This is a genomic window from Aeromonas sp. R1-2 (assembly GCF_040908505.1).
GTDB lineage: Bacteria > Pseudomonadota > Gammaproteobacteria > Enterobacterales > Aeromonadaceae > Aeromonas > Aeromonas veronii.
The window spans coordinates 1-42293 of sequence record NZ_JBFODU010000039.1 but is presented as its reverse complement, the minus strand read 5'-3'; the positions used below and the strand labels follow the sequence as shown (position 1 = coordinate 42293).

Genomic DNA, 42293 nt, shown 5'->3' with positions numbered 1-42293 from the left:
CGGCCCTGAATGCCATAACGCACCTGAGCCTGTTTGTAGGTGAGCTCGCCTTTTTCAATCTGCTCGACCAGTGACAGTTTAAAAGTCAGCGAGTAATCGCGCTGTGTCCGTTTCACACCTTGTCCCATCGGGTTCTCCATTTATTGGGGGAAAGGTGTAAACCATATTCAGGATGGGACAATACCAATAAAAACGCCATATGAAGAAGCCCAACCTAATCAACAGGTTGGGCTTGGTATGTGGCGGAGAGACAGGGATTCGAACCCTGGGTGGCATTGCTGCCACAATTGATTTCGAGTCAATCCCGTTCGGCCACTCCGGCATCTCTCCGTGGGGAGAGAGTTTTACCCAAGCTGGGCCGAGGATGCAATAAAAATTTCTTAGATATCAAATGGCTGAATCAGATATCTGGGAGCAGGCTCACAATGCGGCGCGTGCTGTTCGCGTTGCTAGGCCACCCTGCATCCACCCGACATTAACCCTCTCGCACACCCTGCCATTATCCATATCGTGATATTGCCCCATTGCCATGAGGCGTCTCTTTTCCATGCTTGGCGCTCAAATTTATGGGTGATGCCGATTTTGGCCGGTTTCCTATGTATCCCCACATCATTGCGGGTGCGCAGCAAGCTGGTAATCATGGGCTGATTGAGGAACAATCGCGCCATCCTGGCGGCTGTATTGATGATGTTCCGCCCCGATTGAACTGATGGATCTCCTTATGCGATTGCCGAAACTCAAGCCCCTACTCTTAACGCCTGCCCTTTCCCTGCTGCTGGCAACGATCCTGCTATGCGCGGCGCCGGCAGAGGCCAAACGCTACCCGCTGCCACCTGCCGGGAGTCGCCTTATCGGTGAGCTGGAGGATTACATCATCCAGCAGAATGAACATCTGGAGCTGGTTGGCAAAAATACGCAAATTGGATTTTTGGCACTGCTTGAGGCAAATCCGGGTGTAGACCCCTATTTACCCAAGCCGGGCACCCGTTTGACGCTGCCCACCCAGATGCTGCTGCCTGATGTGCCTCGCGAGGGGATCGTCATCAATCTGCCCGAACTGCGCCTCTACTACTTCCCCAAAGGGAAGAACGAGGTCATCGTGCTGCCCATCGGGATTGGTGATATCGGCCGCGAGACTCCGGAGATGACCACCACCATCATCGAGAAGAATCCCAACCCGACCTGGGTGCCCGGCCCCATGGTGCGCAAATCCTGGCTGGAGCAAAAAGGGATCACCCTGCCCGCCGTGGTGCCCCCCGGCCCGGAGAATCCCCTCGGCAAGTTCGCCATGCGCCTTGGCTATGGCAAGCGCGACTACCTGATCCACGGCACCAACAAGGATTTTGGCGTTGGCCTGCGAGTAAGTGCAGGCTGCATCCGGCTGCGACCTGACGATATTGAGGCCCTGTTCAAGATTGTGCCGATCGGCACGCCGGTAAGGGTCATCAATCAACCGGTCAAGGTAGCCATCGAACCGGATGGTCGGCGCTGGCTGGAGGTACACTCCCCGCTCTCCCGCACCGAAGAGGAGCTTGAAAATGGCGCCCCGCTGGTGCTATCTCCGGCCATAGAGAGCTTTATCAGTGCACCTGACGTGATGCAGGATGAGGTGACGGCGGCGCTGGAGAGCAAAAACGACCTGCCCCGCCCCATCAGCAGCCAGCTTGTCAGTGGTTAAGTCACCAGCGCCCGAGTCGCACCGGAGTCACCTTACCTCATGAAATTCCTTCCCCTCCTACTCCTGTTGGCCTGTCACTCCTTGTGGGCCAAGGACATTCTCTGGATGAACAATGGCGATCGTCTGACCGGCAACATCGAGGAGGTGACCGAACAGTCGGTGCGCATCGCCCTGCCCTACAGCGGCGCAGTCACCGTCCAGCGGGAGGCCATCAAACGCTGGCGCATCGATAAAGAGGACAAACCCAAGGCAACGGCAAAGGGTGGGCTCAAGCTGTTCGAGGATGAGCAGGATGAACGCAACGCCTGGCTCTGGACCGGTAGTGGCGATCTCAATGTCAAACTCAAACAGAATGACAAACAGACCAACAACGTCAACCTCAAGTGGAAAAGCGAGCTGGCCAATCTGGACTGGCGTTACAGCTTCTCCGGTGAATATACCTATGAGACCGCTGACAACATCACCGACAGCCATGATTATCAGCTCAACCCTACGCTGGACTACTTCTTCAACCAGCAGTGGTTCTTGCGCACCTCACTCGATGCCGAATATGACATGCTGGATAAAGATCGCTATCTCTATATGGACTATGGCTCGGGGCCGGGCTACCGCTTCTGGAACGACAAACGCCGCCGACTGGAGCTGATGGCCCAAGGGGGATTAAGCCGACTCTACTTCCGTGAAGATAGCGAGGTTCCCAAGATTTTTCTGGGTGAACGGGTCATTGACTACCCCTTCGCCGGTTTTAACTGGGATTATCGCCAACCTTTCTCCCTCTGGCAGGAGAAAATGGAGCTGTTCAGCCAGGGGCGCTATCTGAAATATCTGGCACAAGCCTCCCCCTATTTCACCCGTAATCAGGATCTGAAAGGCAGCATAGGATTGCGCTACTACTTCAACGACCATCTGCGCCTCTCCTGGTCGAGTGAGCTGGATTGGGAAGATGCTGACATCCTTGTCGACACAGGCAGCCCGGAACCCCGGGAGAGCGAATTAAGACACCTGCTCAGCCTTGGCGCCAGTTTCTGAGTCAACCATACCAGAATGGTCGAATTGCCCTGAATGCTATATCGAGATTGTGCTTGTTGGCAGGTTAGCTCGCCTTTTTCAATCTGCTCGACCAACGCCAGTTTCAAAGTCAACGAGTAATCGCGCTGTGTCCGTTTCACACCTTGTCCCATCGAGCTCTCGATTTATTGGGGGAAAAGGTGCAAACCATATTCAGGACGGGACACACGAACACTAAAAGCCTACCTCAGCCATGGCAGGCATGGCCGAATCTTCCTGCTCCCCGTCGGACTCGCCGCGGGTGCAGTCGATGATGGTGCGCTTGGGGTTGTTGGGATCGCGCAGCAATAAGGGCGCCAACCCCTCGTCATGCTTCTGCTCGTCACCAAACTCGCTGCCGTAGGCGTTGTGGGTCAAGCGGCGGGCATTGGCGATGGGGGTATCGACAAAGAGGGCATGCACTTCGAAGCTTGAGGCTGGCACGATAAAGCCGACCACCGGCAAGCCGTGCAGCTCCTCGTGCACCTTGTACCAGGCAAAGCCGTCACTCACCTTGTAGGGGGTGTAGTTGGCCAGTTGTAGATTGGCGGGCCTGCCCGTCTCATCCACATAGAGATCGGTAAATTCACAGGTCGCCAGCCCCTGCCACATCCGCTCGAATGGCGTCGCACAGCCTGTCAGTTGCAACCCGGCCAGCAGCACCAAGCCTCTCTTCCACATTCCCCGCCCCTTCTTGCAAAAATGAACCGGCGCTCAGTCAAACGCCCGCAGCCGCGTCACCAGCAGATCGATAAAGCCCGGACGATCCAGCCCCAACAATACCAGCGCATTGGCTGGCTTGCCGGTCAGACCATAACGATCCACCACCGTCATCCCCACGGTATGCCCCCCCCGGGTCTCGATATCGACCCGGCACTCGACTCCGTGGAACAGCTCGGGAGCCAGCAACCAGGCAATGGTACAGGGGTCGTGCAGCGGTGCACCAGCAAATCCCCACTTGGGATCCCGGTGGTAGATCATGAAAAAGTCGAGTAGCCCGGCCACGCACTGGGCTACCGGATTGGTGATGGCGCGTACCCGCTCGATATCCTCGTCCATCACCTGCGCCTCGTGGGTCACGTCCAGCCCGCACATGGTGATGGGGATGCCCGACTTGAACACCATATCGGCCGCTTCCGGGTCCACATAAATATTGAATTCCGCCGCCGGCGTCCAGTTGCCGGCCCCTGCGGCGCCCCCCATCAATACGATGCGGGCAATCTTGGGTTTGAGCTCGGGATGTGCCGCCAACAGCAGGGCGACATTGGTGAGCGGGCCGGTCGGCACCAGGGTCACGGGCTGCGGGCTCTCGCGCAGACATTTGGCCATCAACTCGATCCCCGTCATCCCCTGCGGCGCAAAGGCGGGATCCGGCAGTTTGGGGCCATCGAGGCCCGACTCGCCATGGACGTTGTCGGCGATGATCAACTCGCGGGCCAGCGGTTTCGGCGCCCCCGCCGCCACCGGAATATCGTCCCGCCCCAGCAAGGTGAGGATGCGCAGGGCATTGTTGAGGGTCTTGTCCGGCGTCTGGTTGCCCGCGCTGGTGGTAACTGCCAACACGTCAAGTTCTGGGCTGGCCAGCGCCAGAATGAGGGCGATGGCGTCGTCGTGGCCGGGATCACAATCGAGAATAACGGGCAGTGCCATGGGATGAGTCCTTACAACATAACAGGGAGCCATACCTTAACAAGCAAGCCTCGGATGAACTCGGGAAGGGGTCACAAAACGGGACCTTGTTGCTGACCTGGGCGGTTTGCACGGCACACCGTCTCGCTCAACGCGGCACATTATCAATAGGTTGCATGGCGTCATCCCGTTCATTTTCCGAGGCTGCGCACCACCCATTCGCCCGGCCGCGCCGGTTCGGGTATGATCGTCCCCCGTTTCCAGCCCGTGTGCCCTATGTCCGTTATCGTCGACACCTTTATCGCCCCACCTTGCAGTGCCGCCATCGAGATCCTGTTCGAAGATGAACACCTGCTGCTCATCAACAAGCCAAGCGGCCTGCTGAGCCTGTCGGGCAAGAATCCGCAGAACCTCGACTCGGTGCACTATCGACTGGTGCAGGATTACCCCGGCTGTACCCTGGTGCATCGCCTCGATTTTGGTACCTCGGGTCTCATGGTGGTGGCCAGAAACAAGGCCATCAATGCCCTGCTCTGCCAGCAGTTCAGTCAGCGGGCGGTGAGCAAGGCCTACAGCGCCCTGCTCTGCGGTCATCTGATTGACGACGAAGGAGTTATCGACGCCCCCATCGCCAAGGATCCGGCCCTCTTTCCGCTGATGAAGATTTGCGCCGCCAGCGGCAAACCCGCCCGCTCCCGCTATCGGGTGATTGAGCGGCTGGAGTTGCAGATGCAGAGGCAGACCGTGCCTTTGACCCGGGTACGACTGGTGCCGGAGACCGGCCGCACCCATCAGCTACGGATCCACAGCCAGCTGCTGGGCCACCCCATCCTCGGCTGCGATCTCTATGGTGGCCTGCTGCCGCCCGGCTGCGAACAGGCACCGCGGCTGATGCTGCATGCCAGCGAGCTGGATTTTGTCCATCCGGTGAGCGGCAAGCCGATGCAAGTGCGCTGTGCAGCGTCGTTTTAGAGGAAATCAGTAGAGACAACCAGCGCGAGTGCGGCGGGATCAGTGAAAGGCGTGACGTGAGAGGAAAGGCGGTAAACGGCGGATAAAGATAGGGGCCGCGCTTTCGCAACGGCCCCCACCCCCCACTCTTTGTGGTGCTATCAGATCAGCTTGCGGGCAGCGCCCAGTACGATCTTGATGGCATCAGATTCGGTCTTCGCCATGGTCTCGGCGTTCGGGATCTCTTGCTGGGTACGGTTGACGATAACGCCAGCCACCATACCGGCACGCAGGCCCTGGCTGGAGCACATGGTCAGCAGGGTTGCAGATTCCATCTCATAGTTCAGCACGCCCATGGCTTGCCACTCTTTCATGGAACCTTGGAAACGGCTCACTACACGGCCGGATACGGTGTCGTAACGCTCCTGACCCGGGTAGAAGGTGTCGGAGGAGGCAGTCACACCGATGTGCAGCTTGGAGCCCATCTCTTTGGCAGTGTTCACCAGTGCGGTGGTGCAGTCGAAGTCGGCAACAGCCGGGAACTCCATCGGTGCGAAGTGCAGGCTGGCACCGTCGAGGCGCACGGAACCGGTGGTCACGATCACGTCACCCACGTTCAAGTGCGGCTGGATGGCGCCAGTGGTGCCGATACGCAGGAAGGTGCGGATGCCCAGCTGGGCCAGCTCTTCTACCGCGATGGATGTGGACGGGCCACCGATACCGGTAGAGCAGATGATCACGGCCTTGCCGTCCATCTCGCCGCGCCAGGTAGTGAATTCACGATGGCTGGCCAGGTGCACCGGGTTATCCAACAGCTCTGCGATACGCTTCACGCGCTCGGGGTCACCGGGGACGATCGCCAGGGTGGCGCCTTGCAGATCCGCTTTCTTCAAACCCAAGTGAAATACATCAGACATATTGGACTCCTGGTTGCCCCCTGCCAGCATGGTCAGGGCACAAGTTAAGATGATTCTTTATGATACTTTCAAGCCTTTACCCCCCTCTTCGGGGAGGCGCCAACTATGGTCGAAAGCGCTTTCCAATTCCTTGAAGCGCCTCACACTTCCACGCATTGACAGTGACAAACATTGCGCAAAACGTTTGCTAACTCAATGAAATAATTGACAAACGTTTTTCTGCAAATCGAGTCAGATGCGGGAAAGTCAAGCCTGGTTCAGCGCTTAATTAACGACTCGTGATCGACCCCGTAAAGTTGTAAACAAGATGCTTTTGTATCCCTTTCTAGATGGTAGCCTAGCTCTCAACTACCACTTAATGGCTAACTATAGGAAGTCCATCATGGCTACATTCAAATTCTATATTCCCGCAATCAACCTGATGGGTGCCGGCTGTCTGCAAGAGGCTGCAGCCGATATCAAGGGTTACGGCTATCGCAAGGCGCTGATCGTCACCGACAAGATCCTCAACCAGATCGGTGTGGTCGCCAAGCTCACCACCCTGTTGGCTGAACATGGCATTGAAAGCGCAGTTTTCGATGAGACCAAACCCAACCCCACCACCAGCAACGTTGAAGCGGGTCTGGCGATGATCAAGGCCAACGGCTGCGACTGTGTCATCTCGCTGGGTGGCGGCTCGCCCCACGACTGCGCCAAGGGCATTGCGCTGGTCGCCGCCAACGGTGGCAGCATCAAGGATTACGAAGGGGTGGATCGCTCCGCCAAACCGCAACTGCCGCTTATCGCCATCAACACCACTGCCGGTACCGCCTCCGAGATGACCCGCTTCTGCATCATCACCGACGAAGCGCGCCACGTGAAAATGGCCATCATCGACAAGCACGTTACCCCGCTGATGTCGGTCAACGATCCCGAGCTGATGCTGGCCAAGCCGGCCGGTCTCACCGCCGCCACCGGCATGGATGCCCTGACCCACGCCATCGAGGCCTATGTCTCCACCATCGCCACCCCGGTAACCGATGCCAGCGCCGTGATGGCCATCGAGCTGATTGCCAAGCACCTGCGCACCGCCGTTCACCACGGCGATGACCTGCATGCCCGCGAGCAGATGGCCTATGCCCAGTTCCTGGCCGGCATGGCCTTCAACAACGCAAGCCTGGGCTATGTGCACGCCATGGCCCACCAGCTGGGCGGTTTCTATGACCTGCCCCACGGTGTCTGCAACGCCGTGCTGCTGCCCCACGTTCAGGCGTTCAACGCCCAGGTGAGCGCCGCTCGTCTGAAGGATGTGGCCCGCTACATGGGTGTAGATGTGAGCACAATGAACGACGAGCAGGGCGCCGCCGCTGCCATTGCCGCCATCAAACAGCTGGCGCTGGATGTGAAGATCCCCGCCGGTCTGGAGCAGCTCGGCGTCAAGGCCGATGACTTCGATACCCTGGCCAGCAACGCCCTGAAAGATGCCTGCGGCTTCACCAACCCGAAACAGGCGAGCCACGAAGAGATCGTCGCCATCTTCCGCGCGGCGATGTAAAGGCCACCGGATTGCCAGAAAGGGTCGCAGTGCGGCCCTTTTTATTGGCTGATGGATCAATGGCTTTTTACTTCCGTGGAGGGAGTCGGTATGATTTGCCGAGCCAAAAAGACTGTATGGATGATCTGAACTCGATATGCGGATGAAACACCTGATTGCCGCGGCTTTGACCGCCCTCACCCTCTCCGGTTGCAGCCTGGTCTATCGTATCGATATTCCCCAGGGCAACTATGTGGAACAAAAACAGGTCGACAAACTGCGCCAGGGGATGACCCGCGAGCAGGTCAGCTATGTGCTGGGGACCCCCATGCTGCGTGACGGCTTTGACCCCAACACCTGGTACTATCTCTATGAATTCCAGCCGGGCCACGGCGACAAGGAGCGCAAAGAGCTCACCGTCACCTTCGCCAATGACAGGCTGACCACAGTGACGGGTGACTTCCCGCTGCCAGCAGCTTTCAATACCCCGCTCTGATATCCCGCAAAACCGGCCTCGTGCCGGTTTTGTTTTATCCAGCCCCGCGTTATGTATCCTGCCCGTGATCCTGTCAGGGGATACTGTGTCATCTCCCCATTGCAGCTGCTCGCAAATTGCCTGATGCTGATGAGCAGCCACCATGGCATCAACACCATCGAATGACACAGGGAGAATCCCCATGAGCCGGATCCTGATTGCCGGAGCCAGCGGCCTGATCGGTCGCGAACTGCTGCAGCAACTGCCTGCCGAACATGAACTGACCCTGCTCTGTCGCAAGCCGGGCAAGGAGGCACACCACTGGCTGCCAGTCAATTTTGATGATCTGGCCAGCGTCACCCTCTCCCGCCCGGTGGATATCGCCTTCTGTGCCCTCGGTACCACCCGCAAGGAGGCGGGCTCTGCCGAGGCGTTTCGCCGGGTCGATCTCGACTATGTGGTCGCCTTTGCCGAACTGGCCCGCCGCCACGGCTGTCAACGCCTCATCGTGGTCTCTAGCATGGGAGCCAGCGCATCGTCCCCGGCTCTCTATCCGCGTACCAAGGGGGAGATGGAGCAGGCCCTGCTGGCCCAATCCTGGCCACGGCTCGCCATCGTGCGGCCCGCCATGCTGCTCGGGGATCGCCAGCCACCGCGCCTCTCCGAGCAGATCTTTCAGACCATCTATCCGCTGTTTCGGCCACTGCTGGTGGGCAAGCTCGCCCGCTGGCGCGCCATCGAGGCCCGTCAGGTGGCCCGTGCCATGATCGCCCTCTCGAAACTGCCTGCCGGGTGCGAGATTGTCGAGAACGAGCAACTGCTGGCCCTCTGAACCCGGTCTTTCCCACTACTTACGCACAGTACTGCAAAAACAGAAGGGCAAGCCAGCCAGCTTGCCCTTTGTCTATCTGTTGGCGTGATACACCCCAACCACCTCTTGCCACCATTGACCGCGCTCGACTGTCAGGGCAACTGCCCTCAACCGCGAATATGGTCGATAAAGGCGTCGATCTGCTCGCGGGTGCAGGCGGGGTTCATAAATACCGCCTTCTCCCCGGCGATGTAGGAGTACTTGCCACGGGCGTCATAGTTGGAATGGGCCACCGCCTCCACCCAGTTGGTGTAGAGCCCCACCTTGCCGCGCCCCTTGAACAGGCTGCGGTGGTAGTCAGTGTTACGCTGCAAACGCGCCTTGTAGGCAGGATCGCCGGAGCGGGCCAGCTCGAAGGCGAATTCGGCTTCCGGATCGCTCACCCACTCGGGATTGTAGATCTTGAAGCCGACACTCGGCCCCTGATTCTCCTGCGCCACCAGCTTGACGTTGCCCAGCTGGCTTAACCGGAAGCGGAAGTAGTTGGCATTTTGCAGGCAGTGGGCCAGCACGGTGCGATACCCCTCGACCCCCATATAGTTGAGCGCAGCATAGGCACCAAACAGACCGCTCGCGCCGCGGGAACACTCGATGGTGGATTGCAGGTGGGTCTGGCCCTGAATGTCCCGCTCGAAGTAGGAGAAGTTCTCCGGGTCATTCTCCATCGCCTTGAGGTCATCCTGCTCCTTGATCATCACCAGACTGGAGGTGTAGGGCACATAGCCCCACTTCTGGAAGTCGACGGTGAAGGAGTCGGCATATTTGAGCTCGGCAAAGCGTGTCACGTTGCGCTCGATCCCCGCCAGGGTGGCGCTGTTGATGGCGAGCGGGTTGGCGGCAAAGTCGTAACCCAGGAAGAAGATCATCGACCAGCCGATGGCGGCATCGACGTGGATATGGGGCTTGACCGCCACCTCGAACTGCTCGCAGAGGCGATTGCGCAGCTCGAACACGGGTTTCACCTGATCCACCCCGAAGGTGTCGGTGGTGCCCATGGTGAGCATGATGGTGGGCACCACGTGTTTCAGGGCAAAACAGGCGGTCAGGGTGCGCTCGAGGTGGTCGAGATCGATGTCGTTGTTCTCGCCGACCTGAATGCGGATAGTCTTGTTCTCGATGTCCACCCCGAGCAGGGAGAGGTTGGTGATATTGGAGTAGTGACCGCCCTGGGAGTTGATGATGCGGTAATCCTGATAGTGGCCGAGCCCCTTGTGCTTGGCCTCCGGCAAGGTTTTGCGAATGCCGAGCAGGTAGCCGTAGAGGTTACAGAAGGTCCCCCCCTGGGTGAAGATGCCGGTGGCCCGCTCGGGGTCATAGCCTGCCAGCAGGGCAATCTGGCGCACCACCTTCTTTTCCAGCTCCTCGGCGACCCCGGCGTATTCGGAATAGACCAGATTGGGGTTGGCCAGAATGCCCAGCTGGGCGCCGTAGATGGCGGGATCCGCCGACATGGTGATGACGTTCTCGACGCTGGAGGGGTTCTCCCAATCCTTCGATAGAGCAGCGGCAAACAGCAACTCGGCCATCGGCTCGCCCGGGGTGCGCATGGTGGCGGGCACCGGCATGGTCTCGCAGAGATCGGCCAGGCGGGCACGGCCATCAGGCCAGGCATTCAGGCGGGCATCCGGCGCCAGGCCACGGGCCCGAAATTCATTGAGGGTGGCAAATCCGGGTTCGCGAAAAACGGGCCAGAGATCGGGATTGCGCGAGAAAAAGTTGGCTTTGACGGTGGTGAAACGGGCGGAGAAATCGGGGTGGACGGCATTGACGCTTTCGTCTTGCAGATAAACTAAGTCACTCATTTTTATACCATTAGTACAGCAAATGTGCGGCCGTTATACCCCTGTACCAGCGGGGCCGACAGTGACAATATCTAATGGCCTACCCTACTTTTTGTCATGTATCAGCCATCACAAGGGCTGGCAAAAAGGCGCCTTTGAGGCGCCTCTTTATATTTCGTGATCTTGCTCCCATCCTGGCTGACAGAGTCCTTACTACCAGACCACCATCAGCGCAGTGCCCCCCTCAACGCAGGGAGGCCAACAGCCACTCGGCAAACTCCGCCAGCTCGCTCTGCTGCTGCGGGAAGGCCGCCAGCCAGGGCTGCAGGCGCGCGGCAACAGCGTCCGGCCGATAGCCGCAACCCGCCAGTTCGGCCGCCAGCAGATCAAACGGGGCCGGATCCAGAGTATCGCTAAAGAGCTGCGCCCGGGTGATGACCCCTTTCTCCACATCAAAGTGCAGCTCCACCCCGCCCCAGCTGAACCGCTCCTCCAGCAGATGGCTGAACGCCGGGGCATGGCCATAGTTCCACTCCCAGCTGCGCTGGCGAGCGAAGGTCTCGGCAAAGCCCGGCAGATCCGGCATCTGCTCCGGGGAGATATGCTCGGGCTCAACTCGCTCGCCGTAATAGTGGAAGAAGGCCTCCTGCAGCGCCTCGCTCACCTGTTGATGGTCGATCCCCAGCCGCAGTTCGCACAGATTGGCCACCCGGCTGCGCACCGAGGTGATCCCCTTGGCCGCCAGCTTCTTGGGGTCGGGGTTGAGGTAGTTGGCAAGGCGGCCGAGATCGGCATCCAGCAGCAGGGTGCCGTGGTGGAACCCGCGATCCAGAGTCTCCCGATAGGCCGACCCCGATACCTTGCGCTCCCCGTCCGGGGTGGCCACCAGCAGATCGTTGCGACCGGAGGCAAACGCCTCGATCCCCAATCGCTTGAGCCCGTCCAGCACGATGGCGGTGGAGACGCTCTTGTCATACTCCGGCTTGCCCGCCATGAAGGTGAAGCAGCTGTTGCCAAGGTCGTGGAACACGGCGCCGCCACCGCTGCTGCGACGCGCCAGGGTCACCCCGTCCTCTTCCATGCGGCGGGTATTGCACTCCTTCCACGGATTCTGGGCACGGCCAATCACCACGGTATTGGCATTGCGCCAGAGGAACAGCACCCGCTGGCCGGGGTCCATCTGGCGGAAGATGCACTCCTCAACGGCCAGATTGAACAGGGGATCGTGAGAGTCGGAGACAAGCAGACGCAAGCGGGACATAAAAAGACCTTATCCGGAACTGGGGGCAGCATGATAACACTGACGGGGTACCATCACTGAGCTGTCGCACATTAACCGGTGCGCAGCCGCCGCGATACATTTGCGTCACACCTGACCGCCACATAAAAGTATCTATTGATATAACGACACAGCTTGACGTGCAACCACGGAAAAAATGCAGTCAAGCCACAATGACAACGATAAAAACGGGAAAAAGTGGCTAGAATGCGACCACTTAGATAGGCCATATGACTCTCTTATTGGTCACATAACTTGCAAAAAAACGGCATGTATCCATCCCGTGTGATGAACGACACAAAAATGACTTCCCAACCCCCCTATACCCCATTGCAAACGCCTTTTCTCCCCTTGCAGGTGACACAAAATTGCTTGAATCTAGCCTAGACATCGCTCCCGAGAGAAACGTTGTATGACGGAGAACGCATCCCCCCGCCAGCCCCTCAGCTGGTTTATGCCAATGCTGGTCAGTATGGTCATCGCGACCCTGACCTCTTCCCCCGTGCGAGCCGGCGAGCAGGTTATCGTCCAGTTGCCGTGGCAACACCAGTTCCAGTTTGCCGGTTACTACGCGGCCATCGCCAAAGGGTTTTATCGGGAGGCCGGTCTGCATGTCACCCTGCGTGAAGCGGACTCCCGCACCGATGTGGTCAGCGAGGTGATCTCGGGAAAGGCCCAGTTTGGCATCAGCGGCAGTGACCTGCTGCTGGATCGGGCTGCCGGTCGCCCGGTGGTGGTGCTCGCCGCCCTGCTGCAGCACTCGCCGCTGGTTCTGCTCACGCTGGATAGGCCAGATATTCGCAACCCGGCCGATCTGGCCAACAAGCGACTGATGCTGGAGCCTGGCTCCAACGAGCTGCTGACCTACCTTTCTCACCAGACCCGCAGCCGCGACTGGGTCACCCTTCCCTACAAACAGGGGATAGAGGCGCTGCTGGCGGGCAAGGTGGATGCCATCAGCGCCTACAGCACTACCGAGCCCTTCTATCTGCAACAAAAAGGGATCCCCTATCGGGTCTTCAGTCCGCGCACCATCGACTTCGACTTCTACGGCGACAACCTGTTTACCTCCGAGCGGGAGCTGATCACCCGACAGGATCGGGTCTACGCCTTCCAGCAGGCCAGCCTCAAGGGGTGGCGCTATGCGATGGACCACCCCGAAGAGATGATCAACCTCATCATGGAGCAGTACCCGACCGGGGCTGGCCGTGAACAGCTGGAGTTCGAGGCTCGCGAAACCAGAGAGCTGATGCAGCCGGATCTGATCGAACCTGGCTACATGCAGCAGGAGCGCTGGCTGCAGATCGCCAAAACCTATCTGGAGGCGGGCATGCTCGCGGTATTGCCCAACCTAGACCGCTTTATCTACGACCCGGCGCAGGAGCGGCTGCGCCAGCAACGGCAACTGCTCGACAAGAGCGTGGCGGTGGCCATGCTCATCACCTTTACCCTGATGACCCTGCTCGGCATCTTCTTGCACCTCTATCTGCGCCTGCGCCAGGAGGCACGGGATCGCCAGCGGCTGACCCGTGAACTGGCCCAGAGCGAGCAGCACTATCGATTCGTGGCGGAGAACAGCGCCGATGTGATCTGGACCATGGATGCCGCCAGCTTGCGCTTTCGCTATGTCAGCCCAGCCATCACTCCTCTTAGCGGCTACGAGGCCCCCGAGCTGTTTGCCCTGCCCCTCAAACAGCTGCTGCCGGATGCCTCAAGGCAACTGCTGCGCGAGGAGATCTCCGCCACCCTGGAGGCCTGGCAGCGGGGGGAACATGACCAGACTCGCCGGGTCATTCGCACCCAGCTGCGCCACAAGGATGGCCATCTGGTGGCGACCGAGACCATCACCACCCTCCATGGCAACCACAATTCCCAGCCGGAGGCGATCCTCGGGGTCACCCGGGATATCACCGAGCGGGCAGCGCGGGAGGAGATGATGCGCCGCCTCGCCTTCTACGACCCCCTCACCGGGCTGCCCAATCGCCGCTTGCTGCAGCAACGGCTCAAGGAGCTGATGGAGCAGGAGACGCCCCGTCCGCTGGCGCTGATGTTTATCGATCTCGATCACTTCAAGCCGATCAACGACACCTTCGGCCATGAAACCGGGGATATTCTGCTCAATATGGTGGCCGAGCGGATGAGCCACTGCGTGCGCAAACAGGATCTGGTGGCACGGCTGGGGGGCGACGAGTTCGTTATCTTGCTGCCGGATAGTGGCGACGAAGTGCTGGCGATGGCCGACAAGCTGCACCAGCAGCTGCGCCATCCGTTCCAGCTGGAGGGGCAGGAGCTGCTCATCTCCAGCAGTATCGGGCTGGCGCTCTATCCCGAGCACGGGGAGGATGCCAAAACCCTGATGCACCACGCCGATCAGGCCATGTATCAGGCGAAGAATCGCGGCCGCGGCCGGGTCTGCCTCTTTACCGAAGGCCTTGATCCCGAGCAGGGCGCCCTGCTGTGGCAACCCGGCCACGAGTGCGGTCACCCGCGCATCGATGCCGAGCATCGCCAGCTCTTCGTATTGACCAACCGGCTGCTGGAGCGGATGAAAGATCAGCACGAGGATCCGGCCCCGTTTCTGGAGAGTCTGGAGAGCCTGTTCGACATGGCCCGCCATCACTTCGCCTTTGAAGAGCAGATGCTGGCGGAGATCGACTACGAGGAACTCGTCAGCCACCGTCAGGATCACCAGCGCCTGCTCAACAAGGCAGGTCAGCTACTGCACGCCGCCAAAGCGGGGACGCTGGGCAACGACGAGCTGCTCAACTTCATCATTCAGGAGCTGGTGGTCGGCCACATGAGTCAGGCAGATCGCCGCTACTTTCCCCTGTTCAGACCCGAGCGCAGCGTGCCGGTTGCGGAGGTGGTCACCTAGTCCCCCCTGTTCAGCCCCGAGCGTAACGCGCCTCTTGCGAAAGGGGCGACCTAGTCACCGCGCAGGGCAACCACGGGGTCGAGACGCACTGCCCGCAGCGCAGGAGCGACCCCGGCCAGCAGACCAACCAGAGCGCTGCAACCGAGCGCCAGCAGCAGATAGAGAGGATGGAGGGTGAGCGGCAAGCCGGCCGCCAGCAGGGTGAGCAGCAGCTTGAGCCCGCCGAGCAGGGTCAGTCCCATGGCCCCGCCCAGCAGCGCCAGCACCACGGCTTCGAGCAGGAACAGCAATAGAATACGCCGCCGTGGGCAGCCCAACGCCATCAGCAAGCCCACCTCGGGGATCCGCTCCTGCTGGGCGATGCTCATGATGCTGAAGATGCCGACCGCCCCGATCAGCAGCGAGATAATACCGAGCCCGCCAACCGCCAGCTTGATGATGGAGAGTATCTTGTCGAGGCTGGTCAGCATGTCCTGCTGGGAGGTGAGGGTGAAATCCTCGGCGCCGTGGCGGGCGATCAGCACCCGCCGGATCTGCGCGGTGATATCGGCCTCCGTCTGCCCGGCACGATAGATGACGTCGATCTCCTGCAGCCCCTCCTTGTTGAACAGCGCCTGGGCGTGAGCGGCGGGCAGATAGATCATGTCGTCCAGATCAAAGCCGAGAAATTGCCCTTTGGGGGCCAGTACCCCGGCCACCCGAAAACGGCGATCACCGGCCCGCAGCAGACTGCCCGGCGCATCGCCGCCGGGAAACAGCTCAGCCGCCACCTTGGCCCCCAGCACCGCATAGGCGCGGGGCATGGCACTGTCATCCGCGGGCAGAAAACGCCCCTGCACCAGGGTGAGGCGCCAGCCGGAGAGCGCCGCCGGACCTGTGCCCAGAATGGCAGTGCTGCGGGTCAGCCCACGGCTGCGCACCTCCCCCTGCCCCTGCACCACAGGGAGCGCCGCCTCTACCCCTGCCAATCTGGCGAGGGCATCGGCGTCCTCCAGCAGCAGGGGACGGCTGCTGGAGAGGATGCCGGGCGGGCCGCCGGCAGTTTCGGTCTTGCCCGGGGTCACGGAGATCAGCCGGGTGCCGAATTGGGAGAAGCTGTCGAGCAGATAGAGCCTGAGCCCCTCGCCGATGCCGGTGAGCAGGGTCACCGAGGCGATCCCGATGGCTATCCCCAGCGCCGACAGCAGGCTGCGACTGCGCCCCGCCAGCAAGGCACGCCAGAGCCAGAACAGCAGATCGACAGCGCGCATCAGCCACCGCTCCACTGCCCGCTGCGCAGGCTGCTGACCGGATCTTGCCGTGCCGCCCGGGAGGCGGGCAGCCAGCTAAAAAACAGCCCGGTCAGCAGGGCCGCCGGTATGGTGCAGAGGGTCGCGAGCAGAGGGACCGCCGCCGGAAATCCGGGCCAAATCACTCCGGCGAGGGCAACAAGGGCATAGCCCAACACAGTGCCAAACAGCGCGCCACTGCCGCTCAGCAGCAGCGCCTCCCACAAAAATAGCTGGCGGATCTGGCGACTGTCGGCCCCCAGCGCCTTGAGCAGGCCGATCTCGCCGGTGCGCTGGCGGGTGCTGATCAGCGCCAGATTCATCATCATGATGCCGGAGACCAGCAGGCTGATGGCACCGATACCGGCAACTGCCAGGGTGAGGGTCGAGAGAATGGTGGAGAAGGTAGCCAGCATGGCGTCACGGCGCACCACTGTCACATCGAGCACCCCATGGCGCGCCTGCATCAACTGCTCCAGTCGCTTGACCAGCGAGGGCACGGCTTGCCCCGCCAGCGGCTGGATCAGCAGCCGAAACAGTCCCTCGGTATTGAACAGCCGCATGGCGCTACCGACCGGGATCAGCGCGGCCTCGGCCATGTCCATCCCCAGATTGCTGCTCTGGCTGGTGAAGACCCCCACCACCCGAAAGCGACGATTGTCAAAACGCAGCCACTGGCCGACCGGATCGGCCTGACCGAACAGCTCACGGGCCACCTTGGCCCCGAGCAGAACGGCCGAGCGATCCTCTGCGGCATCTCCCGGCAGCCAGCGGCCGGAGAGCAGCTCCAGCCCGTGGGTATCGCGCAGCCCGTTGCTGCTGCCAAGCAGCATGGTCTGACGCAACCGCGCCCCCTGTTTGGCCTCGGCAAAGCCCATCACCAGCGGCACCAGCCGCAGGTTTGGCTGGTGCTGGCCAAGGTAGTGCATGTCATCGAGGGTGATCTGCCGCAGACTGTTGCCGGTGACCGGCGGCAGCCCGCCGGTGGTCTCCTTGCGGCCCGGGAACATCACCAGCAGATCCTTGCCAAGGGAGCTAAACTGGTCGGCCACATAGCGCCTCGCCCCCTCCCCCAGCGCGGTGAGCAGCAGCACAGAGGTGACGCTCAAGCTGACCGCCAGGATCAACACCAGCGCCCGTGAGCGCTGGCGCAGCAGGGCCACGGCGGCAAAGCGGATCACATCAGGCCGCCGCATTCACCCCCCCCCACTATCGGTATTGATACGACCATCGTTCATCAGGATCCGCCTGCCAGCCCGATCACCGAGGCGCGGGTCGTGGGTCACCACCACCAAGGTAATACCCTGCCCCCGGTTGAGTCCCTCCAGCAGGGTAATCACCTCCTCCCCTGAGCGGGAGTCGAGATTGCCGGTGGGCTCGTCGGCCAGGATCAGCCGCGGCTCCATCGCCATGGCCCGGGCGATGGCTACCCGCTGACGCTGACCGCCGGAGAGCTCGGCAGGGCGGTGTCCGGCACGATTATCCAGCCCCAGCTCCCCCAGCAACTGCTGGCTGCGGCGATGGCGCTCGGCGGGGGCGATCCCGCACAGCATCAGCGGCAGCTCGACGTTTTCACGGGCGGTGAGGCGGGAGATGAGGTGAAACGACTGGAACACGAAGCCGATGCGATGACCGCGCAGCTGGGCCAGCGCTGGCTCTGACAGGGTGGCGGTGTCCTCCCCTCCCAGCCAGTAGCGCCCCTCGTCTGGCCGATCCAGCAGCCCCAACACATTGAGCAGGGTCGATTTGCCGGAGCCCGAGGGGCCCATCACCGCCAGATACTCCCCCTCGGCAACCCGCAGGGATACGCGATCGAGGGCGGCCACCTCGTTTCCCCCCAGAGTGAAACGACGGCTGACGGCATCAAGGCGAATGAGATCACTCATCCGTCTGCTCCGTGGCGGCGCTGAAAGGGCCCTCCCCGACAATCTGTCCGGGCTGGGCCGCCAGCCGATCACCGGCAGCGAGCCCCTCGGCGACTTCAATCCAGTTCCAGTTCTCCACGCCCCAACGGGGTACCACCCGCACCAGCTTATCCCCTTCCAGCCGCAGCACACTGCCATCGTCGGCCCGGCTGCTGGCCGCTACCCGCAGCACATCGGTGGCGCGGGTCACCTCGACCTCAAGGTCGGCGCTGTAGCCGATAAGCAGGGGGACATCGGTGGGCACAGCGGTGAGCGCCGCCTCCACCTCCACGGTGCGGGCCTGCTTCTCCAGCTCCTTCACATAGGGGGCGATGCGGGTGACGGTGGCGGCAAAATCGCGCCCGGGCATGGCATCGAGCAGTACCCGGGCTGACTGGCCCACCTTGAGGCGGGCGGCATCCACCTCATCGATGGGGGCTGAGACATAGAGACAGCGATCGTCGATGAGATCGATCACCGGAGGCATGGCTACTCCGGGCGGTGAGGGAGTCATGTATTCGCCCAACTTACTGTTGACCTCAGCCACCACTCCGGCAAACGGCGCCAGCAGGCGACGCTCGCTCAAGCGGGCCTCCACCTGGGCGACCTGCGCCTCGTCAACCCGCTCCTGCTGACGGGATGCCTGACAAACATAGCGGCGGGTATCGGCCAGATTCTGGGCCTGCTCGGCGAGGGTGCGGGAGGTGAGGTTTTTGGCCAGCAAGGTGGCCAGCCGGTTAGCCTCCCGCTCGTAGTAGGCCGCCTCGCTGCAACGCTCCTCGCGCTGGGTCTTGCCAAGGGCCTGCTGGGCGCGGGCCCGGGCGAGATCGGCGTTAATATCGTCGCTCCAGAGGGTCAGCAGCAGATCTCCCCGGGCTACCCGCTCCCCGGCCTTGACGGCGATCTGCTCCACCACGCCGCCACCGGGCAGACTGAGCCCGGCCCGCTGACACGACTTGATGGTGCCAGCCCGGGTGTTGACCACAGTGACCAACACATCCCCCCGCCCGACCTCTGCCAGCCTGATCGGCGTCGGCTGCGGTCGCCACCACCATGCCACAGCAGCCACCGCTACCACGGCGCCACTTCCCCACCACAACCAACCTCTCTTCATCGCGCATCCTTTCGCTAGTGACTCCCGTCATGAGCGTCGGGAGAGCAGGGCATAATAGAGCAAGGGTATCACCACCAGGGTGAGCAAAGTGGAGACCAGGATCCCGAAAATCAGGCTGATGGCCAGTCCGTTGAAGATGGGATCATCGAGGATAAACAGGGCCCCGATCATCGCCGCCAACGCCGTCAGCATGATGGGTTTGGCCCGCACCTGCGCCGCTTCGATCACCGCCTGCTCGAACGCCACCCCGGCGCTGCGCTGCTGCTCGATAAAGTCCACCAGCAGGATGCTGTTGCGTACGATGATCCCGGCCAGGGCGATCATCCCGATCATCGAGGTGGCGGTAAACTGGGCTCCCAGCAGGGCGTGGCCCGGCATCACCCCTATGATGGTGAGCGGAATGGGAGCCATGATGATGAGCGGCACCAGATAGGAGCGGAACTGGGCCACCACCAGCAGATAGATGAGGATCATCCCCACTCCGTAGGCGATACCCATGTCGCGGAAGGTCTTGTAGGTGATCTTCCACTCCCCGTCCCACAACAGCGCCACCTCCCCCAGCTTGTCGGGCTGCTGCACGTAATATTGGGGCAGGTCGATATCGGCACCGGCGGCAAACATGCCGTAGAGCGGGCTGTCGGTGTGGCCACCCATGTCGGCCACCACCATCACCATGGGCTGCATGTTCTTGTGCATGATATAGCTGGGGGCCACCTCATCACGGCGACTTACCAGCTCGGAGACCCGCACCAGCTGGCCGCTCTGGCTGCGCACCTTGAGGGCCAGCACACCCGCCAGATCCCGTTTGTCACCGGGAGCCAGTTCGATGCGGATCGGCACCGGATACTTGGCGCCGTGCCCCTGCAGCCAGCTGGCATCCTGATAACCCACCCCGCCATTGAGGGTGTTCACCAGATCCCCGAGATCGACCCCGAGCAGGGCCGCCTTGCTGCGATCCACCACCAGCCGCCACTTGGGCTGCGGATCGGTCAGATAGATATTCACATCCACCAGATCCGCGGTGGCTACAAAGCGAGCCTCTACGGCGCGCGCTGCCGCTTCGCGGGCAGCCTGAGTCGGGCCATAGATCTCGGCAACGATGGGTGACCAGACCGGCGGGCCGGGGGGCACTTCCACCACCTTGAGGTTGCCCCCCACCGCACTGGCGATGGCCTGCAGCGGCTCCCGAACCGACTGGGCAATCTGGTGACTGCTGCGCTCCCGCTCATGCTTGTCCACCAGATTGACCTGAATATCCCCCACGTTGGCGCCGCTGCGGATAAAGTAGTGGCGCACCAGACCGTTGAAATTGATGGGGGCGGCGGTGCCGGCGTAGATCTGGTAATCCTTCACCTCCTCCACCTTGGCAAGCTCCCGCCCGACCGCCAGCAGGGTGCGCTCGGTCTGCTCCAGCGTGGCTCCCTCCGGCATATCGAGCACCAGCTGAAATTCCGATTTGTTGTCGAAGGGGAGCATCTTGAGCACCACCCACTGCACCACCGGCATGGCGGTGGCGGCCCCGACCAGCAGCAACACCACCAGCCAGAGTTTGCGTCTGGCGCGCTTGGCGCCATCACCAATCAGGAAAGGGGTCATCAGCCGGTGAAAAAGACCCGCCTTGGCCTCGCCGTGGGCACCGTGCACCTCACCTTTGAGCAAATGGCTCGCCAGCCAAGGGGAGAAGATGAAGGCCACCAGCAGGGAGATAAGCATCCCCATGCTGGCATTGATGGGGATGGGGCTCATGTAAGGACCCATCAGCCCGCTGACAAAGGCCATCGGCAGCAGAGCCGCCATGACGGTCAGGGTCGCCAGTATGGTCGGCCCCCCCACCTCGTCTACCGCCCCCGGAATAAGCTCCTTGAGCGACCCCTTGCCCAAACCGCGATGGCGGTGGATGTTCTCCACCACGACTATGGCGTCATCCACCAGAATGCCGATGGAGAAGATCAGCGCAAACAGCGACACCCGGTTGAGGGTAAAGCCCCAGGCCCAGCTGGCAAACAGGGTCAGTGCCAGGGTGATGACGATGGCAACGCCCACCACCAGCGCCTCGCGCCAGCCCATGCTCACCAGCACCAGCAGCACCACCGCCGTGGTGGCAAAAATCAGCTTGCCGATCAGGGTGTTGGATTTGGTCTCGGCGGTGACGCCGTAGTCCCGGGTCACCGTCACCTCGACCCCGGCCGGAATAAGCCGATTCTTGAGACTCTCGACCCGCGCCTCCACCCGCTTGGCCACATCGACCGCGTTCTGGCCTGGCTGCTTGCCGATGGCCAGGGTCACCGCCGGATAGCTGCGATCCCCCAGCCCCATCCAGCTGCGCTTGGTCGGGGTCTCCTGACCCAGAGAGACCCTGGCCACATCCCCCAGATAGACCGGCTTGCCGTCGTGCAGCCCCACCACCAGCTCTCTAGCCTCCTGCTCACTTTGCAGAAACTGCCCCACCTGCACCTTAATCTCACTGTTGCTCTGCTCGATAGCCTGTGTCGTGCCCACCTGATTGGCGGCCGCAAGTCGCTGGCTCAGCTCGCCCCAGCTGATGCCGTGGGCACTGAGGGCCGCCGGATCCGGCATCACCCGCAGCACGGCGCTCTGGCTGCCCAGCGTGTAGATATCGCGGGTACCGGGAATGCGCTTGAGTTCGGTCTCCAACTCATGGGCGACCCGGGTCAGCTCGGGTGCTCCCAGTTGCTTGCTCCACTCTTTGCTCCAATCTTTGCTCCATAAGGTCAAACTGACGATGGGGACATCATCGATCCCCCGGGGTTTTACCAGCGGCTGACCGACCCCGATCCCCTGTGGCAACCAGTCGCGGTTAGAGTCGAGCTGGTTGTTGAGATCGACGATGGCCTGCTCGCGGCTCACCCCCACCTTGAACACCACCACCAGCAGGGCGCCATCGGGTTGGGAAAAAGAGTAGAGGGTATCTATCCCCTTTATCTGGGAGACCACCTGCTCGGCAGGGGTAGTGACGAGGGATTCCACCTCTGCCGGGGTGGCTCCCGGGAAGGGAATGTAGACATCGGCGAAGGTGGCATCGATCTGCGGCTCCTCCTCCTTGGGGGTCACCAGCACCGCAAACAGGCCGAGCAACAGCCCCACCAGCGCCAGCAGCGGAGTGATGGCCGAGCCCTGAAACAGCGCCGCCAGCCGACCGGCAGGCCCCATCCTCTCCTTGTTGCCGCTCAGCTCGCTACTCATGAGCCACCTCCTGCTGCTGCGCCCAGGCATCGGAGGCCAGCTTGTCACCGGCTTGCAGACCGGCCAGGATCTCGCACTGCCCTTCAAAGCAATGGCCTACCCGCACCGGCGTCAGGGCCCAGCCAGCGGGCTGTTGCAGGTAGACACCGTTGAACTCCCCTTGCCGCAGCAAGGCGCGATCCGGCACCTGCAACACCTGACGCTCACCCTGCTTGAGCTGCACCTTGAGCCACATGCCGGGCAATACCCCGGTGGTTTGCGGCGGCAAGTCGAGGCGCAACCTGAAGGCGTGGCTCTGGCTGTCGGCATAGTTGAAGCGGGTCAGTTTGACCGGGGTAACAGACTTGCCATCAGGCAGCAGCACCTGCACATCCTCAGGCTCACGAGCCAGCGAAAGGGCGGATTGGGGCAACTCCACCTCCACCCGCAAGGTGTCGAGGGAGAAGCCGGAGAGCAGCGGGGTACCGGGGGCGACAGTCTCCCCCAACTCCACCAGCCGTTTGGTCACAACTCCGGCGTAGGGAGCCAGAATGCGGGTATAACCGTAGGCCTCGCGGGCCTGAGTGAGAGCTGCATCGGCAGCATTGACCTCGGCGCGGGCGGCGCGATCCGTCGCCTGGGCATTATCGAGCTGGGCGCGGGTGATCACCCCCTTGGCAATCAGCGCCTGAAAGCGGGCGAGCTGGCGCTCGGCTTCCACTTGCTGGGCCTGCGCCCGCGCCAGCCGCGCCTCAGCACCCGTGACGGCGGCAAACTGCTCCTTGCCGCTGATCTCCAGCAGCGGCTGCCCCGCCTGCACCTGATCGTTCACATCCACCAGCATACGGGAGACCCGGCCGCTAGTCTGGGCCGCCACCGTCCCCTGATTGATGGCACTGACGGTGCCATCCAGCGTCAGCCAGTCGGTCACCGGCTGTGGCGCCACTGTCAACAAGGGCTCTGGCTCCCCGTCCACGGCAAAGGCCCGGGGGGATGTCATGGCCTGCGATGTCATCACCAACCAGGTGATCCCCAGCAACCGGATCATTTCCATCATTACTCTCCTTCCCTGGCGTAATCTGTCACTTCACGGGATCAGGCGGTATGGGACTGGCGCACCTTATCCACTCCCCGAGCTGGCGCCTTGCTCAGCACCCTGGCCAGCCCTCTGTCAAACAGCAAGATCCCGGCCACCATGGCCGCTATAAACAACATTATCATGGGCTGCCCGCTGGAAATGAGACTCAGAGCAGGCCCAGGGCAGATACCCACCAATCCCCAGCCGATGCCAAACAGCGCGGCCCCGCCGATCAGACGACGATCCAGCCGAGGAGCTGGTACGGCGGCGATGGGCTCCCCCAGCACGCTCTGACGACGGGGTTTCACCAGCAGGAAGTAACCCGGCATAAAGACCAGCAGGGCGCCTCCCATCACGAAGGCGAGGCTGGGATCCCAGGCGCCAGCCAGATCGAGAAAACCGGTGACCCGAGCGGGATCCACCATGCCGGAGATGGCCATCCCCAGCCCGAACAGCAGGCCCGCAAACAAACTTGTCAGCAACTTCATGGCAATCAGCCCCTTACAGCAGATGATGAGTGACGAAGACGGTGATAAAGCCAGCCGCCATAAAGGTGAGGGTGGCGACAATGGAGCGCAGGGAGAGCCGCCCCATGCCACAGATGCCGTGGCCGCTGGTGCAGCCATTGCCAAGACGGGTGCCGATGCCGACCAGCAAACCGGCCAGCAGCAACACTGGCCAACCGGGCAAGGTGGTGAATGCGGGCATGCTGGCCCAACCCAGAGTCAGCGCCAACCAGGCGCCCGCCCCCAGTCCCAGCAAGAAGAACAGGCGCCAGGGCGCTTTGCGTTGCAGTGCACCGGCCAGAATACCGCTGATCCCGGCGACCCGGCCGTTGAACAACATCAGGATCAGGGCCGACAGCCCTGCCAGCATGCCGCCGCCCAGAGAGAGCAGCCATTGGCTTTCCATCATCAAGATTCCTTATTTTCTGAGTGACAAAAATGGGTTTGCAGCGCCCCCAGCAAATCGGCGGCCGCCTCGCTCACCAACGAGTAGTAGATCTGCTGGGAGACCTTGCGCGAACGGATCAGGCCGTAGCGCTTCAATACCGAAAGTTGCTGGGAGAAGGCCGACTGCCCCAACTGGCTGTGGGCCAGCAGCTCCCCGACCCCCTTCTCCCCCTCCACCAGCTGGCAGAGCACCATCAGGCGTTCGGGATGAGCCAACGCCTTGAGCAGGGAGGCTGCGGCTGTCGCATGTCTGTTCATCTCGTCGAATTGGCTCATAAGAGTAAATTAGCAATTGCTGATATTTGTTCTATTGTATAAAACAACACTAAATTAGCAATATCTAAAGTAGATAGGGAGAAAGACCATGACAGTAGATAACGGAGTCAGAATCGTCGCGGGTTGCATGTTGCTGCTCTCGCTGATCCTTACCACCTGGGTTCATCCGGGCTTTGTCTGGTTGAGTGCCTTTGTCGGGGTCAACCTGATCCAGAGCGCATTCACCGGTTTCTGCCCGGCAGCCATCATCCTGAGGCGACTTGGGTTTAAGTAAGCGGCTTGGGCGAAGTGGGGGTATTCCGCCCCTGCAAGCTCCAGCGCAAGATCTGGCAAGCAGCACAGAGACGTCTCGACAACCGCAAACGGCCGTCAAGCGGTCGCGGCGAAGTGAGAGCTCAAATTTGTTTCAGGATGTTTCCGCCACTGGCTCGGGGTTTACCCTCTGCGTCAGCTCGGCTATCATTCGAGCCTCTTATCAATAGCGGAGACCATCAGTGGGCAACTCATCAAGTGACAGTTGTAGACCGACCCTCATCGTCGGTACCAAGGTCGCGAGCTAGCCGCAGGTCTTTCTCTGCCGCATGCTCGCAACCCTGCGAGAAGCGGAAATCCACTCCCCTCTTCTCCCTTTTTACACTTGACGTCTGGCAACCAGAGGCCAACCGCCACGGTCGCCATGCCTGCATAGTTTCTGCTTCCCACAAGGAGGCTGCTATGCGTTTTATCTCAATCAAACCGGCTGCGGATCGCGCGGTCGCAACAGGTTCTGTTGCTACCCGGGCTCACCCCCTGTTAAGCCGGCTCGGCCGTGGCATGCTGCCACGCTGGCTGGGCGGCAAACAGCGTCAGCACCACTACCGGCTACAGATCCGCTGTGAGGATCGCGCCGATATGGAGCAGGTGCTGGATATGGTGAACCACACCCTGCAACCGGCGGGGCTGCAACCGATGCAATCGATGAAGCCGGGTCGCGGCGGCGGGCGAGAGCTGGTGCTCAACCTGCAGTGCACCCCGCCCCAGCGACGCTATCTGGTGCAGTTCGTTCATCAGGTCGGAGTAGCACATCCGGTGCGCTGGCAACTGCGCCCGCGCATCGACTGCGATCCCGAGCTCAACTGACCGCTCATCTGCGTTAACCACAGTGAAAGGGGCCAGCCACGCTGGCCCCGCTTGTTGCGTCCTCTCCGAGCGTCAGGGCATCTGATGATGCTCGCGCCCCGGGACGCCGCGTTTTTGTTTGTCTGCTGGCCATCCGCGCAATCATCCCCTGATCCATCCGCCTCCCGGCGTTTCATCATGGATTGCGCCAAGCCAGCGCTTATCAGAAGGAATACGCCATGAAGATGTGGCAACAAATTGACATGCTCTCCCTGCTCGACACCCTGGCCAGCCTGCTGCTCGCCTTTGTGCTCGGCAGTCTGGTCGGGCTGGAGCGCCAGTACCGCCAACGTACCGCGGGCCTTCGCACCAACGTGCTGGTCGCCGTGGGGGCCGCCCTGTTCGTCAGTCTGGCCCAGCGTATCTATGACCTGCACGGCGGCAACTACAACGTGGTCCATGTGGTGGCCTATATCGTCTCCGGCATCGGCTTTCTCGGCGCCGGCGTCATCATGCGCGAGTCGGGCAATATCCGCGGCATCAACACCGCCGCCACCCTCTGGGGTGTCGCTGCAGTCGGCGCCGCCTGTGGCGCCGGGTTAGCCATGGAGGCCATTCTGGGCGCCCTGTTCGTGCTGGCCGCCAACACCCTGCTGCGACCGCTGGTCAACCAGATCAACCGTCGCCCGGTAGACAATACCGACACCGAAGTGACCTACAAGGTGACGGCCTTGACCCAGCGCGAGCATCAAAAAGAGGTGCTGCACTGGCTGGAAGAGATGCTGGAGCAGGCCAACTACCCCTTGAGCGAACTCGACATCGAGCCGTTTGGCGCGGGGGATCTGGAGATCTCGGCGGTGCTGCTGGCTACCTCCATCGATGGCGACGAGCTGGATGCCCTGATGCAAAAGCTGGCCATCCACCCCCATATCAAGCAGGTGTTCTGGCGCACCAGTACCACCGATTGAGCTGCCGGTCAGAGGAACGAGCCATCAGCCCGCAGCAAAAAGCCCCGCCAGCAATGGCGGGGCTTTTTCATATGGATGGGCGAAGAGTGGCTAGCGGCGACTGCGCCAGCGCACCCTGGGGGTGATCACCTGGGCGGTCTGCGCCGGGGGATTGCCCGCAATCAGTTGCTGCATCAGCTCGAAGGCGGCGAGGGCCAGCGCCGGACAATCCTGCGCTACCGAGTCGATGCGCATGGGAATGCAGTCGAGCAGGTCGTGATCGTCGAAGGTGCACAGGCGCATGCCTGTTTCCATCAACCCCGCCTCGTTGAGGTAGCGCAGCACCCCTTCCAGCAAAGTAAAGGAGGCGGTAAAGAGCCCCCTGGGAGGCGCTCCCAGCTCGGCCACCAGCTCAGCCATCAGCTGATAACCGGAGCTCGGCTGATAGTCGCGATGGCGCACCCGGGCTGCATCGGCTTCAAAACCGGCGCGATGGAGCCCCAGCTCATAGCCCGCCAGCCGGTGACGGCTGGGGGAGAGATCCAGCAAACCGCCGAAGTAGTAGATCTCCTCGCCGCACTCGCTGGCCATGTCCCGCACCAGCTCGGCGGTCGCCTTGCAGGCATCGGAGATCACCATGGGCAGGCGCGACTCGCCGATGTGGCGGTCGAGCTGCACCACCGGCAGGCGGTCGTGGATGCGGGCATAGATGTCATCGCTGTGGCCGCTGGAGGCGACAATCAGCCCATCCACCTGACGGCTGATGAGGTTGTCCACCACCCGCTGCTCGAGGGCGGGATCATCCTCGGAGCAGGCGATCAGCAGCTGGATGCCCGCCTCCCGGCAGTGCGCCTCGAGGGCGCGGGCGATGCGGGCAAAACCGAAGTTGGTGAGATCGGGGATCACCAGCCCCCAGGTGTAGCTGCGGGTCTCACGCAGGGAGCGGGCATGAAAGCTCGGCAGGTAGTGACACTCCTCCGCCACCGCCTGAATACGCTTGCGGGTATCGTCGGCAATCCGGTACTCCGCACTCTTCCCGTTGAGCACCAGACTGGCGGTCGCCTTGGACACCCCCGCCAGTTCGGCGATCTGGGCAATCGTGATCCGTTTCTTCTTCTCCACCTGGCCTCCCGGCTGACTAGAACCGGGCTATTGTACTAGGCACGCCGACAGCGGCCAGTGATTGAGGCAAATTTTGCAGCCATCATCGCCGTTGCCTGATGAAAGTTGCGGCTTTTCCCCGGGGAAGTAGCGCGCAGACAGGCTGTGACGCCCCTCATCGATGAAACACTCCAGACTGGAGCGATCGCATAGCACGGTGATCCGCCCGCCAGCCCATGGGCTGCTGCGGGTCTCCCACGCCCCGCTCTGCCAGTTCTGGCGCCACAAGGTGATGCGCCCCGGCTGCCACACCAGCTCGGCCACGGCACCGAACCAGAGGCTCCCCTCACCACACAGGTCCAGATCGAGCCAGGCCGAGTCGATGGCCAACCCCGGAAACTCGCCAAGCGTCCCCTCGAAGCGGGTCTGCTCTCCCTTCAATGCCGCCAGCTCCGCCACCGGCCGCTGGCAGAGCCACTCATCCTGCCAGAACAACTCCCGCGGGCAGCTCATCTGGTGGATCCAGCCGTGAGCGACAGTAGGTTGGCTCATCTCGTTCTCCTCCGGCAGCCCCAGCCAACCGAACAGGAGGCGGCGACCCTGGCTATCCAGAGTGGTCTGGGGGGCATAGAACTCGAAGCCCCGGTCCAGCTCGTGGAAAGCCCCGTGCTCGAAGCGCTCGCCGTCGAAATCCCCCGCCAGCCAGCCGCACTGGTAGAGGTTGGGATAATCCTCGCCTGCCGGGGCAATCCCTTGCGGGCAGCTGATCAGCACATGGCGATCCCCTAGCGGGAAGAGATCCGGGCACTCCCACATATAGCCAAACTCACCCAGCCCCCCTCGCCCGCTACCGGCGATGGGGCCCACCCGCTGCCAGCTTTGCAGGGTCTCGCCGCGATAGAGCAGCACTTCCCCCTTGTCATCCAGGGTGCGGGCTCCCAGCACCATCAGCCACTGTTTGCCGTCGTGCCACACCTTGGGGTCGCGCACGTGGCCGCTGTAGCCTGCGGGCAGATCCAGCACAGGCCCCAGCTTGGCAAAACCGCCCTCACCGTCGGCGCGGGCCAGACACTGATAGGCGGTGCGGCTGCCATCCGGGTATTTGACATTGCCGGTGTAGATGAGGGTCAGACGCCCCTGCTCATCGCTCACCGCCGAGCCCGAATAGCAGCCGTGGCTCTCATAGGCTTCGGTGGGCAACAGCGCCACCGGCTCGTGCTGCCAATGCAGCAGATCGGTGGAGGTGACATGACCCCAGCCCTTGTTGCGGTGCTCGCAGCCCAGTGGATTCCACTGGTAGAAGAGGTGGTAGCGCCCGTCATGCTCGATAAAGCCGTTGGGATCGTTGAGCAGCCCCACCGGGGCTGCCAGATGCCAGCGGGGCCGATGGGGATCGGCCGCCGCCTTGAGCTGTCCGGCCAGCAGCGACCGGACAATCTGGTTGAGAAGATCGCTTTCCTTCATCACTCCACCTTGTACTTGAGCAGGTAGGAAGCGGCGAAGGCGGCGCCAAAGGCGATCACCAGCCCGATGATGTAATGAATAAGGCTCATGGGCTGGACGATGGCCATGCCGGGAATACCGGTCAGCCCCACCGCCGTCATCCCCACCTTGGCCGCCACCACGTAGGCGCCGCCGCAGGCCCCGCCAAACAGACCGGCGAGGAAGGGTTTGATGTAGCGCAGGTTGACGCCAAAGATGGCCGCTTCCGTGATACCCAGCAGGCAGGACATGGCAGCCGGCACGGTAATGGCCTTGATCTTCACGTCGCGAGTCTTGAAGTAGACCGCGAGGCAAGCCCCACCCTGTGCCACGTTGGCCATGGCCCAGATGGGCAGCAGGAAGTTGACGCCAATTTGCGGATTGGCCAGCAGCCCCGCCTCGATGGCATGGAAGCTGTGGTGGATGCCGGTGATGACGATAAGCGAGTAAGTGCCGCCAAATACCAGCCCCGCCAGCCAGCCCGCCTGTTCATAGAGAGCGCTCAGACCAAACGAGATGCCATCCCCCAGCACCCGCCCAGCCGGGCCGATAAAGAGCAGCGCCACGAAGCCGGTGATGATGACGGTGAGAAACGGGGTGAGGATCAGATCCAGCGCGTCCGGAATGCGCTTGCGCAGCTGTTTCTCCAGATGGGACATAAACCAGACCGCCAAGAGCACCGGGAAGACGGTGCCCTGATAGCCGATCATCGCCACATCCAGCCCGAAGAAGTCCATAGTCTTGAAGCCACCGGCCACGCCCCAGGCGTTGGTCAGCGCCGGGTGGGTGAGGATGCCGCCAAGGGTAGCCCCGAGGTACGGATTGCCGCCAAACTCCCGCGCCGCCGTAAAGCCGATGAGGATCGGCAGTATGATAAAGGCCGCCGAGCTGAACATGTCGAGCATCACAAACAGGGCGCTGTCGGCATTGGCCCAGCCGTAGGTGCGCACCATGCCAAGCAGCCCCATCAGCAGGCCCGAGGCGACGATGGCCGGAATGATCGGCACGAAGATGTTGGAGAGGGTTCGCGCCAACCGCTGGGCCACGTTGAGCTTGGCCGCCGCCATGTCGGTCAGCTCCGCCTTGCTGGCGGTGCCGGTACCGGTCAGCGTCACAAACTCCGCATAGACCTTGTTGACCAGACCGGTGCCAAAGATCACCTGAATTTGGCCCGCGTTGCTAAAGCACCCCTTGACCCCCTCCAGCTTGTCGATGGCGGCCTTGTTTACCTTGCTGTCATCGGCCAGCACCAGCCGCAGCCGGGTGGCGCAGTGGGCAGCGCTGACGATGTTCTCCTTGCCCCCGAGCAGGGGCACCAGATCCTTGGCTATCGCACTGATATTCATATTCTTCCTCTTATGACCCGCCACGCTGGCGGGCCCTTGTCACATGAGAGTAGGGGCTGTCGAGCCGGGCTTCTAGCCGCAGATCAACAGCCGCTTGTGTCTGATCGCAAAAAGGCATCCAGTTCGGAGCGGGTCGGCAGCGCCGTCATCGCCCCCTTGGCGGTGGTGGCGAGCGCCCCGCAGCCGTGGGCCTGAGCCAGAATGGCGGGTAGCTCGGCCAGCGTCGGCAGCGACGAGCGCCCGGCCAGCGCCGCCAGCAGACCGGCGACGAAGGCGTCCCCCGCCCCCGTGGTGTCGATGGGCGTCACTTTCTGCCCCACCCACTCCAGCAACTCGCCATCAAGGCGAGCCACCACCCCGGCCGCCCCTCTGGTCACCAGCACCAGCGCGGGGCCAGAGAGAGTTGCAAGCCCGGCGACCAGTTCATCCTCGCCACTCAGCAGTTGCAGCTCCTCGATGGAGAGCTTGACCACATCCGCCTGCGCAATGGCCTGACGCACCAGCGGCAGCATCTCGGCGGGGTTGCCCCACACCTCGGGGCGCAGGTTAGGGTCGAAGCAGACCCTCCCGCCCGCCGCCTTGATGGCCACCATGGCCTGCAGGCAGCTGGTGCGCACCGGCTCGTTGGCGAGCGCGATGGAGCAGGTGAGCAGCCACTGACTGGCATCGAAGCGGGGCAACTCATTTGGAGTGAGGAACTGGTCGGCACTGGGGCGCACCATAAAGGTGAAGCTGCGCTCCCCCTCGTCATCCAGTGCCACCAGCACGGTAGAGGTGCGATGGTCTGGATCGAGCCGCAGCGCGGCCACATCCACCCCCTCCCCGCTCAGGGTCTCGGCCATAAAGCGGCCGAACGGATCGGCACCGACCCGGCCGATAAAGGCCGCATCGCCACCCAGCCGTACCACACCAACCGCCACATTGGCGGGCGCGCCCCCCGGACACTTGAGGTAGTGCAACGCCCCTTCCGGGATCAAGTCCACCACCGCATCCCCCATTACCCACACTCGATTCGTCACCTTGCTACTCCACTGCTGCATCGGATCCTCGGTCAAACCCGAACTCTGTTCTGTTGGTTGGTATTATCAGCTAAACCGTTTTAGCCAACCAACAGATCTCGGTACCGGCTGCCATTTTTGTGATCGGGATAACGAACTAGAACCAGGTTTCCATCTGCACGCCAAAGTTCCACTCGCCACCGGCGGTGAAGTTGCTCTGGCCCATGGCATCGTCGCTGGCGTAATTGTCGAGCTCGGAGGACCAGTCCATCCAGGTGGCGAAGACCCTAAGCTCAGGCCGCTCGAAGAAACCGGCGGTCTGCGCCTTGAAGGTGGGGGCGAAGGTGAGCTTGGTGAAATTGCCGTTCACCGCCTGGCGTCCCTTGTAGCCCTTGGGATCGAGATCCATGTACTGCCAGGCCGCCTCGTAGACCAGCTCGACGTTCTGGCTCAGCACCTGCGCCACCCGGGTATTGAAGGTGAGCCAGCGGTACTCGTCCCCTTTCACGTAGCGATCCTGACTCTGCTCGGCCAGCAGGGCCGGGGCAAAACGCCAGCGCGAGTTGAGATCGGTAGCGCCAAACACGGCGATCCGCACCGCATCGGCGTCCGGCAACAGCTCGCTGTCAGAGCCCAGCCCCTTGACCTCGGCCCCCAGCCCATGACCGTACAGCACCGCCGCCTTGGCAAAACCGGGGTTGATGCCAAAGAAGCTCTCGCCGTGGTAGGCCAGCAGGGTGTGTGCCCCCTTGTCCGCCGCCTCGCTGCCCGCCCCCTTGTCATTGATGCGGGCGTCATTGTCCTTGGCCGAGAGACCGTTCACCATCCACTGCCAGTTACCGATGCGGTTGTTCATGGTGAGGATGTAGCTCTCGATATCGGAAAGACCGCTGGCGCTGATGTCGCCGTAATCGCGGCCATAGAGGGAGAAGTTGGCCTTCCAGCTGTCGGCCAGCTGCACGTCGTAGACACCGCCGCCGGTACCGGCCAGGAACACCACGTCGGAATCGAGCCAGTGGATGTCAAAGTTGTCGCGATCAAAGCGCTTGCCCGCCCACAGCACCGCATTCTTGAAGGGGCCGTCGAAGCTCGCCAGATTGCCGATCTCGGCAAACACCTGACGGGTATTGAGGCTCGAATCACTGGCAGTCCAGTCGTTGCTGGTCTCCACCCCGTCCGCCAGCATCAGCTTGTAGCGGGCCCAGCTGCCATCCTCGAAGGTCTGGGTTTTCAGCAGGTTGGCCTCCATGTAGGTGTCATCCTCGTTGCCAAGGCGACCGACAGCCCCGCCCACGGATCCTGCCGGGGTGATGTAGGGGCCACCGCGCCCGCCGTTGCCATTGCTGTTTACCAACAGGCCCGAGCGGGCATAGCCGTGAAACTCGAAGCCCTGGGCACCAGCGGTCTTCTCATCCACCTTCTGGCTGCGGTTGTTGGCCACCTGCGCCTGCTCGCTGGCCGCGCTCGCCTTCACTTCCGCCTGACTGGCACGGCTCTCTGCCGCCTCGGCTCTCGCTTCGGCCGCCTGTACCCGCGCCTCCAGCGCCGCCAGTCTGGCCTCGACACTCTCACCTGCAACACTCGCCTGCGCCGCCCACAGCGGGCTGATCATCCCCAGTCCCAGCGCTACCGCCAGCGCCAACTTGCTCTTGAACATCATCATCTTCCTCACCTGTCATCTGTGGCCCGGACGGGCGCTGTTGTTATCGACAGACGGAGCATAGCTAAACCAATTTAGCCAACTCAATATGACAACTAAACCGTTTCAGCAACAGTGTGAGCGGGATAACATTTGTACAGCAGGAATTGGCGGGAGTTGTGAGGAGGATCCCTCATCAGGATCCACTCAATAGGGCGGATCCTGGCTAAACGGCGGGCAAAAAAAGAGCCGGCACAAGGCCGGCTCTGTTTATTCGGGTGGCTGAAATCAGCTGGTCAGATCGTCGAAGAAGCGTTTCACCCCTTCGAAGAAGCCTTCCGATTTCGGCTTGTGGGTCTTGGCAGCGGCGCCGCTGAAGGATTCGTCCAGCTGGCGCAACAGCTCTTTCTGCTGCTCGGTGAGGTTGACCGGAGTCTCGATCACCACCTTGCACATCAGATCCCCTACCTGGCCGGAGCGCACGGACTTCACGCCCTTGCCGCGCATGCGGAACATCTTGCCGGTCTGGGTCTCCGGAGTGACCTTGAGTTTGACGCGGCCATCCAGGGTCGGCACTTCAATCTCGCCACCGAGGGCGGCTGCGGTGAAGCTGATGGGCACTTCGCAGTAGAGGTTGTTGCCGTCACGCACGAAGATCTCGTGCTCTTTGACGTGCACCTGTACGTAGAGATCCCCTGCCGGAGCTCCTGCCTCCCCCGCTTCCCCTTCACCGGAGAGACGGATGCGATCGCCGGTATCGACGCCCGCCGGAATTTTCACCGACAGGGTCTTGGTGCGCTGGTAGCGACCTTCACCGTGGCACTTGCGGCACGGATCCTTGATGATCTTGCCGCGACCGTGACAGTGCGGACACGCCTGCTGCACCGCAAAGAAGCCCTGACGCATCTGCACCTGGCCGGAGCCGTGGCAGGTCGGGCAGGTCTGGGCGCTGCTACCGGTATGGGCACCGGAGCCGTTACAGACTTCACAGTGAACCAGGGTAGGCACCTTGATCTCCTTGGAGACCCCGCGTACCGCCTCTTCCAGCGTCAGCTCCATGGTGTAACGCAGGTCGGAGCCACGGGCCGGGCCACGACGGCCACCGCCACGGCCACCGCCGAAGATGTCACCGAATACGTCACCAAACATGTCGGCGAAGTCGGCACCGCCGCCAAAGCCACCGTGGCCACCGCCACCCTGGCTCGGGTCGACACCGGCATGGCCATACTGGTCGTAACGGGCACGCAGGTTGGCATCGGTCAGGACCTCGTAGGCTTCCTTGACCTCTTTGAACTTCTCTTCGGATGCGGCATCACCCTGATTACGATCCGGGTGATACTTCATGGCCAGGCGCTTGTACGCCTTCTTGATCTCGCGATCGTCGGCATCTTTCGCCACACCCAGTACTTCGTAGAAATCGCGCTTCGACATACTCATCCTGTGGTTACGCAGACGGGCGTTGGTTACCCAACGCCCGTGAATTCATTGACCAAGCCGATGGGCGAAGCGGACTTCGCCCATCTGGGTAGGGCTTACTTCTTGTCGTCTTTCACTTCTTCGAACTCGGCGTCGACTACGTCGTCGTCAGCCTTGGCAGAAGAGGAGGACTGACCGGCATCAGCACCGGCTGCACCCTGGGCCTGAGCCTGCTGCTGGGCAATTTCCATCAGCTTCTGGGACGCTTCCAGCAGAGCCTGCTGTTTGGCTTCGATAGCAGCCTTGTCGTCACCCTTGATGGCAACTTCCAGCTCGCTCAGAGCGGCTTCGATCTTGGTCTTGTCGTCGGCAGGCAGGGCTTCACCGGCTTCGGTGATCTGCTTGCGTACGGAGTGGACCAGACCATCAGCCTGGTTGCGAGCCTGTACCAGCTCTTCAAACTTCTTGTCCTCGGCCGCGTTGGCTTCGGCTTCGCGTACCATGCGCTCGATCTCGTCATCAGACAGACCAGAGGAGGCCTGGATGGTGATTTTCTGCTCTTTGTTGGTCTCTTTGTCTTTCGCAGAGACGTGCAGGATACCGTTGGCATCGATGTCGAAGGTCACTTCGATCTGCGGCAGACCACGCGGTGCCGGACGGATGCCTTCCAGGTTGAACTGGCCCAGAGACTTGTTGTCGCTGGCGCGCTTGCGCTCACCCTGCAGCACGTGAATGGTCACGGCAGACTGGTTGTCTTCGGCAGTGGAGAACACCTGGGACTTCTTGGTCGGAATGGTGGTGTTCTTCTCAATCAGCGCAGTCATCACGCTACCCATGGTTTCGATACCCAGGGAGAGCGGGGTGACGTCCAGCAGCAGTACGTCGGTCTTGTCACCGGACAGTACGGCGCCCTGGATGGCAGCACCCATGGCCACGGCTTCGTCCGGGTTGACGTCTTTACGCGGCTCTTTGCCAAAGAACTCGGCAACGGTCTTCTGAACCAGCGGCATACGGGTCTGACCACCAACCAGGATTACGTCGTCGATCTCGCCAACTGCCAGACCGGAGTCTTTCAGGGCGACACGAACCGGCTCCAGAGAGTCCTTCACCATGTCTTCTACCAGGGATTCCAGCTTGGCGCGGGTCACCTTGATGTTCATGTGCTTCGGACCAGTGGCATCTGCAGTGATGTACGGCAGGTTGACGTCGGTCTGCTGGGCAGAAGAGAGCTCGATCTTGGCTTTCTCGGCGGCATCTTTCAGACGCTGCAGAGCCAGCTGGTCGTTGCGCAGGTCGATGCCCTGTTCACGCTTGAACTCGTCTACCAGATAGTTGATGACGCGGTTGTCGAAGTCTTCACCACCCAGGTGGGTGTTACCGTTGGTCGCCAGTACTTCGAAGGTGGTTTCGCCTTCCACTTCGTCGATCTCGATGATGGAGATATCGAAAGTACCGCCACCCAGGTCATATACGGCAACCTTGCGCTCGCCCTTGACCTTGTTCACGCCGTAAGCGAAAGCAGCAGCAGTCGGCTCGTTGATGATGCGTTTTACATCCAGACCGGCGATGCGACCGGCATCCTTGGTAGCCTGACGCTGGGCGTCGTTGAAGTAGGCCGGAACAGTGATGACTGCTTCGGTTACCGGCTCACCCAGATAGTCTTCGGCGGTCTTTTTCATCTTTTTCAGCACTTCGGCAGAGATCTGCGGCGGTGCCATTTTCTTGCCCTTCACTTCAACCCAGGCGTCGCCGTTGTCAGCTTTGGCGATGGCGTACGGCATGATTTTCAGGTCACGCTGCACTTCTTCATCTTCAAAGCGACGACCGATCAGACGCTTGATGGCGAACAGGGTGTTTTTCGGGTTGGTGATGGCCTGACGCTTGGCCGGCTGACCAACCAGGATCTCGCCATCATCGGCATAGGCAATGATGGACGGAGTAGTACGATCGCCTTCTGCGTTCTCGATCACGCGAGCAGTGTCGCCATCCAGAATAGCGACGCAGGAGTTGGTAGTACCCAGGTCAATACCGATGATTTTACCCATTTGACGAATCTCCAAATACTTTGAATAAACTGGCGAGGAACTCGCCTTAATGCGTTAACGGCTAGGTGGGGGCTGCCAATCTGGCTTTCAAGCTCCCGGCATCAAATTTTTTGTGCCGCCGCGGCCTTGCACCCTATATGGGGTCGCCAGACGCAGCTTCAAGCCCCAACCCTAAAAAACCACACCCTTTGTCATGGTTGCGCGGTCACGTTGAGCCGTAAAACCGGGCAAGATGAACAGGTGCTGCACTGCGAAACAAAAAGCCCGCCACGGGGCGGGCTCGGGCACCCACAGCCAATCAGTCGACCGCTTTGGCGATCATCACCATGGCAGGACGGATCACCCGACCGTTGAGGTCATAGCCCTTCTGCATCACTGCAATGACGGTGTTCGGGGCCACATCGGCACTCGGTACCATGCTCATCGCCTGATGGGCGTTGGGGTCAAACGGCTGGTTGATCGGGTCGAGCGCCACCAGACCAAACTTGGCTACGCCGCTCTGCATGGATTTCAGGGTCAGCTCGACACCTTCGATCATCGGCTTGAGGGCTTCGTTCTCCTTGTCGGCCAGTTCGATGGCTCGCTCAAGGTTGTCCAGCACCGGCAGCAGTTCGTTGGCGAACTTCTCCAGAGCAAACTTGTGCGCCTTCTCCACATCCAGCTCGGTACGACGACGCAGGTTCTCCATCTCGGCGGCGGTACGCAGGGCGCGTTCACGCTCTTCCGCCGCTTTTTGGATGGCGGTTTCCAGCTGCGCTTCCAGTTCGGCAATACGGGCCTGCTCGGCTGTCACTTCACTGTCTACATCGGTCGGCTCGACTGGCTGGGCTTCCACTTGCTCCATCGCTTCAACCTTTTGCTCTTCGTGGTTCATGACATCTCCAGATTCCGGGGTTACTTACGAGGGCCTTGACGTCTGGCTGAGCGACCAGTGACATCAGACCGACTATGTTGGCGCTATTATGGGGATGGATCCCTGTCTTTCAAGGGGAAAAAGGGCAATCCAGGTCACTCAAACAGGACTATTGGCACTTTCCTTGCTGCATCCCTGGCAATCCAGCTCAGCTTTTAACCAGCAGCGTCAAGGAGATAGCCCTCCCCCCTCAGCAAGGGAAGCGCGCGGGAGGACGTCACAAGCGTGACAAACCGCTGTATACTGCCCCCAATACTCACCCAGACCCGACAGACTATGGATTCTCCGTTCAAAACCATCGCCCTGATTGGCAAGCCTCACCACGAGGGAGCCAACCAGACGCTGACCGGCCTGCATCAATACCTGACCTCACGCGGTTTCCGGGTACTGGTGGAGAGCCGGGTTGCCCAGACCCTGAGCATCCTCGATGAAAACGTCATGGATCTGGTTCAGCTCGGCCAACAGGCTGATCTGGCCATCGTGGTCGGCGGTGACGGCAACATGCTGGGGGCGGCGCGGGTGCTGTCGCGTTTCGATGTGGCGGTGATCGGGGTCAACCGGGGCAACCTTGGCTTTCTGACCGATCTCTCGCCGCAGGATTATCTGCTGCCGCTGGAGCAGGTGCTCTCCGGTCACTACAAGAGCGAACACCGCTTCCTGCTGGAAGCCTCGGTCTATCGCCACGGCGAGCGCAAGTCGAGCAATCTGGCGGTCAATGAGGCGGTACTGCACCCGGGCAAGATCGCTCACATGATCGAGTTCGAGGTCTATATCGATGGCAGCTTTATGTATAGCCAGCGCTCGGACGGCATCATTGTCGCCACACCGACCGGCTCAACTGCCTACTCCCTGTCGGCAGGTGGCGCCATCCTCACCCCCAAGCTCAACGCCATCACGCTGGTGCCCATGTTCCCGCATACCCTGAGCAGTCGCCCCATTGTACTCGATGCCGACAGCGAAGTGCGGCTGCTGGTCTCGCCGGACAATCAGGACGATGCCATGCAGGTGAGTTGTGACGGTCAGGTGACCCTGGCGGTCCACCCGGGGGACGAGATCCTCATCAAGAAGAGCCACCACCAGCTTCATCTGGTTCACCCGCTCGACTACAGCTACTTCCACGTGCTGCGCAACAAGCTCGGCTGGGGTAGCAAGCTGTTTTAATCGGCGCTGACCGACAACGACATTGCCACAGAGGGTGCCTGAATTGGCGCCCTTCTCTTTCTTTTGTGGCAACGTCCCCTGCACTCTCATATCAGTACCGCGCGCCAATAGTCAGCACAGCATTCTCATAGCTATACCGCACTGGCGCGGCTTTCCTTTGTTAAAAATAACGGAGCCCTCTTTACTGTATATAAGACCAGTATATACTGGATGCATACACAGTAATGTTGACCTATACAGGATGAGACCATGCTGACCCAGCTGACCGTCAACAACTTCGCCATAGTCAAGTTTCTCGAACTCGATCTGCAACCGGGGATGACCTGCATCACAGGTGAGACCGGTGCCGGTAAATCCATCGCCATCGACGCCCTCGGCCTCTGTCTGGGTGAGCGGGCCGAAGCCGGCATGGTGCGCCCCGATAGCGACAAAAGCGAGGTCAGCGCACGCTTCCTGCTCGACAACAACCCGGCCGCCCGCGCCTGGCTCGCCACCAACGAGCTGGAGAACGAGGGTGAGTGCATCGTGCGGCGAGTCATCTCTGCCGAAGGGCGTTCGCGCAGCTATATCAACGGCGTGCCCGTCCCCCTCACCCAGCTCAAGAATCTGGGCCAGCTGCTGGTCAACGTACACGGTCAGCATGCCCACCAGATGCTGCTCAAACCCGACTACCAGCTCGCCCTGCTCGACGGCTACGCCGGCCACCATCTGCTGCTCGACGAAGTACGCCAGCACTATCAGCAGTGGCGCCAGCTGCAAAACGAACTTAACCGGCTCAAGGCCGAGCAGCAGCAGCGGGAAGCCCGTCGCCAGCTTATCGAGTATCAGGTGCAGGAGCTGGACGAATTTGCCCTGCAGCCGGGCGAGTTTGAAGAGATCGAGGAGGAGCACCAGCGTCTCGCCAACGGTACCGAATTGATGCAGGAGTGTGGGGCTTGTCTCGACCTGCTCTATGACAACGAAGAGACCACTATCGCAGGGCTGCTGCAATCAGCCGTCGATCGCGCCGAGGGGCTGGTCAGCATGGACAGCCGCCTCACCCCGGTACTGGAGATGCTGAACGAAGCCCTGATCGGAGTGCAGGAGAGCCACAGCGAACTGCGCAGCTACCTCGATCGGCTGGAGCTGGATCCCGAACGTTTCAACGAGCTGGAAACCCGCCTCTCCAAGGCGATCAATCTGGCACGCAAGCACCATGTCAAACCGGCAGAGCTGGCCCAGTACCATCAGGAGCTGGCCTCCGATCTCGCCCGCCTCAACTCTGACGAAGAGCGGTTAGAGGGGATGGAAGATGAGCTGGCCGAGGCCCGTCAGGCTTTTGTTCAGGCCGCCGAGGCCCTTAGCCAGAGCCGTCAGCGTTACGCCCAGGAGCTGGGCGTCAAGGTGACCAGCAGCATGCACGAACTGGCGATGCCCGATGGTCGCTTTGCCATCGAGGTGCGCCCCGATGCCCAGAGCAGCCTCTCTCCGCTGGGTATAGACCGGGTTGAATTTATGGTCACCACCAACCCGGGTCAGCCCATCCAACCGCTTGGCAAGGTGGCTTCGGGCGGTGAATTGTCGCGTATCAGCCTTGCCATCGTAGTGATCAGCGCTCGCAAGGTTTCCACTCCAACCCTGATTTTCGATGAGGTAGATGTGGGGATCAGCGGCCCGACTGCCGCCGTGGTGGGTCGCCTGCTACGCCAGCTTGGCGAGTCGACTCAGGTGATGGTGGTCACTCACTTGCCGCAGGTTGCGGGCAATGGCCACCAGCACATGGTGGTGAGCAAGCACACCGACGGCAAGACCACCGAAACCCGGATGGATGCGCTCGATCAGAGCGCCCGGCTCAACGAACTGGCTCGCCTGCTGGGAGGGGATCAGATCACCGACATTACCCTGGCCAATGCCCGCGAGCTGCTGCACCATTAATTCCCAGGCCAACCTGGTGGCAACATAACCATCGGCTGGCTCTGGCTCTGGAAAAGCATCCTGAGTCAGCAGGGCAAATACATCCCGGCCATTTGTCAGAGCGGTGAGATCACCGACCCAGATCAATAAAATGGTGGATTTGGCCAAGCAGGCAGCAACATCTGCCGGGATCGGGTTGCCTTGACGAGGGGGATTTCGCATAGTGTTGCCCCCTTTATGGGTATCCAATTGTGAGGCTTTGTCTATGATCCACGTTTTTGGCCACAAGAATCCCGACAGTGACAGTATCTGCAGCGCTCTGGTGATCGCTGACTGGCTCAATGCACAAGGCCGTCAGGCCACCCCATGGCGCCTCGGCGATCTGCGTACCGAAACCCGCTTCATTCTGGAGCAGGCTGGTGTCGCCGAGCCCGAGCTGCTGACTCAGGATCTGACAGGTGAAGATGTCTGGCTGGTCGACTTCAGTGATCTGGAGCAGGGCCCCTCTACCCTCTCTCAGGCCAATGTACTGGGACTGGTGGATCACCACCGCCTCGGCTCCCTGATCACCCAGTCTCCGCTGGATGCCTGGATCCGTGCCGTTGGCTGCACCTGCACCATCGCTTTTGATCTGCGGAGCCAACAAGGTACCGTGACCCGTAGCCAGGCTCGTCTGATGCTGGGTGCAATCATGAGCGACACCCTCTGTCTCACCTCGCCGACCACCACCGAGCAGGACAAGATCGCCTGCGAGCGTCTTGCGCCGCTGGCCGAGGTGTCGCTGGCAGAGTTTGGTCAACAGCTGCTGATGGCAAAAACCGACCTGAGCGGCCTCACTCCTGCGCAGTTGCTGCAGCAGGATGAGAAAGCATTCCAGGCCGAAGGTCTGAACTTCATCATGAGCCAGATTGAAGTGGGCAGCGAACAACAGCTTGCCGACCAGATCGACACTCTGCAGCAAGAGATGGCACACCGTGTTGAAGCCGAAGGGCTCGACTTCTTCGTCCTGATGGTGACCGACCTGACCGCCGCCGCCAGCCGCATCTACTTTACCCGCCACGCCAAAGTACCGGCAGAGTCCAGCTACCACCCGGGCTTTGTGAGCCGCAAGAAGCAGGGTCTGCCCTGGGTGATGGAGTTGCTGGCCAAGGCTTAAGCACGCCTATCACCAAGCCTCAGCAAAAGCCCCGCCTCTGTGCGGGGCTTTTTTATTTCACCTGTCCCGTCCTGAATATGGTTTACACCTTTCCTCCCAATAAATGGAGAACCCGATGGGACAAGGTGTGAAACGGACACAGCGCGATTACTCGCTGACTTTTAAACTGGCACTGGTCGAGCAGATTGAAAAAGGCGAGCTCACCTACAAACAGGCTCAGGTGCGTTATGGCATTCAGGGCCGCTCCACCGTTCTGGTATGGTTGCGTAAACATGGTCGGCAAGATTGGAGCCAGGGGGCTTCTGT

The 42293-nt window shown here is 61.3% G+C and carries 35 protein-coding genes, 1 tRNA gene and 3 pseudogenes; 14 read left to right on the top strand and 25 right to left on the bottom strand.

Annotated features, from left to right (window positions below):
* Nucleotides 1-128, bottom strand: a pseudogene (locus AB5Y76_RS15070) (IS3 family transposase); the annotation flags it as partial.
* 112 nt (nt 129-240) lie between these two features.
* Nucleotides 241-330: transfer RNA gene (locus AB5Y76_RS15065), tRNA-Ser, on the bottom strand.
* Between the two features lie 391 nt (nt 331-721).
* Here AB5Y76_RS15065 and AB5Y76_RS15060 point away from each other — a divergent pair.
* Both AB5Y76_RS15060 and AB5Y76_RS15055 read left to right on the top strand, forming a co-directional pair.
* On the top strand, nt 722-1678 hold the full coding sequence (locus AB5Y76_RS15060) for a L,D-transpeptidase family protein (RefSeq protein WP_263719193.1): 957 nt from the start codon (nt 722-724) through the stop codon (nt 1676-1678).
* Nucleotides 1679-1717: 39 nt separating this feature from the next.
* Nucleotides 1718-2707, top strand: a complete 990-nt coding sequence (locus AB5Y76_RS15055; RefSeq protein WP_263719192.1) for a DUF481 domain-containing protein — start codon at nt 1718-1720, stop codon at nt 2705-2707.
* Between the two features lie 2 nt (nt 2708-2709).
* On the opposite strand, the pseudogene AB5Y76_RS15050 reads toward AB5Y76_RS15055, so the two are convergent.
* The 3 genes and pseudogenes from AB5Y76_RS15050 to rihA form a co-directional block, all read right to left on the bottom strand.
* A pseudogene (locus AB5Y76_RS15050) lies at nt 2710-2859 on the bottom strand (IS3 family transposase); the annotation flags it as partial.
* Nucleotides 2860-2920: 61 nt separating this feature from the next.
* Entirely contained in the window at nt 2921-3406 is a 486-nt protein-coding gene (locus tag AB5Y76_RS15045; protein WP_368177747.1) for a hypothetical protein, read from the bottom strand.
* 33 nt (nt 3407-3439) lie between these two features.
* Nucleotides 3440-4375: a pyrimidine-specific ribonucleoside hydrolase RihA gene (rihA, locus tag AB5Y76_RS15040; protein WP_139406293.1), complete on the bottom strand. Its 936-nt coding sequence runs from the start codon at nt 4373-4375 to the stop codon at nt 3440-3442.
* A gap of 222 nt (nt 4376-4597) precedes the next feature.
* On the opposite strand from rihA, the gene AB5Y76_RS15035 reads away from it, so the two are divergent.
* Nucleotides 4598-5326, top strand: a complete 729-nt coding sequence (locus AB5Y76_RS15035; RefSeq protein WP_180342883.1) for an RluA family pseudouridine synthase — start codon at nt 4598-4600, stop codon at nt 5324-5326.
* Between the two features lie 140 nt (nt 5327-5466).
* Here AB5Y76_RS15035 and udp read toward each other — a convergent pair whose 3' ends face one another.
* A complete protein-coding gene (udp, locus tag AB5Y76_RS15030; RefSeq protein ID WP_005337975.1) occupies nt 5467-6222 on the bottom strand; it encodes a uridine phosphorylase in 756 nt (251 codons plus the stop codon).
* A gap of 382 nt (nt 6223-6604) precedes the next feature.
* Between udp and yiaY the strand changes: the two genes are divergently transcribed.
* From yiaY to AB5Y76_RS15015, 3 genes are all read left to right on the top strand, one after another.
* Nucleotides 6605-7756 (top strand): L-threonine dehydrogenase, encoded by a 1152-nt coding sequence (gene yiaY, locus AB5Y76_RS15025; protein ID WP_335827323.1) that lies wholly within the window; start codon nt 6605-6607, stop codon nt 7754-7756.
* Between the two features lie 136 nt (nt 7757-7892).
* Complete coding sequence (gene bamE, locus AB5Y76_RS15020; RefSeq protein WP_005337980.1) at nt 7893-8231, top strand: outer membrane protein assembly factor BamE; 339 nt, start codon at nt 7893-7895, stop codon at nt 8229-8231.
* A gap of 181 nt (nt 8232-8412) precedes the next feature.
* Nucleotides 8413-9042, top strand: coding sequence for an NAD(P)H-binding protein (locus AB5Y76_RS15015; RefSeq protein WP_335849305.1), 630 nt, complete (start codon nt 8413-8415; stop codon nt 9040-9042).
* Between the two features lie 146 nt (nt 9043-9188).
* Here the strand turns inward: AB5Y76_RS15015 and AB5Y76_RS15010 are convergent, their stop codons facing one another.
* Both AB5Y76_RS15010 and AB5Y76_RS15005 read right to left on the bottom strand, forming a co-directional pair.
* A complete protein-coding gene (locus tag AB5Y76_RS15010) occupies nt 9189-10883 on the bottom strand; it encodes a pyridoxal-dependent decarboxylase (RefSeq protein WP_263084188.1) in 1695 nt (564 codons plus the stop codon).
* 223 nt (nt 10884-11106) lie between these two features.
* Complete coding sequence (locus tag AB5Y76_RS15005) at nt 11107-12123, bottom strand: lipoate--protein ligase A (RefSeq protein WP_263084189.1); 1017 nt, start codon at nt 12121-12123, stop codon at nt 11107-11109.
* A 430-nt stretch (nt 12124-12553) separates the two neighbouring features.
* On the opposite strand from AB5Y76_RS15005, the gene AB5Y76_RS15000 reads away from it, so the two are divergent.
* On the top strand, nt 12554-15016 hold the full coding sequence (locus AB5Y76_RS15000) for a diguanylate cyclase (RefSeq protein ID WP_263719188.1): 2463 nt from the start codon (nt 12554-12556) through the stop codon (nt 15014-15016).
* A 50-nt stretch (nt 15017-15066) separates the two neighbouring features.
* Here AB5Y76_RS15000 and AB5Y76_RS14995 read toward each other — a convergent pair whose 3' ends face one another.
* Genes AB5Y76_RS14995 through AB5Y76_RS14955 form a run of 9 tightly spaced genes read right to left on the bottom strand, consistent with a single transcriptional unit; the run spans nt 15067 to nt 24792 of the window.
* Nucleotides 15067-16266, bottom strand: coding sequence for an ABC transporter permease (locus AB5Y76_RS14995; RefSeq protein WP_263719187.1), 1200 nt, complete (start codon nt 16264-16266; stop codon nt 15067-15069).
* A complete protein-coding gene (locus AB5Y76_RS14990; RefSeq protein WP_263719186.1) occupies nt 16266-17480 on the bottom strand; it encodes an ABC transporter permease in 1215 nt (404 codons plus the stop codon). The genes AB5Y76_RS14995 and AB5Y76_RS14990 overlap by 1 nt, the downstream gene beginning before the upstream one ends.
* Entirely contained in the window at nt 17481-18170 is a 690-nt protein-coding gene (locus AB5Y76_RS14985; RefSeq protein WP_263719185.1) for an ABC transporter ATP-binding protein, read from the bottom strand.
* The gene (locus AB5Y76_RS14980) at nt 18163-19302 is read right to left on the bottom strand and encodes an efflux RND transporter periplasmic adaptor subunit (RefSeq protein ID WP_263719184.1); all 1140 of its coding nucleotides are present in this window, start codon (nt 19300-19302) and stop codon (nt 18163-18165) included. The genes AB5Y76_RS14985 and AB5Y76_RS14980 overlap by 8 nt, the downstream gene beginning before the upstream one ends.
* Nucleotides 19303-19329: 27 nt before the next feature.
* Nucleotides 19330-22506, bottom strand: a complete 3177-nt coding sequence (locus AB5Y76_RS14975) for an efflux RND transporter permease subunit (RefSeq protein ID WP_263719183.1) — start codon at nt 22504-22506, stop codon at nt 19330-19332.
* Entirely contained in the window at nt 22499-23539 is a 1041-nt protein-coding gene (locus AB5Y76_RS14970; protein WP_263719194.1) for an efflux RND transporter periplasmic adaptor subunit, read from the bottom strand. The genes AB5Y76_RS14975 and AB5Y76_RS14970 overlap by 8 nt, the downstream gene beginning before the upstream one ends.
* A 41-nt stretch (nt 23540-23580) precedes the next feature.
* On the bottom strand, nt 23581-24051 hold the full coding sequence (locus AB5Y76_RS14965; protein WP_263719182.1) for a YeeE/YedE family protein: 471 nt from the start codon (nt 24049-24051) through the stop codon (nt 23581-23583).
* 13 nt (nt 24052-24064) lie between these two features.
* On the bottom strand, nt 24065-24478 hold the full coding sequence (locus AB5Y76_RS14960) for a YeeE/YedE family protein (protein WP_263719181.1): 414 nt from the start codon (nt 24476-24478) through the stop codon (nt 24065-24067).
* Nucleotides 24478-24792: a helix-turn-helix transcriptional regulator gene (locus tag AB5Y76_RS14955; RefSeq protein WP_263719180.1), complete on the bottom strand. Its 315-nt coding sequence runs from the start codon at nt 24790-24792 to the stop codon at nt 24478-24480. The genes AB5Y76_RS14960 and AB5Y76_RS14955 overlap by 1 nt, the downstream gene beginning before the upstream one ends.
* An 88-nt stretch (nt 24793-24880) precedes the next feature.
* Between AB5Y76_RS14955 and AB5Y76_RS14950 the strand changes: the two genes are divergently transcribed.
* The 3 genes from AB5Y76_RS14950 (at nt 24881) to AB5Y76_RS14940 (ending at nt 26858) form a co-directional block, all read left to right on the top strand.
* The gene (locus AB5Y76_RS14950) at nt 24881-25066 is read left to right on the top strand and encodes a DUF2892 domain-containing protein (protein WP_042032494.1); all 186 of its coding nucleotides are present in this window, start codon (nt 24881-24883) and stop codon (nt 25064-25066) included.
* 440 nt (nt 25067-25506) lie between these two features.
* A complete protein-coding gene (locus AB5Y76_RS14945; RefSeq protein ID WP_005359258.1) occupies nt 25507-25911 on the top strand; it encodes a hypothetical protein in 405 nt (134 codons plus the stop codon).
* Between the two features lie 218 nt (nt 25912-26129).
* A complete protein-coding gene (locus AB5Y76_RS14940) occupies nt 26130-26858 on the top strand; it encodes an MgtC/SapB family protein (protein ID WP_005359256.1) in 729 nt (242 codons plus the stop codon).
* A 90-nt stretch (nt 26859-26948) separates the two neighbouring features.
* Here the strand turns inward: AB5Y76_RS14940 and AB5Y76_RS14935 are convergent, their stop codons facing one another.
* The 8 genes from AB5Y76_RS14935 to grpE form a co-directional block, all read right to left on the bottom strand.
* Nucleotides 26949-27959: a LacI family DNA-binding transcriptional regulator gene (locus tag AB5Y76_RS14935; protein WP_100646367.1), complete on the bottom strand. Its 1011-nt coding sequence runs from the start codon at nt 27957-27959 to the stop codon at nt 26949-26951.
* 27 nt (nt 27960-27986) lie between these two features.
* Nucleotides 27987-29402, bottom strand: coding sequence for a sucrose-6-phosphate hydrolase (locus AB5Y76_RS14930; RefSeq protein WP_263719179.1), 1416 nt, complete (start codon nt 29400-29402; stop codon nt 27987-27989).
* Nucleotides 29402-30766 (bottom strand): sucrose-specific PTS transporter subunit IIBC, encoded by a 1365-nt coding sequence (locus AB5Y76_RS14925; RefSeq protein WP_040065997.1) that lies wholly within the window; start codon nt 30764-30766, stop codon nt 29402-29404. The genes AB5Y76_RS14930 and AB5Y76_RS14925 overlap by 1 nt, the downstream gene beginning before the upstream one ends.
* 83 nt (nt 30767-30849) lie before the next feature.
* On the bottom strand, nt 30850-31806 hold the full coding sequence (locus AB5Y76_RS14920) for an aminoimidazole riboside kinase (protein ID WP_204478767.1): 957 nt from the start codon (nt 31804-31806) through the stop codon (nt 30850-30852).
* Nucleotides 31807-31921: 115 nt separating this feature from the next.
* Nucleotides 31922-33427 carry a carbohydrate porin gene (locus tag AB5Y76_RS14915; protein ID WP_219296587.1) on the bottom strand — a complete coding sequence of 502 codons (1506 nt, stop codon included), beginning with the start codon at nt 33425-33427 and terminating at the stop codon, nt 31922-31924.
* A gap of 264 nt (nt 33428-33691) precedes the next feature.
* The gene (gene dnaJ, locus AB5Y76_RS14910; RefSeq protein ID WP_042053030.1) at nt 33692-34834 is read right to left on the bottom strand and encodes a molecular chaperone DnaJ; all 1143 of its coding nucleotides are present in this window, start codon (nt 34832-34834) and stop codon (nt 33692-33694) included.
* Nucleotides 34835-34935: 101 nt separating this feature from the next.
* The gene (gene dnaK / locus AB5Y76_RS14905; protein ID WP_042053028.1) at nt 34936-36864 is read right to left on the bottom strand and encodes a molecular chaperone DnaK; all 1929 of its coding nucleotides are present in this window, start codon (nt 36862-36864) and stop codon (nt 34936-34938) included.
* A 298-nt stretch (nt 36865-37162) separates the two neighbouring features.
* Entirely contained in the window at nt 37163-37738 is a 576-nt protein-coding gene (grpE, locus tag AB5Y76_RS14900) for a nucleotide exchange factor GrpE (protein WP_005338036.1), read from the bottom strand.
* Nucleotides 37739-38053: 315 nt separating this feature from the next.
* Between grpE and nadK the strand changes: the two genes are divergently transcribed.
* The 4 genes and pseudogenes from nadK to AB5Y76_RS14880 form a co-directional block, all read left to right on the top strand.
* Nucleotides 38054-38938: an NAD(+) kinase gene (nadK, locus tag AB5Y76_RS14895; protein ID WP_041208339.1), complete on the top strand. Its 885-nt coding sequence runs from the start codon at nt 38054-38056 to the stop codon at nt 38936-38938.
* 249 nt (nt 38939-39187) lie between these two features.
* The gene (gene recN, locus AB5Y76_RS14890) at nt 39188-40852 is read left to right on the top strand and encodes a DNA repair protein RecN (RefSeq protein ID WP_263719178.1); all 1665 of its coding nucleotides are present in this window, start codon (nt 39188-39190) and stop codon (nt 40850-40852) included.
* A 244-nt stretch (nt 40853-41096) separates the two neighbouring features.
* Complete coding sequence (locus tag AB5Y76_RS14885; protein ID WP_263719177.1) at nt 41097-41987, top strand: manganese-dependent inorganic pyrophosphatase; 891 nt, start codon at nt 41097-41099, stop codon at nt 41985-41987.
* A gap of 115 nt (nt 41988-42102) precedes the next feature.
* Nucleotides 42103-42293 (top strand): annotated as a pseudogene (locus AB5Y76_RS14880) (IS3 family transposase); the annotation flags it as partial.

What these genes read in the sequence shown, in the direction of transcription:
- AB5Y76_RS15060 (WP_263719193.1), top strand. Translation starts at nt 722, where the DNA reads ATGCGATTGCCGAAACTCAAGCCCCTACTCTTAACGCCTGCCCTTTCC.
- AB5Y76_RS15055 (WP_263719192.1), top strand. Translation starts at nt 1,718, where the DNA reads ATGAAATTCCTTCCCCTCCTACTCCTGTTGGCCTGTCACTCCTTGTGG.
- AB5Y76_RS15045 (WP_368177747.1), bottom strand. Translation starts at nt 3,406, where the DNA reads ATGTGGAAGAGAGGCTTGGTGCTGCTGGCCGGGTTGCAACTGACAGGC.
- rihA (WP_139406293.1), bottom strand. Translation starts at nt 4,375, where the DNA reads ATGGCACTGCCCGTTATTCTCGATTGTGATCCCGGCCACGACGACGCC.
- AB5Y76_RS15035 (WP_180342883.1), top strand. Translation starts at nt 4,598, where the DNA reads ATGATCGTCCCCCGTTTCCAGCCCGTGTGCCCTATGTCCGTTATCGTC.
- udp (WP_005337975.1), bottom strand. Translation starts at nt 6,222, where the DNA reads ATGTCTGATGTATTTCACTTGGGTTTGAAGAAAGCGGATCTGCAAGGC.
- yiaY (WP_335827323.1), top strand. Translation starts at nt 6,605, where the DNA reads ATGGCTACATTCAAATTCTATATTCCCGCAATCAACCTGATGGGTGCC.
- bamE (WP_005337980.1), top strand. Translation starts at nt 7,893, where the DNA reads ATGCGGATGAAACACCTGATTGCCGCGGCTTTGACCGCCCTCACCCTC.
- AB5Y76_RS15015 (WP_335849305.1), top strand. Translation starts at nt 8,413, where the DNA reads ATGAGCCGGATCCTGATTGCCGGAGCCAGCGGCCTGATCGGTCGCGAA.
- AB5Y76_RS15010 (WP_263084188.1), bottom strand. Translation starts at nt 10,883, where the DNA reads ATGAGTGACTTAGTTTATCTGCAAGACGAAAGCGTCAATGCCGTCCAC.
- AB5Y76_RS15005 (WP_263084189.1), bottom strand. Translation starts at nt 12,123, where the DNA reads ATGTCCCGCTTGCGTCTGCTTGTCTCCGACTCTCACGATCCCCTGTTC.
- AB5Y76_RS15000 (WP_263719188.1), top strand. Translation starts at nt 12,554, where the DNA reads ATGACGGAGAACGCATCCCCCCGCCAGCCCCTCAGCTGGTTTATGCCA.
- AB5Y76_RS14995 (WP_263719187.1), bottom strand. Translation starts at nt 16,266, where the DNA reads ATGCGCGCTGTCGATCTGCTGTTCTGGCTCTGGCGTGCCTTGCTGGCG.
- AB5Y76_RS14990 (WP_263719186.1), bottom strand. Translation starts at nt 17,480, where the DNA reads ATGCGGCGGCCTGATGTGATCCGCTTTGCCGCCGTGGCCCTGCTGCGC.
- AB5Y76_RS14985 (WP_263719185.1), bottom strand. Translation starts at nt 18,170, where the DNA reads ATGAGTGATCTCATTCGCCTTGATGCCGTCAGCCGTCGTTTCACTCTG.
- AB5Y76_RS14980 (WP_263719184.1), bottom strand. Translation starts at nt 19,302, where the DNA reads ATGAAGAGAGGTTGGTTGTGGTGGGGAAGTGGCGCCGTGGTAGCGGTG.
- AB5Y76_RS14975 (WP_263719183.1), bottom strand. Translation starts at nt 22,506, where the DNA reads ATGAGTAGCGAGCTGAGCGGCAACAAGGAGAGGATGGGGCCTGCCGGT.
- AB5Y76_RS14970 (WP_263719194.1), bottom strand. Translation starts at nt 23,539, where the DNA reads ATGGAAATGATCCGGTTGCTGGGGATCACCTGGTTGGTGATGACATCG.
- AB5Y76_RS14965 (WP_263719182.1), bottom strand. Translation starts at nt 24,051, where the DNA reads ATGAAGTTGCTGACAAGTTTGTTTGCGGGCCTGCTGTTCGGGCTGGGG.
- AB5Y76_RS14960 (WP_263719181.1), bottom strand. Translation starts at nt 24,478, where the DNA reads ATGATGGAAAGCCAATGGCTGCTCTCTCTGGGCGGCGGCATGCTGGCA.
- AB5Y76_RS14955 (WP_263719180.1), bottom strand. Translation starts at nt 24,792, where the DNA reads ATGAGCCAATTCGACGAGATGAACAGACATGCGACAGCCGCAGCCTCC.
- AB5Y76_RS14950 (WP_042032494.1), top strand. Translation starts at nt 24,881, where the DNA reads ATGACAGTAGATAACGGAGTCAGAATCGTCGCGGGTTGCATGTTGCTG.
- AB5Y76_RS14945 (WP_005359258.1), top strand. Translation starts at nt 25,507, where the DNA reads ATGCGTTTTATCTCAATCAAACCGGCTGCGGATCGCGCGGTCGCAACA.
- AB5Y76_RS14940 (WP_005359256.1), top strand. Translation starts at nt 26,130, where the DNA reads ATGAAGATGTGGCAACAAATTGACATGCTCTCCCTGCTCGACACCCTG.
- AB5Y76_RS14930 (WP_263719179.1), bottom strand. Translation starts at nt 29,402, where the DNA reads ATGAAGGAAAGCGATCTTCTCAACCAGATTGTCCGGTCGCTGCTGGCC.
- AB5Y76_RS14925 (WP_040065997.1), bottom strand. Translation starts at nt 30,766, where the DNA reads ATGAATATCAGTGCGATAGCCAAGGATCTGGTGCCCCTGCTCGGGGGC.
- AB5Y76_RS14920 (WP_204478767.1), bottom strand. Translation starts at nt 31,806, where the DNA reads ATGCAGCAGTGGAGTAGCAAGGTGACGAATCGAGTGTGGGTAATGGGG.
- AB5Y76_RS14915 (WP_219296587.1), bottom strand. Translation starts at nt 33,427, where the DNA reads ATGATGATGTTCAAGAGCAAGTTGGCGCTGGCGGTAGCGCTGGGACTG.
- dnaJ (WP_042053030.1), bottom strand. Translation starts at nt 34,834, where the DNA reads ATGTCGAAGCGCGATTTCTACGAAGTACTGGGTGTGGCGAAAGATGCC.
- dnaK (WP_042053028.1), bottom strand. Translation starts at nt 36,864, where the DNA reads ATGGGTAAAATCATCGGTATTGACCTGGGTACTACCAACTCCTGCGTC.
- grpE (WP_005338036.1), bottom strand. Translation starts at nt 37,738, where the DNA reads ATGAACCACGAAGAGCAAAAGGTTGAAGCGATGGAGCAAGTGGAAGCC.
- nadK (WP_041208339.1), top strand. Translation starts at nt 38,054, where the DNA reads ATGGATTCTCCGTTCAAAACCATCGCCCTGATTGGCAAGCCTCACCAC.
- recN (WP_263719178.1), top strand. Translation starts at nt 39,188, where the DNA reads ATGCTGACCCAGCTGACCGTCAACAACTTCGCCATAGTCAAGTTTCTC.
- AB5Y76_RS14885 (WP_263719177.1), top strand. Translation starts at nt 41,097, where the DNA reads ATGATCCACGTTTTTGGCCACAAGAATCCCGACAGTGACAGTATCTGC.